The 56,317-nt window shown below is 72.3% G+C and carries 50 protein-coding genes and 1 pseudogene (1 of these 51 cut by a window edge); 22 read left to right on the plus strand and 29 right to left on the minus strand.

Going from position 1 to position 56,317, the window contains the following annotated elements; genetic code table 11:
• From WA762_RS28935 to WA762_RS28970, 8 genes and pseudogenes are all read left to right on the plus strand, one after another.
• Positions 1-661 (plus strand): annotated as a pseudogene (locus WA762_RS28935) (histidine kinase); the annotation flags it as partial.
• A 9-nt stretch (positions 662-670) separates the two neighbouring features.
• Positions 671-1,084: a roadblock/LC7 domain-containing protein gene (locus WA762_RS28940; RefSeq protein ID WP_335939574.1), complete on the plus strand. Its 414-nt coding sequence runs from the start codon at positions 671-673 to the stop codon at positions 1,082-1,084.
• A gap of 130 nt (positions 1,085-1,214) precedes the next feature.
• On the plus strand, positions 1,215-1,622 hold the full coding sequence (locus WA762_RS28945; protein ID WP_073784783.1) for a DUF742 domain-containing protein: 408 nt from the start codon (positions 1,215-1,217) through the stop codon (positions 1,620-1,622).
• On the plus strand, positions 1,603-2,184 hold the full coding sequence (locus WA762_RS28950; protein ID WP_335939480.1) for a GTP-binding protein: 582 nt from the start codon (positions 1,603-1,605) through the stop codon (positions 2,182-2,184). The genes WA762_RS28945 and WA762_RS28950 overlap by 20 nt, the downstream gene beginning before the upstream one ends.
• A 350-nt stretch (positions 2,185-2,534) precedes the next feature.
• Complete coding sequence (locus tag WA762_RS28955; protein ID WP_335939482.1) at positions 2,535-5,942, plus strand: sensor histidine kinase; 3,408 nt, start codon at positions 2,535-2,537, stop codon at positions 5,940-5,942.
• 10 nt (positions 5,943-5,952) lie between these two features.
• The gene (locus tag WA762_RS28960) at positions 5,953-6,366 is read left to right on the plus strand and encodes a roadblock/LC7 domain-containing protein (RefSeq protein ID WP_026057603.1); all 414 of its coding nucleotides are present in this window, start codon (positions 5,953-5,955) and stop codon (positions 6,364-6,366) included.
• Positions 6,367-6,454: 88 nt separating this feature from the next.
• The gene (locus WA762_RS28965; RefSeq protein ID WP_335939489.1) at positions 6,455-7,138 is read left to right on the plus strand and encodes a DUF742 domain-containing protein; all 684 of its coding nucleotides are present in this window, start codon (positions 6,455-6,457) and stop codon (positions 7,136-7,138) included.
• The gene (locus WA762_RS28970; RefSeq protein ID WP_014048542.1) at positions 7,119-7,700 is read left to right on the plus strand and encodes a GTP-binding protein; all 582 of its coding nucleotides are present in this window, start codon (positions 7,119-7,121) and stop codon (positions 7,698-7,700) included. The genes WA762_RS28965 and WA762_RS28970 overlap by 20 nt, the downstream gene beginning before the upstream one ends.
• A gap of 180 nt (positions 7,701-7,880) precedes the next feature.
• Here the strand turns inward: WA762_RS28970 and WA762_RS28975 are convergent, their stop codons facing one another.
• The 6 genes from WA762_RS28975 to WA762_RS29000 all read right to left on the minus strand — a co-directional run bounded on the left by WA762_RS28975 (position 7,881) and on the right by WA762_RS29000 (position 18,375).
• Positions 7,881-8,084 (minus strand): acyl-CoA carboxylase subunit epsilon, encoded by a 204-nt coding sequence (locus WA762_RS28975; RefSeq protein ID WP_335939498.1) that lies wholly within the window; start codon positions 8,082-8,084, stop codon positions 7,881-7,883.
• An 87-nt stretch (positions 8,085-8,171) separates the two neighbouring features.
• A complete protein-coding gene (locus WA762_RS28980; protein WP_335939500.1) occupies positions 8,172-9,755 on the minus strand; it encodes an acyl-CoA carboxylase subunit beta in 1,584 nt (527 codons plus the stop codon).
• Positions 9,756-10,179: 424 nt separating this feature from the next.
• Entirely contained in the window at positions 10,180-12,567 is a 2,388-nt protein-coding gene (locus WA762_RS28985) for a polysaccharide lyase 8 family protein (RefSeq protein ID WP_335939501.1), read from the minus strand.
• A 99-nt stretch (positions 12,568-12,666) separates the two neighbouring features.
• Entirely contained in the window at positions 12,667-16,560 is a 3,894-nt protein-coding gene (locus WA762_RS28990) for an endo-alpha-N-acetylgalactosaminidase family protein (RefSeq protein WP_335939502.1), read from the minus strand.
• A gap of 273 nt (positions 16,561-16,833) precedes the next feature.
• Positions 16,834-17,703, minus strand: coding sequence for an MBL fold metallo-hydrolase (locus WA762_RS28995; protein WP_335939503.1), 870 nt, complete (start codon positions 17,701-17,703; stop codon positions 16,834-16,836).
• A gap of 147 nt (positions 17,704-17,850) precedes the next feature.
• Positions 17,851-18,375 (minus strand): ATP-binding protein, encoded by a 525-nt coding sequence (locus WA762_RS29000; RefSeq protein WP_335939505.1) that lies wholly within the window; start codon positions 18,373-18,375, stop codon positions 17,851-17,853.
• A 111-nt stretch (positions 18,376-18,486) separates the two neighbouring features.
• On the opposite strand from WA762_RS29000, the gene WA762_RS29005 reads away from it, so the two are divergent.
• Together WA762_RS29005 and WA762_RS29010 are read left to right on the plus strand one after the other, a co-directional pair.
• Entirely contained in the window at positions 18,487-19,308 is an 822-nt protein-coding gene (locus WA762_RS29005) for a helix-turn-helix domain-containing protein (RefSeq protein ID WP_335939507.1), read from the plus strand.
• Complete coding sequence (locus tag WA762_RS29010) at positions 19,305-19,574, plus strand: DUF397 domain-containing protein (RefSeq protein WP_335939509.1); 270 nt, start codon at positions 19,305-19,307, stop codon at positions 19,572-19,574. The genes WA762_RS29005 and WA762_RS29010 overlap by 4 nt, the downstream gene beginning before the upstream one ends.
• A 63-nt stretch (positions 19,575-19,637) precedes the next feature.
• On the opposite strand, the gene WA762_RS29015 is transcribed toward WA762_RS29010, so the two are convergent.
• Positions 19,638-20,273 (minus strand): LysE family translocator, encoded by a 636-nt coding sequence (locus WA762_RS29015; RefSeq protein ID WP_335939511.1) that lies wholly within the window; start codon positions 20,271-20,273, stop codon positions 19,638-19,640.
• Between the two features lie 197 nt (positions 20,274-20,470).
• Here WA762_RS29015 and WA762_RS29020 point away from each other — a divergent pair, with 197 nt between their 5' ends.
• Positions 20,471-20,740: a DUF397 domain-containing protein gene (locus WA762_RS29020; protein WP_335939512.1), complete on the plus strand. Its 270-nt coding sequence runs from the start codon at positions 20,471-20,473 to the stop codon at positions 20,738-20,740.
• A 448-nt stretch (positions 20,741-21,188) separates the two neighbouring features.
• On the opposite strand, the gene WA762_RS29025 is transcribed toward WA762_RS29020, so the two are convergent.
• Positions 21,189-21,719 (minus strand): hypothetical protein, encoded by a 531-nt coding sequence (locus WA762_RS29025; protein WP_335939513.1) that lies wholly within the window; start codon positions 21,717-21,719, stop codon positions 21,189-21,191.
• Between the two features lie 575 nt (positions 21,720-22,294).
• Positions 22,295-22,942, minus strand: coding sequence for a class I SAM-dependent methyltransferase (locus WA762_RS29030; RefSeq protein WP_335939515.1), 648 nt, complete (start codon positions 22,940-22,942; stop codon positions 22,295-22,297).
• Positions 22,943-22,994: 52 nt separating this feature from the next.
• Between WA762_RS29030 and WA762_RS29035 the strand changes: the two genes are divergently transcribed.
• Entirely contained in the window at positions 22,995-23,213 is a 219-nt protein-coding gene (locus WA762_RS29035) for a transposase (RefSeq protein WP_335939576.1), read from the plus strand.
• A 139-nt stretch (positions 23,214-23,352) separates the two neighbouring features.
• Here WA762_RS29035 and WA762_RS29040 read toward each other — a convergent pair whose 3' ends face one another.
• A complete protein-coding gene (locus tag WA762_RS29040; RefSeq protein WP_335939517.1) occupies positions 23,353-23,706 on the minus strand; it encodes a putative quinol monooxygenase in 354 nt (117 codons plus the stop codon).
• A gap of 57 nt (positions 23,707-23,763) precedes the next feature.
• Between WA762_RS29040 and WA762_RS29045 the strand changes: the two genes are divergently transcribed.
• Together WA762_RS29045 and WA762_RS29050 are read left to right on the plus strand one after the other, a co-directional pair.
• Positions 23,764-24,069, plus strand: coding sequence for an ArsR/SmtB family transcription factor (locus WA762_RS29045; protein WP_335939520.1), 306 nt, complete (start codon positions 23,764-23,766; stop codon positions 24,067-24,069).
• 379 nt (positions 24,070-24,448) lie between these two features.
• Complete coding sequence (locus WA762_RS29050; RefSeq protein ID WP_335939522.1) at positions 24,449-25,126, plus strand: DnaJ-like cysteine-rich domain-containing protein; 678 nt, start codon at positions 24,449-24,451, stop codon at positions 25,124-25,126.
• A 78-nt stretch (positions 25,127-25,204) separates the two neighbouring features.
• Here WA762_RS29050 and WA762_RS29055 read toward each other — a convergent pair whose 3' ends face one another.
• Complete coding sequence (locus tag WA762_RS29055; RefSeq protein WP_335939577.1) at positions 25,205-25,897, minus strand: TetR/AcrR family transcriptional regulator; 693 nt, start codon at positions 25,895-25,897, stop codon at positions 25,205-25,207.
• A gap of 210 nt (positions 25,898-26,107) precedes the next feature.
• Here WA762_RS29055 and WA762_RS29060 point away from each other — a divergent pair, with 210 nt between their 5' ends.
• The 3 genes from WA762_RS29060 to WA762_RS29070 all read left to right on the plus strand — a co-directional run bounded on the left by WA762_RS29060 (position 26,108) and on the right by WA762_RS29070 (position 28,797).
• Positions 26,108-26,836 carry an SRPBCC family protein gene (locus WA762_RS29060; protein ID WP_335939524.1) on the plus strand — a complete coding sequence of 243 codons (729 nt, stop codon included), beginning with the start codon at positions 26,108-26,110 and terminating at the stop codon, positions 26,834-26,836.
• Between the two features lie 56 nt (positions 26,837-26,892).
• Positions 26,893-27,273: a TetR-type transcription factor C-terminal domain-containing protein gene (locus WA762_RS29065; RefSeq protein ID WP_335939526.1), complete on the plus strand. Its 381-nt coding sequence runs from the start codon at positions 26,893-26,895 to the stop codon at positions 27,271-27,273.
• A 294-nt stretch (positions 27,274-27,567) separates the two neighbouring features.
• Positions 27,568-28,797, plus strand: a complete 1,230-nt coding sequence (locus WA762_RS29070; protein ID WP_335939528.1) for a glycoside hydrolase family 64 protein — start codon at positions 27,568-27,570, stop codon at positions 28,795-28,797.
• 43 nt (positions 28,798-28,840) lie between these two features.
• On the opposite strand, the gene WA762_RS29075 is transcribed toward WA762_RS29070, so the two are convergent.
• Both WA762_RS29075 and WA762_RS29080 read right to left on the minus strand, forming a co-directional pair.
• Positions 28,841-29,830, minus strand: a complete 990-nt coding sequence (locus tag WA762_RS29075; RefSeq protein ID WP_335939530.1) for a hypothetical protein — start codon at positions 29,828-29,830, stop codon at positions 28,841-28,843.
• Entirely contained in the window at positions 29,827-30,450 is a 624-nt protein-coding gene (locus WA762_RS29080) for a PadR family transcriptional regulator (RefSeq protein WP_335939532.1), read from the minus strand. The genes WA762_RS29075 and WA762_RS29080 overlap by 4 nt, the downstream gene beginning before the upstream one ends.
• Before the next feature lie 106 nt (positions 30,451-30,556).
• Here WA762_RS29080 and WA762_RS29085 point away from each other — a divergent pair, with 106 nt between their 5' ends.
• Positions 30,557-31,114 carry a YciI family protein gene (locus tag WA762_RS29085; protein WP_335939580.1) on the plus strand — a complete coding sequence of 186 codons (558 nt, stop codon included), beginning with the start codon at positions 30,557-30,559 and terminating at the stop codon, positions 31,112-31,114.
• A 180-nt stretch (positions 31,115-31,294) separates the two neighbouring features.
• On the opposite strand, the gene WA762_RS29090 is transcribed toward WA762_RS29085, so the two are convergent.
• A complete protein-coding gene (locus WA762_RS29090) occupies positions 31,295-31,819 on the minus strand; it encodes a hypothetical protein (RefSeq protein ID WP_335939533.1) in 525 nt (174 codons plus the stop codon).
• Positions 31,820-32,060: 241 nt separating this feature from the next.
• Here WA762_RS29090 and WA762_RS29095 point away from each other — a divergent pair, with 241 nt between their 5' ends.
• Positions 32,061-32,678 (plus strand): YceI family protein, encoded by a 618-nt coding sequence (locus WA762_RS29095; protein WP_335939535.1) that lies wholly within the window; start codon positions 32,061-32,063, stop codon positions 32,676-32,678.
• Positions 32,679-32,832: 154 nt separating this feature from the next.
• Here the strand turns inward: WA762_RS29095 and WA762_RS29100 are convergent, their stop codons facing one another.
• The 10 genes from WA762_RS29100 to WA762_RS29145 all read right to left on the minus strand — a co-directional run bounded on the left by WA762_RS29100 (position 32,833) and on the right by WA762_RS29145 (position 47,893).
• Entirely contained in the window at positions 32,833-35,811 is a 2,979-nt protein-coding gene (locus tag WA762_RS29100; protein WP_335939537.1) for a SpoIIE family protein phosphatase, read from the minus strand.
• 183 nt (positions 35,812-35,994) lie between these two features.
• Positions 35,995-37,428 (minus strand): hypothetical protein, encoded by a 1,434-nt coding sequence (locus WA762_RS29105; RefSeq protein ID WP_335939539.1) that lies wholly within the window; start codon positions 37,426-37,428, stop codon positions 35,995-35,997.
• Positions 37,429-37,560: 132 nt separating this feature from the next.
• Positions 37,561-39,168 (minus strand): citramalate synthase, encoded by a 1,608-nt coding sequence (gene cimA / locus WA762_RS29110; protein ID WP_335939540.1) that lies wholly within the window; start codon positions 39,166-39,168, stop codon positions 37,561-37,563.
• Between the two features lie 278 nt (positions 39,169-39,446).
• Positions 39,447-40,790, minus strand: coding sequence for an MFS transporter (locus tag WA762_RS29115; protein WP_335939542.1), 1,344 nt, complete (start codon positions 40,788-40,790; stop codon positions 39,447-39,449).
• A gap of 82 nt (positions 40,791-40,872) precedes the next feature.
• Positions 40,873-41,496 (minus strand): TetR/AcrR family transcriptional regulator, encoded by a 624-nt coding sequence (locus WA762_RS29120; protein WP_335939544.1) that lies wholly within the window; start codon positions 41,494-41,496, stop codon positions 40,873-40,875.
• Positions 41,497-41,542: 46 nt separating this feature from the next.
• Positions 41,543-42,556, minus strand: a complete 1,014-nt coding sequence (locus WA762_RS29125) for an agmatine deiminase family protein (RefSeq protein WP_335939546.1) — start codon at positions 42,554-42,556, stop codon at positions 41,543-41,545.
• Between the two features lie 129 nt (positions 42,557-42,685).
• Positions 42,686-44,374: an urease subunit alpha gene (locus tag WA762_RS29130; protein WP_335939547.1), complete on the minus strand. Its 1,689-nt coding sequence runs from the start codon at positions 44,372-44,374 to the stop codon at positions 42,686-42,688.
• Positions 44,371-45,141 carry an urease subunit gamma gene (ureA, locus tag WA762_RS29135; RefSeq protein ID WP_335939548.1) on the minus strand — a complete coding sequence of 257 codons (771 nt, stop codon included), beginning with the start codon at positions 45,139-45,141 and terminating at the stop codon, positions 44,371-44,373. The genes WA762_RS29130 and ureA overlap by 4 nt, the downstream gene beginning before the upstream one ends.
• A 319-nt stretch (positions 45,142-45,460) precedes the next feature.
• Positions 45,461-46,558: a branched-chain amino acid aminotransferase gene (locus WA762_RS29140; RefSeq protein WP_335939550.1), complete on the minus strand. Its 1,098-nt coding sequence runs from the start codon at positions 46,556-46,558 to the stop codon at positions 45,461-45,463.
• 291 nt (positions 46,559-46,849) lie between these two features.
• Positions 46,850-47,893, minus strand: a complete 1,044-nt coding sequence (locus tag WA762_RS29145; RefSeq protein WP_335939552.1) for a 3-isopropylmalate dehydrogenase — start codon at positions 47,891-47,893, stop codon at positions 46,850-46,852.
• A 129-nt stretch (positions 47,894-48,022) separates the two neighbouring features.
• Between WA762_RS29145 and WA762_RS29150 the strand changes: the two genes are divergently transcribed.
• The gene (locus tag WA762_RS29150) at positions 48,023-49,615 is read left to right on the plus strand and encodes a purple acid phosphatase family protein (RefSeq protein ID WP_335939553.1); all 1,593 of its coding nucleotides are present in this window, start codon (positions 48,023-48,025) and stop codon (positions 49,613-49,615) included.
• Positions 49,616-49,775: 160 nt separating this feature from the next.
• On the opposite strand, the gene WA762_RS29155 is transcribed toward WA762_RS29150, so the two are convergent.
• Positions 49,776-49,904 carry a hypothetical protein gene (locus tag WA762_RS29155; protein WP_335939555.1) on the minus strand — a complete coding sequence of 43 codons (129 nt, stop codon included), beginning with the start codon at positions 49,902-49,904 and terminating at the stop codon, positions 49,776-49,778.
• 335 nt (positions 49,905-50,239) lie between these two features.
• Positions 50,240-50,800: a GNAT family N-acetyltransferase gene (locus WA762_RS29160; RefSeq protein ID WP_335939557.1), complete on the minus strand. Its 561-nt coding sequence runs from the start codon at positions 50,798-50,800 to the stop codon at positions 50,240-50,242.
• Positions 50,801-51,021: 221 nt separating this feature from the next.
• Here WA762_RS29160 and WA762_RS29165 point away from each other — a divergent pair, with 221 nt between their 5' ends.
• The gene (locus WA762_RS29165; protein WP_335939559.1) at positions 51,022-51,732 is read left to right on the plus strand and encodes a nitroreductase family protein; all 711 of its coding nucleotides are present in this window, start codon (positions 51,022-51,024) and stop codon (positions 51,730-51,732) included.
• Positions 51,733-51,900: 168 nt separating this feature from the next.
• On the opposite strand, the gene pruA is transcribed toward WA762_RS29165, so the two are convergent.
• Together pruA and WA762_RS29175 are read right to left on the minus strand one after the other, a co-directional pair.
• The gene (pruA, locus tag WA762_RS29170; RefSeq protein WP_335939561.1) at positions 51,901-53,532 is read right to left on the minus strand and encodes an L-glutamate gamma-semialdehyde dehydrogenase; all 1,632 of its coding nucleotides are present in this window, start codon (positions 53,530-53,532) and stop codon (positions 51,901-51,903) included.
• A 53-nt stretch (positions 53,533-53,585) separates the two neighbouring features.
• Complete coding sequence (locus WA762_RS29175) at positions 53,586-54,512, minus strand: proline dehydrogenase family protein (protein ID WP_335939563.1); 927 nt, start codon at positions 54,510-54,512, stop codon at positions 53,586-53,588.
• 180 nt (positions 54,513-54,692) lie between these two features.
• Here WA762_RS29175 and WA762_RS29180 point away from each other — a divergent pair, with 180 nt between their 5' ends.
• Positions 54,693-55,835: a PucR family transcriptional regulator gene (locus WA762_RS29180; RefSeq protein WP_335939582.1), complete on the plus strand. Its 1,143-nt coding sequence runs from the start codon at positions 54,693-54,695 to the stop codon at positions 55,833-55,835.
• 159 nt (positions 55,836-55,994) lie between these two features.
• Here the strand turns inward: WA762_RS29180 and WA762_RS29185 are convergent, their stop codons facing one another.
• Positions 55,995-56,317, minus strand: the 3' portion of a protein-coding gene (locus WA762_RS29185; RefSeq protein WP_335939565.1) for a hypothetical protein. The gene runs 196 nt beyond the window's last position; only the last 323 of its 519 coding nucleotides appear in the window; its start codon lies off the right edge, out of view — the gene reads right to left on this strand; its stop codon occupies positions 55,995-55,997.

The raw sequence follows: 56,317 nt of genomic DNA on the forward strand, positions 1-56,317 counted from the left end.
CCCCGACTTCGGTCAGCAGTCTCTGCAGGCGCAGGACCCGGGTCTGTCGGCGCCGCGTCAGCGCGGCCGGGACGACGAGGACTTCGGGTCCCCGCGTCCGGCCGCGGACGACGGCTCGTATCACGCGGCGCTGCCCCCGCAGCCGCAGTCCGACGCGCTGCCGCCCGCGGCGGCCGCTCCCGGGGTCGGCGGCACGCCGCTGTACGACACCCTGGAGACGGACTGGTTCCGCGGCCCGCAGCAGGGCGGCAGGCAGCCGTCCGCCGAGCCGCAGGCTCCGGCCGTTCCCGGGCAGCCGGCCCCGGAGGAGCCCTCCGCTCCCGGCGCGCCGCAGCAGGCCGGAGACGACTCGGGTACCCCCACAAGCACCTGGCGCCCCTCGCCGAACGACGAACTCGTGCGGCAGGCGGAGCGGGCCAAGAAGCCCGCAGCAGGCGGAGTCACCACTTCCGGTCTGCCTCGCCGGGTACCTCGCGCGAACCTGGTGCCGGGCACCGCCCAGCAGCAGAACCACCAGTCCGGTCCTCAGGTGTCGCGTGCGCCCGACGATGTGCGCGGGCGGTTGACCAATCTCCGCCGGGGCATCCAGCAGGGTCGGCAGGCGAACGGCCAGTCGACCGGCAGTTTTCCACTCGGCCCCACTCACCAGCAGGAGCGTTAGTTGAGCCCGATGAGTCAGGCCGCGCAGAATCTGAACTGGTTGATCACCAACTTCGTGGACAACACCCCGGGGGTGTCCCACACGGTGGTGGTCTCCGCCGACGGACTCCTGCTGGCCATGTCCGAAGGTTTCCCGCGCGACCGCGCCGACCAGCTCGCGGCCGTCGCCTCCGGTCTGACCTCGCTGACCGCGGGCGCCTCCCGGATCTTCGAGGGCGGCGCCGTCAGCCAGACCGTGGTGGAGATGGAACGCGGGTTCCTCTTCCTGATGTCCATCTCGGACGGCTCCTCGCTGGCCGTGCTCGCCCACCCCGAGGCCGACATCGGCCTGGTGGGCTACGAGATGGCCCTGCTGGTGGACCGTGCCGGCACCGTCCTCACCCCGGACCTCCGAGCCGAGCTCCAAGGCAGCCTGCTGCTGTAGGCGACCGCGGACCGAGGCAGACTCGACCGACCCAGGTAACCCTCAACCCTCAACCGTCCGGCCGCCTAGAGCCCCCCACCGGCCTCTTCAGACGGCAAGCCGACACTCTGCTGTCACGCCCGGAGGATTCATGACCCCGCCACCCGCCTCATCCGATCCGTACGGCGCACTGCACCACGCGTCGTACGACGGTGAGGGCGACCAGCCGCTGGTGCGTCCGTACGCCATGACCGGCGGCCGGACCCGGCCCCGCTATCAGCTCGCCATAGAGGCGCTGGTCTCCACCACGGCCGACCCCGCGCACATGGCGACGCTGCTCCCCGAGCACCAGCGGATCTGCCACCTCTGCCGCGAGGTCAAGTCGGTCGCCGAGGTCTCGGCGCTGCTGTCGATGCCGCTGGGCGTGGCCCGGATCCTGGTCGCGGACCTGGCGGAAGCCGGCATGGTGGCGATCCACCAGCCGGGCAACGGAGAGGCCGGCGGCGCGCCGGATGTGACACTGCTCGAAAGGGTGCTCAGTGGACTTCGCAAGCTCTAGCGGCGGTGCGGCCCGCTCCACCACGTCGGCGAAGATCGTGGTGGCGGGCGGCTTCGGCGTGGGCAAGACCACGTTCGTCGGCGCCGTCTCGGAGATCAACCCGCTGCGTACGGAGGCCGTGATGACCGCGGCGTCCGCGGGCATCGACGACCTGACGCACACCGGCGGCAAGACGACGACCACCGTCGCGATGGACTTCGGCCGGATCACGCTGGACCAGGACCTGATCCTGTACCTGTTCGGCACCCCCGGCCAGGACCGCTTCTGGTTCATGTGGGACGACCTCGTCCGCGGCGCCATCGGCGCCGTCGTCCTCGTCGACACCCGCCGCCTCGCCGACTGCTTCCCCGCCGTCGACTACTTCGAGAACAGCGGCCTCCCCTTCGTCATCGCCCTCAACGGCTTCGACGGACACCAGCCCTACACCCCCGACGAAGTCCGCGAAGCACTCCAGATCGGCCCCGACACCCCGATCATCACGACGGACGCCCGCCACCGCGCGGACGCCAAGAGCGCCCTGATCACCCTCGTCGAACACGCCCTCATGGCACGACTCAAGTAGCTACAAGTCGGTAGTGCCATACGGTAGTTACCGGAAGCCGTCCACGGGGGCGGACTGTGTCCTTTGACACGATCCGCCCCCGTGTTCATAACGTTTCGACAGAGAATTGCCCCACGTTCGGCACCCGATGCGGTCAATCGGTGCCGCTGCGCTCACATGAGCCTCGCCTTTTGGCGGGGCTCGTTCTTTATGCCCGTTTTATTCAAGGCTTGGACTACTCGGAATGGCTGATTCCGACTGTTTGGAACGCGACCGGTCCACGTGCTGGAATTCGACGAACTTCTGATTAGTACGGCCCTGAACGAAACACGGCACACCGTAGGTGCCGACGCCGAGAGGTTGTTGGTCGAGTGAGGCGAAGCAAGGATGGCTCCGCGGCGCAGCCTGAGCGGGGCAACTTCACCCCGCCGTCGCGCGCCGCGGCATCGCCCGCCGACGCGTCCGCGACGACGCCGGCCGTCCGCGTCACCGGCCGGCTGGCCCCGCGCAACTGGCGGGTGCCCACCCGGCTGAACGCCATCCTCCTCATCCCCGTGGCGGTCGGTCTGGTCATGGGCGGCTTCCAGGTGAAGGGGTCGATCGACACCTGGCGGGAGGCCCAGAACGCCGAGCGGACCGCGCTGGTCGTCCGCGCCGCCTCCCAGTACGGCCAGGCGCTGCTCGACGAGCGCGACCTCTCGGCCCGGCCCCTGCTGTCGAACCGCCGCGACGACCCCGAGGTGGACCGGGTCCGGGCCGCCACCGACGCCGCGGCGGTCGCGTTCGACGAGGCCGTCAAGGACATGCCGCGCACCCAGGGCCTGGAACGCCGCCTGAGGCTGTTCCGCCTGGAGGAGCCGAAGCTTCCGGATCTGCGTAAGTCCGCCTACGCCGAGGGCATGGACCCGGTGAGGACGGAGGAGGGCTACGTCCAGGTGCAGCACTCCCTGATGGAGTTCTGCAACGAACTGGGCCTGGGCACCGGCAACATCACCAGCTACGGCCGTACGGTCTACGCGCTCGAACTGGCCAAGGCCGCAGAATCGCTTCAGCGCTCCATCGGCATGCATCTGCTGGTGCGGCCGAGCCAGGAGAACGCCACGTTCGACGCCCAGGTGAAGGCGTTCGGCTCGTACAGCTATCTGGAGCAGATCGCGGTCGGCGAGTTCGCTTCCGGCGGCACGGACGCCGACGCGGCCCGGCTGAAACAGGTGATGTCCGCCCAGTCGGCCGCCGGGGCGAAGAAGCTGAAGCAGGCGAAGGAGCGGGCGGACGCGGCGGGCACGCCCTTCGTGACCCCGCCCAGCGTCGACGGCTCGGTCTTCGACGGCATGGCCCAGCAGATCGCGCAGGGCAGGTCCCCCGAGAAACTGGCCGCCAAGGGCATCACGCCCGAGACCTGGATGGCCGCCGCCACCGCCAAGTTCGACGCCTACACCACGGTCGAGGACGAGCTCGTCGACAAGGCCGTGACCGAGGCGGCGGACATCTCGTCCGGCGCCCGGAACGACGCGGTCGTGAACGCCGCCGTGGTCCTCGTCGCGCTGCTGGCCGCCTTCGTGCTGGCCGGGCTGATGGCTCGCCAGATGAGCCGCTCCATGCGGGAGTTGCGCGCGGCGGCCTTCCAGATCGCGGAGCAGCGGCTGCCGTCGCTGGTCGACCAGCTGTCCCGCAACGACCCGGGCGTGGTCGACACCCGGGTCCGGCCGATCCCGATCGACAGCCGGGACGAGATCGGCGAGGTGGCCCGCGCCTTCGACCAGGTGCACCGCGAGGCGGTCCGGCTGGCGGCCGAGCAGGCCATGCTGCGGGGCAACGTCAACGCGATCTTCACCAACCTCTCGCGCCGCAACCAGTCGCTGATCGAGGGCCAGCTGACCCTGATCACGGATCTGGAGAACAACGAGGCCGATCCGGACCAGCTGGAGAACCTGTTCCGGCTGGACCATCTGGCCACCCGGATGCGCCGCAACGGCGAGAACCTCCTCGTCCTGGCCGGCGAGGAGCCCGGCCGCCGCTGGAACCAGCCGGTGCCGCTGGTGGACGTGCTCCGGGCCGCCTGCTCCGAGGTGGAGTCGTACGAGCGCATCGAGGTGTCCGGCGTCCCGGAGACCGAGATCCATGGCCGGGCCGTCACCGACCTGGTGCATCTGCTGGCCGAGCTGCTGGAGAACGCCACCACGTTCTCCTCCCCGCAGACCAAGGTGCGGATCACGGCGACACGGCTGCCCGACAGCCGCGTGGTGATCGAGATCCACGACAAGGGCATCGGCCTCACCCCCGAGGACTTCGCGGAGATCAACCACCGGCTGGCCAACCCGCCGACGGTGGACGCCGCGGTGTCGCAGCGGATGGGCCTGTTCGTGGTCGGCCGGCTCTCCGACCGCCACGGCATCCGGGTCCAGCTGCGTCCCTCGGGCGAGCAGGCGGGCACCACCTCGCTGGTCACCCTGCCGGAGGCGATCACCCACGGCGGCGGTGGCGAACCGGCCGAGGCGCAGGGCGACTTCACCGTCTCCTCGATCATTCCCGAGCAGCAGCCGGCCGAGCAGGGCGCGTCCCGGCCGCCGGTGCGCACGGCGGCGGAGCTCGGCTTCGACGACTCCCGCTACGAGCAGCAGCCGGCCGGGACCCCGTCGCTGGACCCGGTGGGCCGCTCGCTGATGCGCGAGGAGCGCCGGGCGGCGCTGGAGGCGCAGGCGGCCGGTGACCACCCGCGGTCCCCGCAGGAGCCGTACCCGGGCGCCGCGCCCTTCGGCGGCGGTCTCCCGGAGAGCGGCCACCCCGGGAACGGGTACGCCGAGGGCGGGTACGCCGGAAACGGGTACGCCGGGGGCGGCCACCAGGCGAACGGCCACCCCGGCGCCGGATACGCCGGAAACGGGTACGCCGGGGCCGACCACTCCGGGACCGGCCACGTCCCGGTCGGTCACCCCGAGGGCGGATACGCCGGGGACGGGTACCCCCAGGGGCAGGAGCAGTACGGGCAGCCCGCGTACGAGGGCGGCTACGCCTCCCACCCCGACCACGCCTCCCAGCCCGGCTACGCCTCCCACCCCGACTACGCGTCCCAGCCCGTTCGCACCGCCCCCGACGGCTACCCGGAAGCCGCCTATCCGGAAGCGGCATATGCGTCCGGCGCCGCCGCCCAGCCGTCCCCCGACGAGGGCTTCGCCGCCCGGCCCCAGCAGGACGAGTGGACGGAAGGGGACGTACCGCGGGAGTCCGGCGAGCCGTCCCCCGGGACCGAAGCGGAATCTGCTCCGAGCACCCCCGCCGAGCCGCGGGAACGCGTAGGCTTCAACCGTCCGGGCCCCACCCCGAACTCCGGCCACGAGCTCACCGATGCCGGTCTGCCGCGCCGGGGCGGTCAGCAGCACTGGCAGCCCACCGGCCGGCGGTCCACCGGCCTCGGCGACGACCGGCCGACCGCCTCGCAACAGCCGCTGCGGCAGGAGGAACTGCCGTCGCGTCAGTCGCCCGCGCGGCAGGACGGCAGCGGTTCCGACGACTGGCGTTCGACGAACGACGAGCGCCGGGAGCGGGCCGAGAAGCTCCGCGAGCCGAAGGCGGGCGGGGTCACCCCGTCCGGTCTCCCCCGGCGGGTGCCCAAGGCCAATCTGGTCGAGGGCACGGCGGAGCAGACACCGCAGGGCGGCCCCCAGGTCTCCCGCGCCCCCGAGGACGTCCGCGGCAGGTTGAGCAACCTGCGGCGGGGCGTGCTGCGGGGACGTAACGCGGGTTCGGACGCAAGTAACACCTACAACCAGGAGCGTTAGTGTGAGCCCGATGAGCCAGGCGGCGCAGAATCTGAACTGGTTGATCACCAACTTCGTGGACAACACCCCCGGGGTGTCCCACACGGTGGTGGTCTCCGCCGACGGACTCCTGCTGGCCATGTCCGAGGGATTTCCGCGCGACCGCGCCGACCAGCTCGCGGCCGTCGCCTCCGGCCTGACCTCGCTGACCGCGGGCGCCTCCCGGATCTTCGAGGGCGGCGCCGTGAACCAGACGGTGGTGGAGATGGAACGCGGGTTCCTCTTCATCATGTCGATCTCGGACGGCTCCTCGCTGGCCGTGCTCGCCCACCCCGAGGCCGACATCGGCCTGGTGGGCTACGAGATGGCCCTTCTCGTCGACCGCGCGGGCACCGTCCTCACCCCGGATCTCCGAGCCGAACTGCAAGGAAGTCTTCTTAACTAGTAAACGGACAGTGCGTTTCGCGCCACCGCGCCATAAGGTGCGGTGGCGCGGCCCCACTGGGTCGGGACCGGCAGGAGAAGGAGGAATCGTGACAACACCCCCAGACGGGCACCGGTACGACGGTGGCCAGGACGTGCCGGGTGAGCACGGGCACAACCCCTTCAACTTCCCCTCCGCACCCAGCGGACAGGGCGCACGACAGCCGTATCAGCCCTATCAGTGGCCGCAGCCGCCGCAGCAGCCCCACCACCCGCAGCAGCCGCGTCCACAACAGCACCGGCGACCGCAGGGCGTCCCGCAGGACCCGGCGTGGTCTCCGCAGGGGCCCGAGTGGCCTCCGCGGCGGCCGCACCGCCAGGAGCCGCCCCGCGCGCCCCGCGTCCAGCCCGTCCCGCCGCGGCAGGCTCCCGAGCCGGCAGCCCCCGCCGCGCACAATCCGCTCGTCCGTCCGTACGCCATGACCGGCGGCCGGACCCGACCGCGCTACCAACTCGCGATTGAGGCGTTGGTCAGTACCACGGCCGATCCGTCGCGGCTGCAAGGGCAGTTGCCCGAGCATCAGCGGATCTGCCGGTTGTGCTTCGAGATCAAGTCGGTGGCCGAGATTTCGGCACTGCTCTCGATACCGCTCGGCGTCGTCCGGATCCTCGTAGCCGACCTGGCAGAGGCCGGACTCGTCGCCATCCATCAGCCCGGCGGCGACGAGTCCGCCGGCGGCCAGCCAGATGTGACACTGCTCGAAAGGGTGCTCAGTGGACTTCGCAAGCTCTAGCGGCGGAGCAGCCCGCTCCACTACCTCGGCGAAGATCGTGGTGGCAGGGGGCTTCGGCGTGGGTAAGACCACGTTCGTCGGTGCCGTCTCGGAGATCAACCCGCTGCGCACCGAAGCCGTGATGACGTCCGCCTCCGCGGGCATCGACGATCTGACGCACACCGGGGACAAGACCACCACGACGGTGGCGATGGACTTCGGCCGGATCACGCTGGACCAGGACCTGATCCTGTACCTGTTCGGCACCCCCGGCCAGGACCGCTTCTGGTTCATGTGGGACGACCTCGTCCGCGGCGCCATCGGCGCCGTCGTCCTCGTCGACACCCGCCGCCTCGCCGACTGCTTCCCCGCCGTCGACTACTTCGAGAACAGCGGCCTCCCCTTCGTCATCGCCCTCAACGGCTTCGACGGACACCAGCCCTACACCCCCGACGAAGTCCGCGAAGCACTCCAGATCGGCCCCGACACCCCGATTCTCACCACGGACGCCCGCCACCGCGCGGACGCCAAGAGCGCCCTGATCACCCTCGTCGAACACGCCCTCATGGCACGACTGCGCTGATGCCGCGGCCGTGGCCGGAAGGGGAGCGCGCCGAGCCGGCCGCCCCCTCCGGCCGCGGCCCGGTCCCGTCCCGGGCCTCCCCCGGGCCGGGTCCGTACGGCGCGGCGACGCGCCGCCCCTGACGCGCCGATGCCCCGCACTCCTCCGGGAGTACGGGGCATCGGCGCGTCGTGGTGTCCGTCAGCACTGCCAGGAGTGCGGGGCGCGGAAACCCGGGCTGCGTTCCAGCCGGCGCCAGCCGGCGGTGCTGCGGCCCCGGTGGGCGGGGGCGGCGGCGGGCTGGGCGGCGGCGCGGGCCAGCAGGACCGCGGTTATCGCGGCCAGCTCCTCGGGGTCGGCGAGACCCTTCTCGACGCGCAGCACGGAATCGGCGGCAGTGCTCATGGGTGGTTTCTCCGTCTTCTCGGCAGGTCTTCGCGTGCTCGGCGGTCCCGTGGCGGGCCCGGCGGCGCCGGGGCGGCGCCCGCGGGGTTACTGCGGGGGGTTGCCGTGCTTGCGGGACGGCAGGTCGGCGTGCTTGGTGCGGAGCATGGCGAGCGAGGCGATCAACACCTCGCGGGTCTCGGCGGGGTCGATGACGTCGTCGACCAGGCCGCGCTCCGCCGCGTAGTACGGGTGCATCAGTTCGGCCTTGTACTCCTTGACCATGCGGGTCCGCATGGCGTCGGGGTCCTCGGCGTCGGCGATCTGCCGACGGAAGATGACGTTCGCGGCGCCCTCCGCACCCATCACGGCGATCTCGTTGGTCGGCCAGGCGTACGTCAGGTCCGCACCGATGGACTGGCTGTCCATCACGATGTACGCGCCGCCGTAGGCCTTGCGCAGGATCAGCGAGATCCTCGGCACCGTGGCGTTGCAGTACGCGTAGAGCAGCTTCGCCCCGTGCCGGATGATTCCACCGTGCTCCTGGTCGACCCCGGGCAGGAAGCCGGGTACGTCCAAAAGAGTGATGATCGGGATGTTGAAGGCGTCACACATCTGGACGAAACGGGCCGCCTTCTCGGACGCCTCGATGTCCAGCACGCCGGCGAGGACCTGCGGCTGGTTCGCCACGATGCCGACGACCTGGCCGTCCATCCGGGCCAGGGCGCACACGATGTTGCGGGCCCAGCGCTCGTGGATCTCCAGGTAGTCGCCGTCGTCGACGAGCTCCTCGATCACCTTGTGCATGTCGTACGGGCGGTTGCCGTCGGCCGGGACCAGGTCCAGCAGCACGTCGCCGCGCCGGTCGGCCGGGTCGTCGGCGGCCACGACGGGCGGGTTCTCGCGGTTGTTGGAGGGCAGCAGGCCGAGCAGGTACCGGACCTCGGCGATGCAGGTCTCCTCGTCGTCGTACGCGAAGTGGCACACGCCCGAGGTCTCGGCGTGCACGTCCGCGCCGCCGAGGCCGTTCTGGGTGATCTCCTCGCCCGTGACCGCCTTGACCACGTCCGGGCCCGTGATGAACATCTGCGAGGTGTCGCGGACCATGAACACGAAGTCGGTGAGCGCCGGGGAGTAGGCGGCGCCGCCGGCGCACGGGCCGAGCATCACGCTGATCTGCGGGATGACGCCCGAGGCCTTGGTGTTGCGCTGGAAGATCCCGCCGTACCCGGCGAGCGCGCTGACGCCCTCCTGGATGCGCGCGCCCGCGCCGTCGTTCAGCGACACCAGCGGGGCGCCCGCCGCGATCGCCATGTCCATGATCTTGTGGATCTTGGTGGCGTGGGCCTCGCCCAGGGCGCCGCCGAAGATCCGGAAGTCGTGCGCGTAGACGAAGACCGTGCGGCCGTCGACCGTGCCCCATCCGGTGATCACACCGTCCGTGTGGGGCTTCTTCTGCTCCAGGCCGAACCCGGTCGCGCGGTGCCGGCGCAGCTGTTCGACCTCCCGGAACGATCCCGGGTCGACCAGCAGCTCGATGCGCTCACGCGCCGTCAGCTTGCCCTTGGCGTGCTGCGCCTCGGTCGCCCGCTCACTCGGTCCGCGACGGGCCTGCTCGCGCAGCGCCAGCAGCTCGGCCACACGGCCACGGGTGTCACTCGGCTCGCCCGGGGTTTCGTCCACAACGGTCATGTACCGACACTACGAACCCGGGCAAGCAAATCCCGCCGTCGACTCCGTACAGTCTCCCGACCCGATTCCTGGCGAAGCCTGACAGTGCGCGGACGGCATGCAGGCGAAGTACCAGCTTCCACCCGGCTCGCGTTATGGGAACCCTACAAAAGCCCGGAGTGGTCTGCCCCACACCGCTGTCAGCCTCGCGGTGTGGTCCGGTCGGGCGTCCCGCCCCTCCGGGGCGTCCGCGGCGGCGGCCGGTGCGCGAGCCGTGCTCCGCACGCCGGAGGCGGTGCGGCGCGTACGAGCGTACGCGCCGCACCGCCTCCGCCCACGCCCGGGGCGCCGGGCGTCCCGGGCGTGGGCGGAGGCTAGGGGGGTGTCTGACACATACCTGCGGCGTCGCGGGGTCCTTCTCCCGCACTCATTTATCAGACACCCCCTAGCGGACCTCGCAGCGCAGGGTGCCGCCGGCCGTGCCGGGCCGGACCCTCAGCACCAGTCGCCTGCCGGTGGCGAGCACCTCGACGCCGGGGCCGGCGGAGACGACCTCGCGCACCGGCCGCTCCCAGGTGAGGTCCACCGGGGCGCCGGTCCGGTCGGGTCCGCTGACGCACAGCGTCGTGGTGCGTCCCCGCTCCCGTACGAGCACGCTCGCCGGGGCGGTGGCGGCGAGCGGGCCGGCCGCGCCCGGCTGCCAGAAGTTGGCGGCGGTGACGCCCAGCGAACGGACGGCGACGGCCTGGACGGCGGCGGTGTTGGCGAGCACGGTCAGCCACTTCCGTTCGGCCGCCCGGACGGTGACGGCACGGCGGGTCGCGCCGGGCATCAGCAGGTAGGCGTAGTCGGCGTCGACCGGGTCGGTGCCGTGGTCGAGCCAGAGGGTCTGGTAGCGGCGGGTGCGGCGCTCGGTGGAGCTGGTGGTGTTGATGTCGTACCAGGCGCCGGTGCGGTCCTCGCGCAGGGTGCGCAGTGCGGCGGCGCCGCCGGGGAACACCCAGCCGCCGTGGCCGTCCAGGTGGGCCCAGCGGGGTGCGCGGCCCGCCTCCGTGGTGAACGCCGCGGCGCCGTTCTCGCCGATCATGCGGTTGTCGACGATCGTCTCGACGGGCGCGGCGTCGGTGCTGGTGATGCCGGCGCCGAGGCAGACGACGGCGTCGTCGAGGCAGAACCACGACTTGCGGGCCTCCAGGGTCGAGCCGAGGCCCTTGAGGTGCTGGCCGACCGCCGCGAACTCGCCGTCGGTGGCCCCGCCGACCCAGCTCACCGCGGGCTTGGCCGCGCCCCATTCGCCGCCCGCCCGGTCGGCGAGCCGCTTGGTGGAGACGGTGGTGCCGGGCAGGCGGTAGGGGTCGACGGTGGGCCAGAACCAGTCGGTGTACTGGTCGCCCTGCCGTTCGCCGGGCCACCAGTAGAGCATCCCGGCGCCGGTGTGCCACCCGCGCGGGTTCTCGCCGTTGCCGCACTCGTAGTACGAGATCCGCCTGGACGCCATGGAGATGCCCGCGGCCCAGTCCCGGCGGCGGTGCACGGCGCGGTCCATGCCCGCGAAGAGGTGGTGGCCGACCCGCTCGGGCGCGGCGCGCACGGCATCGGCCTGGACGGCGTGCAGCCGGGAGAGGTCCGCGATGCCGTACTGGCGGGCGCCGAGGACGGGGCTGGTCCGGTCCCGGGCGATCCAGCCTTTGATCATGCCGTGCCAGCGGTCGCGCTCCGCCGCCGTGGCCCCCTGGGCGAGGAGCGCGATGCCCGCGATGATCCCCTGCCCGTGGAAGTGGTCGCCGCGCAGCACCTGGAGGTCGTCGCTCTTGAGCAGCCCCCGGCTGATGGCCCGGCCGTTGACGCTGTCCATGACGAGGCCGTTGTAGATCAGCGGCGCGTAGGCCTTCTCGACGCTGTCCAGGATGATCTGCCGGTTCGGGTCGGTGACCGCCCAGGTCGATCCGGCGAGCAGCGCGAAGAGGCGGCCGAGGCCGTCCAGCATGACCTGGCCGTAGGTGCCGGAGTAGGCGATGGTGGTGTGCTGGATGAACGATCCGTCGGCGTACAGCCCGTCCCCCGAGGTGACGTACGGGAAGACGGGCGACAGGGCGTCCCGGGCCAGCTCGATCTTGGCGGGGACCCGGCCGAGGACGCCGCGCATGACGACGGAGCGGCACAGGTCGACGCGGTTGGCCCCGGTGGAGGTGCCGCTGTAGTCGCGGAGCACGGAGTCGGGGATGAAGTGGTCGACGGCGGCGCAGGCGGCCTCGACGCGGTCCGCGCCCAGTCGTTCGTACAGGACGGCGGTGATGTCCATGAGGATGCGCGGGCTGCCGATCTGCCATTCCCACCAGTTGCCGGACGGGGTGGCGGAGGCGTGGTAGGCGGTCGCGGCGAGGTGGTCGTAGCCGCGCACGATGTCGGCGAGCAGCGCGGCGTCGCCGGTGGAGCCGGTTCCGGGCTGGGCGTACGCCTGGGTCATCGTCCACAGCCTGCTGTACGCCTGGGTGATGCCGGCGGGCGGGTCGTACGGGGCGTCCGGCCACAGCGAGCCGGGCCGCAGGTCCATCGACGCCCGGAACGCGCGGGCCCGGGTGCCGAGGTCGGCGAGGCGGGCGGCGTAGGGCTCGGCGGTCGCCTCGAAGCCGGTGCCGAGCGTGATGACGTTCCATCGTGCGCGCAGGTCGTCGAACTCGTCGGCGCCGGCGGCGCCGGTCGCGGTCGGCGCGGGCACGGCCGTGGTGGACGCGGACGCCGCGGCGGCCGTGCCGGGGACGGCGACGGCCAGGGCGGCGCCCGCCGAGAGGCCGAGCAGGGTGCGGCGGGACCATTCGGGCGGGGTGGGCATGTGCGGCTCCGTTCTTCGGGGGTCGTGGGGGTGTGGGGGTGGGGAGGGCGGGGCGGACGGCCGCCGGGCGGCGCGCCCGCCCCGGGTTCCGGGGGCGGCTCAGCCTCCGCAGTGGAAGCGGGCGTCGCCCCAGTCCGCGTGGTCGTTGCCGTTGCCGTCGCCGCCGTCGTCGACGATCAGGTCGACGTACCGGGCGCCGGTGAGGTCCGCGGTGAGCCGCCACGGGCCGTCGGCGGCCTTCAGCACCGGCGACTTGACCTTCTCGGCGCCGTCGGCGGCGACGGCGAACCGCACGCTGCCGCGCGTGGTCTGGATGTCGTCGACGCCGACCTCGGCGGTGAAGGACGTGCAGTTCCCGCCCAGGTAGTAGCGGATCCGGGCCGGGGCGTGGCTGCCGAGGCCCTTGGCGTAGACGGTGCCGCCGAGGGTGAGCGGGGTGCCGTCGCCGCTGCCCTGTTCGCCGTTGGAGAGGTCGCGTTCGACAGGCCCCCAGCCGTTCTCGGCGGACACCCAGTCCAGGTCGCTCGCCCAGCTGTCGGTGGTGGGCGGGGGCGGCAGGGTCCGTACGGAGGTCTGCGCGCCGAGCGTGCGCCGGGCGCCGCCGACCGCGTAGGACGCCTGTGAACCCAGCTGGTACGTCCGGTACTCGGCGTCCGCGGGCGGGGTGACCCGCCAGCTTCCGGTGACCTCGGCGCCCGGCGCGACCGAGTCGAAGGCCACGGCCCCGGCGGGCTCGGCCCGCCAGCCCTCGGGGACGGTCAGGCCGAGCGCGACTCCGGTCGCCGCCGTCGCCTCGTGGTTGGCGAAGCTCGCCCGGACGGTGGTGGGGGCGCCCGGTTCCAGGGCCCCTGCGGCCGGGGCGAGGGCGAGCGTGCCGCAGGCGGCGCGCTCGTCGGCCGGGGCCGGGCCGAGGTCGGTCACGGTGAACGCGTCGAGCACGAAGTCGGCGCCGTCGGGGGCGTCGGCGCGCTTGCGCAGCCCGGTCCAGGCGTCGCCGCAGCCCGCTGTGACGGTCTCGGCGAAATGCCCGGTGGTGCGCTGCTGCCCGATCGGGGTGGACCGGGTCTCGACCGAGCGGGGCGTGCCGCCGGCGGCGATCCGGTCGTAGCCGTCGACCCACTGGTAGGCCCCGGCGTGGCTGGACTGGTAGTCGTACTCCACGCGGTAGCGGTGGCCGTCGGTCATGGGCACGGTCCAGGGCGCGGTGCGGTAGACCAGCCCGGCATTCTCCTCATGGGACTTGAGGGATTCGCGGCCGCCGATCACGTCGTCGACGAGCTTCCCGTTCCAGCCGGCCTGGGTGTACGGGGCGTGCAGCCGGGAGACGACGGTGCGGGGGTCGGTGGAGCCGCCCGCGTCGCCCTTGAGGAACGGGCCCCAGCCCTGGTCGACGTCCTCGAAGTCCTCGTGCACGACGGTGTTCTTCCTGGTCGCCGGGGCGTTGGCGACGACGCGCACGTCGTCGGCGCGGACGCTCGCGGCGCTGCCCCCGGCCGCCTCGACGCGCAGGGTGGCGCGGCCGTTCGCGGGGGCGGTGAAGTTCACCTTGGCGCGCTGGAAGTAGGTGCCGTGCCAGTCGGACGCGGCGACCTGGTCCTTGACGGTGGAGCGGTCGACGGAGACGGACGTCCGGCCCGCCCTGCCGTCCACCGAGAGGGTGGTGCGGCGGGTCTTCCCTGGCTCGACCTCGATGAGCGCGGAGGCGGTGTAGCGCTTGCCGGGGGTGAGACCGTCGACGCGCTGTTCGACCGCCGCCGCGGAACTCCCGCCGAGCAGGGCGCTGTTGCGGCCCTGCCCGTCGGTGTCGCGGGTGACGTTCCCGGTCTTCGACCAGGAGCCGAGCCGGGCGTCGTTGAAGCCGGGGTCGTCGACCGGGGTGCCCTCGCCCCAGCGCGGGTCGGCGGCCTTCGGCGCCCGGTCCGGATAGAGGACGTAGGGCTGTCCGGCCTCCGCGGTCAGCGTGATCCGCCCGCCGACGGGCCTGACCTCGCCGGTCTTCACGCGCCCGTTGTCGGTGAGCTTGTAGACGGTGTACGCGCCCGTGGACGGCACGGCCCAACTGGTGCTGCCGCCGCTCTTGTTGTAGTGGTAGAGCTTTTTCCCGCCGTCCCAGGGCAGCAGGTAGTCGGCGCCGCTGAGGACCTTGCGGCCGTGGTCGTAGAAGGTGCGCCTGCCGTCCTCGACGGCGCCCCGCAGGCCGCCGGTGAAGGTGATGTCGTCCCCGTCCCAGCGGGTGATCTTCTGCTGCTGGAGGAACTTGGCGGGCAGGTCGCGCTGCCAGACGTTGTCGTAGAAGGCGTTCCAGTCGGTCTCGCCGGTCCAGCCCTCGAACTCGGCGATGGCGGTCTGGCCGAGGACCGGGTCGTCGTTCCAGGTGTCCCGCTCGCCGTTGCGGATGAAGCGGATGATCTTCGAGTTGAGCCCCTTGTTGGTGGCGCCGCCGTAGTCGAGGTCGTTGGCCCAGTGCGACCAGAGGGTGCCGCGCTCGAACTTGTCGGACCACTCGCTGCCGACGCGCCAGCCCTGCTTCCGCAGGGTCTGGAGGGTCTTGTCCGCGATCCAGCCGTGCGTGTAGTAGACGTCGATGTAGAGGAAGCTCAGATTGCGGTCGGTCTCGTCGCGCAGCTGCTGCAGACGCCGGGCCAGATCACCGCTGTTGAGGTCGCGGCGCTGGTCGATGTAGTAGCTCTGGCCGAGCCAGTTCCAGCCGGGCCTGGTCTTGTCGACGAGCTGCTCGTCGAACTCCCTGGCCTCCGGGTACGCCTCGGTGGCATTGACGTGGACGCCAAAGGCGGCGCCCCACTTCTTGCCCTTCTTCAGCAGGGAGTTGAGATCCTTCAGCCCGCCGGCGCGCTCGTTGTAGTCGCCGCCGTAGTCGGGGTGGGCGGAGTCGTGCCCCTCGGAGGCGTACCCCTTGAGCAGCGCCAACTGCCCCAGCCCGTCCGTCGCGAGGGAGATCCGCTTGACGTCGTCGAGGGTGCGCAGGAAGGGGTGGGTGGCCTGGCTGGCGAAGTTGAACGGGATGTGGGTGATGACCCGGTCCGGGGTGTCCTCGCTGCCGGGCGCGGTGATGCCGATGGTGCGGAACGCGATGGCGCCGTCCTGCCAGTCGACCCGGTGGTCGCCGTTGGCGTCGGGGGTGACGACGACCTTCGCCCAGGGCAGGTCGTCGCCGCTCTCCGGTCTCGGCGCGCCCTCGCCCCGGTAGGTCCACTGCCCGGACCAGACGCCGACCCGCACCCCGCCGCCGTTCCCGTCCCTGCGGGCCTGGTGCCAGAACCGGGCCTTGTCGCCCGCGGCGGCCCCGGAGGGCTTGTCGTACGAGGAGTTGGACTCGACGGCCGCGGCGAGCGAGCCGGTGTTGACGAGGGCGTACGAGGCGCCGACGGGCGCCGCGTCCGGGGCGGTGCCCGCGGTGACCGGAGCGAAGACGTCGGCGGTCCGGGTGGAGTCGGTGTCCAGCCGGGTGAAGGCGGTGGCCGCCCCGGTGTCGGCGGAGCCGACGGAGACCAGGTCGTGGCCGGGTATGTCGATGGTGCCGACGCGGTGGGCGGCGGTGTCGCGGACGGCCGTGATCCTGAAGGTGGTGGCGCGTCCGGCGACGGAGAGCGAGGCGTCGATCTCGACGCCGGGCAGGTCGGGGAAGACGAGCGTGTAGCGGGCGGTGGCGCCGCCGACGCGGGGCGCGCCCTTGAGCCGTACGGGATACGGGGTGCCGTCGAGGGTGACGGAGGTGACCGGCCGGGTGCTGCCCAGCAGCCGGGCCCCGCCGGCCTTGTCGGTGTACGCCAGGACGCGCGGGAAGTCGTCGGCGACGGCGACGGCGAGTTGCGCGGATGCGATGACGGCGGCGTCCGCCGGCACACCCGCCGCCCCGGCCGCGACGGCCGGGGGCGCGGCGACGGCCGAGGCGGGGAGAGCGGCCCCCATCAACGCCAGTACTGCGGCTGAGGCGGCGGCTGTGGCGCCCGCCGAAGTGAATCTTCGCGACATGTGCACTGCGTAGTCCCCGCCCCCGGACACCGTCAATGACCTGCGACGACTCCGTGCGCTCCAGTCCAACAACCACGTCACGTAAGTCCAAGTGACGCTGCGTGTCCCACGCCGCGGCGCCCCCGACGGCGGGGGGCGGGTTGGCGGACGGCGGGGGCAGGGGACGACGGGGGCCAGGGGGCGGCGGGCGGGAACGGCAACGGGCGGACGGCGGGGGGCCAGGGGACGGCGGGCGGACGGCGAGGGACGGCGGGGGACGGCGGGCTCCTCCCCCTACCAGCGGACGGCCGTGAAGTCGATCGGCCGGGGCCGCAGCAGCCCCGTGCGTTCCGCCAGCGCGCACAGCCGCCGTGACATCTCGTCGGCTTCCAGGCGGTGCCGGTCGCCGTGCCCGGGCAGCACCCATTCGAACCGCAGACGCCCGGCCGTCCGCACCAGGGAGGCGGCCAGCTCCTCGATGGAGTACCAGGTCACGCTCTCCGCGACCTCCAGGTCCCCGGTCGTCCGCGACCAGTAGAAGCTGTCGCCGCTGAAGCAGTACCGGTCGTCCGCGAGGTAGAGCACACTGCCCGGGGTGTGGCCGGGGAGCGGATGGGCGGTGACGCCCTCGCCGATCTCGACGGGGTCCAGCCCCCGGATGACCTGGTCCGCGTCCGGCGCGAATTCGAGGTCGCCCTCGTGGATCCACAGCCGGGCCCCGAAGTGGTCCGCGTACTGACGCCCATGCGCGACATGGTCGCGGTGGGTGAGCAGCACATCGGTGACGGGCCCCGACTCCTCGTACCGCTCGGCGAGTCGGGGACTCCAGCGCGGGGTGTCGATCATCATGACCGTGCCGGAGGGCCGCAGGAGGAGATACGAGTTGGCCCCTGCGGTGCGCCGGGAGTTGTGCCCACACACCAGGACGCCGTCGTCCAGGGCCATCGGGAACGGGTCCAGCGCCGGGTCGATCCGCCCCGACGCGGGACGGATCGAGCGGGTGTGACAGGCGAAGACGGCGGCGTGTAAGCGCCGCGCCTCCGCCTCGTCGCCCGGTTGCCGCAGAATCCGCGACGCCCCGCCCTCCTCACTGATCAGATCGGGTGCGAACTGCCGGGCGACGTCGCAGTTGGTGCAGCGATCGTCCACGTACCAGTCGTCCACGGCCGGGCTCCTTCCACTTCCACATCCGCTGCCACGGGAGGCGACCCCGCCGAGGGGCCGCCCCTCCAGGGATATCCGACGCCCGGCCCGAACCGGTAGACCGCGAGCCCGCCACGCCCGGGCCGGCCGCGCTCATGGCCTACGGACTCATGGCCTACGGCTCACGCCCGTCGCCACCGGCCGCCGGACCGGCGGCCCATGGAACGGGGCGGTGCGCTCGACGACGGAGGAGACCCCCGGCCCGCGAGCCGGGCCGGAACCGCGTACCGCGAACTCGCACCAGACCACCTTGCCGGGGTTCCGCTCCCCCACCCCCCACTCGTCCGCCAGCGCCGTCACCAGCAGCAGCCCCCGCCCGCTCTCGGCCACGCCCAGGGCCTCGGGGTCGGCCGGGCACACCTCTCCGTGGCCGCTGTCATGCACCTCGACGCGCAGCACGCCTGCGGCCGGATCCAGCCGCAGGCGGACGAGAAACCCACGGCCGGGCGGAACTCCGTGCAGCAGCGCGTTGGTGGCGAGTTCGCTCACGCAGAGCAACACGTCGTCGATACGTGACTCGCACATCCAGTCGGTGAGCGCCCGGAGCACGAACTGTCGTACGAGCGGCACGGATCGCCGTTCACGGCGGTGGAAGGACTCGCGGAATCGGGAGAGTTGAGTTGCTTCATTCACACCATCAAGGTCACACAAGGTCACTAACGTTGATCAGCGTGTGAGGCCGGACATCGCACACGTACGGCACGCACCGGGTCAGTCAGGTTTCACAACGGGGAGAGGCAGTCCATGCAATCGGCGAAGAAGAGCAAGCGGATCACGTCCTGGCACCTGATCGGCGCCCAACTGGCGACGTTCCGCAAGGCGGCACGCATGACGCAGTCGGCGCTGGCCGACCGGTGCTGCGTGGGCGAGGACACCATCGCGTCGATCGAACAGGGACGCAGGCCGCTCCAGGCCGACTTCGCGGTCCAGCTCGACGAACTGCTGCAGACCAAGGGGGTGTTGCAGGTCGCGGTGGCGAAGGTGCCGAAGAAGGAGCGGTTCCCCGCGTTCGTCCAGGACTTCATCGACTACGAGCAGGACGCGCTGACGCTGCTCGGGTATGAAAGCCAAGTAGTACCGGGGCTCCTTCAGACCGAGGAGTACATCCGGTTCCTCTTCTCCTGCCTCTTCCCGCCCCTCGAAGGGGATGAGCAGGAAGAATGGGTGACCGGCCGACTCGACCGACAGAGGCTCCTCGAACGCAAGCCGCGGCCCATGCTGCACTTCATCCTGGAGGAGAGCGTCCTCCGTACTGAGCTCGGAGACCAGGCCATAATGCGACGGCAGATCGCACACCTGCGCCGCTGCATGCAACTCCCCTTCCTGGGGCTCCAGATCATGCCGATGAAGCTGCCGAAGCACGCCGGGCTCTCGGGCCCCATGGTGCTGCTGGAGACCCCCGACCACGACCACCTCGCCTACGTCGAGGGGCAGCTGACCAGCTACCTGCACGAGGACCCGGACGACGTCAGTGCGCTCCAGCAGAAATATGGGATGCTTCGTTCGCAGGCGCTCTCTGTCGAGGAAAGCGCACGCCTACTGGACGAACTGCTTGGAGAGAAATGACCCGCGCAGCATCCCCGGCTCCCCACTCCACCGCTCTGGCCTGGTTCAAGTCCAGCTACAGCACCGACCAGGGCGGCAACTGCGTCGAAGTCGCCTATGACTGGCACAAGTCCAGCTACAGCGGCCCCCAGGGGGGCAACTGCGTCGAGGTGGCCGCCCACCCCGCCGCCGTCCACATCCGCGACTCCAAGGTCACCGACGGCCCCGTCCTCACCGTCCAGCCCGCCACCTGGACCACCTTCATCACCGCCGCCACCACCGTCTGACAACTCTCCGCCCTCGGCCCGCTGTTCGGGCCGATGCACCGGTGTGCGGGCAGCAACATCCGGTCAGTCGCTGAGTCCCAGCCGCAGCGCGAAGACCCCGATGACGGTGCCGGTGACACGATCGAGGATCTTGCGCGCACCGGGTTTGCGCAGCCACGCGCTCAGTGCGGTCGCGGAGGCGATCAGGACACCCGACCAGATCAGCCCCAGCACGATGTGGACGACGGTCAGCAGCAGCCCCATCGAGAAATGCGGCGCACCCGCCGGAATGAACTGGGGCAGGACCGCGACGTAGAAGACGCCCATCTTCGGGTTGAGCAAGTTGGTCACCGTGCCTTGCCGCCATCCTCCGACCAACGTGTCGGCTCCGGCACGGGCCTCGGCCGGATCGATGGTGGGCCGCTCCTGGCGGAAGGTGTCGCGGATCATGCGGACGGCCATCCAGAGCAGGTACGCTACACCGGCCCAGCGCAGGATCTCGTAGGCGACGTGCGAAGCGGTGAGCAGTGCGGTCACCCCGAGGGAGGTGAGAGCGCCCCAGATGAGGGTTCCGGTCTGAATCCCGAGGACGACCCCCCAAGCCCGGGTCCTGCGGCCCAGGCCGGCGGTACGCAGGATGAGGGCCGTGTCGAGGCCGGGAGTGAGGGTGAGGAGCCCTACGACGAGGGCGAAGGACCACAGCGCGGTGCTTATTGCCATGGAATGCCAGCCTATCCCGGAACGCGCACTCCAACGGCTCCGAGCCGACCGTGCGATACGTCACCGGAGTCCGCGCACTGAACACACCCGGAGTGCGGACGATTACCATCGGCATCATCACGGCGGACGGGAGCGCAGGACCCGCATTCTCCTCCGCCCTCCGCCCAGAGCTCCGGACAGCCCCTTGGAGGGTTCACATGATCCGCGCAGCACACCTGGCTCCCCGCACCACCGCCCTGGCCTGGTTCAAGTCCAGCTACAGCGGCCCCCAGGGCGGCGACTGCATCGAAGTCGCCTACGACTGGCACAAGTCGAGCCACAGCACCGACCAGGGCGGCAACTGCGTCGAGGTGGCGGCCCACCCCGCCGCCGTCCACATCCGCGACTCCAAGGTCACCGACGGCCCCGTCCTCACCGTCCGGCCCACCACCTGGACCACCTTCATCATCACCGCAGCCAGGCTCTGACCACGCTCCCCCGCGCAACGGCACCGCCACCGTCCGCCTCATCCCGCTCACCCTGACTCCGACCCCTGGCCACGGCGTCTCCCCTTTCGACGCAGACGCGTCCGCGAACCTGACGTACTCGATTCCCTCTCCCTCCGATACGCCCTGCTGCCGCTCACGCCGGTACCTATGAAGATCACCCACGCGACAATCGCCGCCTTTACGGTCGAGGTACCCGCCAGGCCAAGCGCGCTCGCCGCCTTCGACTCCGCGATGCCAACTACGCATCAAAGAATCGCCCAAGCAATGAGACGCTGCTCGCGAGCTGGCCGAGGAAGTCGAGGATCCCCCCGGCCGACGGGGGTCGGGGCGATGAGTACTCCCAGGTCGCACGCGCTTCCACCATCGCGTACTTCATCGCCGGTCCACGCCTCCGCCGGCCGCGTCTTCGAGGCTGGCCAGGCATCGGTCAGCTCGGGAGCAACCCCACGACATGGGATGTGACGGAGCAGAACCAGGCCGCTCCGGCGGGGGTGCGGGTCGCGTGGGGGGCGACGCCGTGGTCAGGGCAGAGTGGCCAGACGAGGTGGTCCCGATCAGCGAGGAAGCACTGCACACCCTCCGCGGTCTCGACGGAGATGTCGACCGGGTCGACACCCCGCACTCTCTCGTTGCCGACGGCGAGCCGACCGGTCGGCTCCCGCCCGCTGGGCGGCTCGCAGAACACGGGTACGTCGAGGGCGCGGCCCGTATCCCGGCGCACCTGCGCGAGCAGCGCGGCGACCGTTCGGTCGGCGAGGACGCGCCGGTGTGTGCACAGGAGAGGAGCGAAGCGGGCGGCCGGCGTGGCGCCGTTGCGCGTGAAGGTGGCCCAGAGGAAGCCAAGGACCTCTGGTGAGTCGAGATAGTCCGCGAGGTCGGTGTCGAGCTCGTCGGAGAGCACACGGAGCCAGGCCCGGAACGCCGGGTCGTCCGCTGCCGAAATGGGTTCTGTAGACATATCGCTCCGCCGTGGGTCAGGAGTAGCGGCCCCCACCACCGAAGTTCTGCCCCACGCTCCAGGCGTACCGCCGCCCGCCTCGCGTCTCCGTGCCTCACGCGGAGAACATCACCAAGTCACCGATGATGGTGCCTCTGGTGGCGGTGCAGCCCAGGACTGGGGCTGCCGCCGTCGAGGTGAGGGACTCGCGGTTGGTGCGGCTGCGGAGAAGCCCAAGGGCCGCCCGGTTTCTTCCGTGAAATCTCTTTCGAGATGCGAGTGTCTTCCGCATCGGCCCAGAGAGTTATCAATTCCCGTTTTTATGGGATCTCTTCGCCTTGGAAGTCGTCCAAATATCCTCAATGATCAGGGTAGCCAGAATGATGGCGTAAGCCGCTGAGAGGAGGGACCACCAGGACCCCCAGGACGCGAGAGTGAAAATTAACCCCCCTATCATGAATACAATTTTCCCAGACCGATCCCCTGTCCAGCTTCGCTCCATGCCGCCCACCCCGCCCATCTAAATTAGAGAAACTCAGTCGGCGGGGGTCCACGGGGCCGCGTACGTCCATGGAACGCGGCCCCGCGTCCGTGCGTCAGTCGGCCTTGCGCATCAGCAGGTGGCCCCGGCGGAACCGTTCCCCCTCGCCGGGCTCGCGCAGCATTCGGCCGGTCTCGACGAACCCGGCCCGGCTCGCGAGCGCCGCGAGGGCCTCGACCGGCCACCGGTAGGCCGTCGTCACCTTGTGGTCGAAGGCCGTGACCGCCGGCTCGTCCTCCGACTCGAAGAAGGCGAGCAGCAGGTGTCCGCCGGGCGCGAGCACCCGCCGGAACTCGTCGAAGTACGCGGGCAGTTCCTGCGGCGGGGTGTGGATGACCGAGTACCAGGAGAGAATGCCGCCCAGTTCTCCGTCGGGCAGGTCCAGGGCGTGCATGGAACCGACCTCGAACCGCAGGTCCGGGTAGGCCTCGCGGGCCAGGCCGATCATCACCGGCGACAGGTCGACGCCGAAGACGTCCAGGCCGAGGTCCCGCAGGTGCGCGGTCACATGGCCCGGTCCGCATCCCAGCTCGGCCACGGGCCCGGAACCCTCGGCGGAGCCCGCGAGTTCGGCGAACGCGGCGAGCAGGGCGCGGTCCAGCGGAAAGGCGTCGAGCGCGTCGCGGGCGAGTTCGTTGTAGAGGTCGGCGACGGCCCCGTAGGCGTCCGCCGTCCTGAGAAGGTGCGTGGAAGTCTCGGTCACGAGGGAGAAGACTAGGCAGTTTCGTTTGGATCAGTCGATCGTTGGTCCGGGTGTGCCGTTGACTGTCCTGCGGTGGGCGCGGATTGAGCCGTTGCTCCCGGACCGGATGCCGAAGCGGGGTGGCCGCCGGCGGGACCACCGTGAGGTGATCGACGCGATCGCCTACAAGTTCCGGACCGGAACGCAGTGGGTGCATCTGCCGGAGAAGTACGCAGAAGAGGGCCCGGCCGGACTCCATATCGCGGGCATCTTTCTCTGGTCCGCCCGGTGAGCCAAACGAAACCGCCTAGCGTCTGGGGCCGGGAAGGCTCGCCGGTTCAGGGACGGCGAAGGTTCAGGCCCGGTCCTTCGCCCCAGCGCGCATTCACGGTCACCGCATGGGCGGCCTGCGTATCCAGGAAGAGGCCACGCTACGCGAGCTGCTGTGGGGATGGGGCCAAAGCATTCACGGTGAGAGGAGTCAACCAGTGGATCTCCAGGTCCTCGCGCAGGTAGTCCATGCGAGTCGCCTGGAACCGGACGAGGTCGGGCTGGGCAAGGTGATTGCGCAGATCGGCCCGGGAGCGCCACAGCTCGTAGAAGACCAGCGTGGTGGGGTCGGAGGCATCGCGGTGCACCTGGTACTGCCAGGCGCCCGGCTCGGCACGGGTCGGCTCGACGAACGAAAGCAGCAGACGTTCCAGTTCCTCTGCGCGTTCCGGGCGGGGGCGGGCGAATCCGTAGATGCCGATGGGGCCGCTTCCCTCAGGTATGACGATGTTCATACCTAGGAAGTTAGCGATACATCCAGGTACGATGCAAGTCATACCTGAAGGGGGATCATGGACCTTGGCAAAGTGTTCGCCGCGCTCGCGGACGACTCCCGGCGGAGGATGATCGCCGAACTCGCGACCGATCCCGAAGATCAGGAGCGCGCCTGCGGGTCGTTCGACCTGTCGGTGAAGAAGGCCACACGCACTCACCACTTTCGAGTTCTGCGGGAGGCGGGTCTGGTGGCGCAGCGCGATCACGGCAACGGAAGCACATTGAGGCTGCTCAGGACGGACATCGAGAAGCACTGTCCCGGCCTGCTGCAGCTCCTCGTGACCGAGCTCGGCCAATCGGGCGAACGTAAAACCAGTTCATGACCTGGCGGCCGATCGCGGGTGCTGGGGCCGCGGGCGGGGGTCGAGGGAACCGGGCCGTGTTGGCGCGGGCACGCCGGACGGCGTCTACAGGGCCTGCTCCGGGTGCCGGTCGCAGGCCGATCCGAGGCGGGTGGTCCGCGGCGGTGCGGGCCCTGTCGGTCCCGGCGGACCGAGACCTCGCCCGCTGAGCGACGATCCGCACCGAGGTCATCCGCCCACGACCGGCGTGAGCGCGCTGAACCGACGTACGCCTGGTCCGGGGGCAGCGCATGGAGCGTCTCCGTGAAGTGCCGTGGCAGCTGGGTGCGCGCCTCTGCCTGTGTTCTCGCCGTCCTCGCCCTCATAGGATGCCCGCGGTCGAGCGAGAGAGGGGGCTCCCATGGGTGAAGTGCCGCGCGCGCGTGAGGAGTTGGACCGGCTCGGGCGTACCCTGCGTGCGCAGCTCGTCGAGCTGATCAACGACCTGACCCCCGGCGCCGACCTCCGCCTCCTCTTCCTCGATGAGCCGAACGTCGCCGACTGGCACGAGCCTTTGCGCTACGGCTACTCGGCCGTGTTCCGCGGGGAACGCCCCGGAGGGGTCGGCGCCGCCGACGTCGCCGCCAGGGCGGCCGGCCTGTTCAGCCCGGCCGACTGGAGCATCGCGGGGCCGGAGGAGGAGATCGACGGCACGAAACACGCGTACGTCCTCACCGCCCGCCGTTCCGACGGCACTCGCGTCGAAGTCCGCACGGGCGACCACACCTCGGCCGTGCTCTACAGCGGGCAGACCCCCGCCCTGGCCCTGCGCGAGCCGGAGGAGTTCCAGTGGCCGGAGCCGGTCCGGACGCCCGGGACCGTCACGCCCGGCTGGGTGCTCTGCTACGAGTGCGACGGCCTCGGCGCCTGCCATGGCTGCGGTGGACGCGGCTGGGTGCCCAGCGAGCCCCATGGGCGCGGTAACTGCCGCCAGTGCGGCGGGCGGCGCGTCTGCCCCATCTGCCGGGGCGCGGGCGAGCTGGCCGTCTCCCAGCTGTCGCCGTACCAGCTGACCCACTACCCCGGACTGAGCCGGTAGCCGCCGTGACCTGCCTGTTCGTCCCACACCTTGATCCGGCCCGCCGGAGGCTCACCCGGCGGGCCGGGGCGGGAGGGGTCAGAGTGGCGGCAGGGACTTCAGTTCCTCGCTGATCAGCAGATCGGGGTCGAATCCCATCCCGGCGAAGTGACCGGCGAGTTCGAGCGAGAGCACCCCGTGCAGGCGGGTCCAGAAGGACAGGGCGCGATGGAGCGCCGCGGTCGTTTCCGGACGGCCGCCGGCCCACTCGCGGCGGTTCTCCGGATGGGCGTGGAAGGGCGTCGCCCGACTGTCCGCCGACCGCGCGTCGCGGGGCGTCGTCGGGCCGTCGTGCGCCGCCCGCGCCCCGCAGGCTTCGAGGAGCACCGCCATGACCTCGTCGGAGATCGCGGTGATGTCGTCGGGCGCGTGATAGCCGGGGACGGGCGTGCCGTAGACGAGGAAGTAACGCTGCGGGTCGCTGCGGGCCCACTCCCCGATGACGCCGGCCAGTCCCGCCAGGTCGGCCCCGGCGTCGAACGCCGTCCGGACGGTGTCGGCGAGGCTCCGGTAGGCGTCGCGGACGAGCGCGGTGATCAACTCGTCGCGGCCGGCGAAGTACCGGTACAGCGCGGGACCGCTCATGCCCATCCGCTTGGCGATGGCGTTGAGCGACAGCGCGGCCACTCCCGCCGCGGCGATCTGCTCCCACGCGTGCTGCTTGATCTCCGCGCGCACCTGAGCCCGGTAGCGCTCCCGCGGGCTCTGTCCGCCCGCGCCCGGATCCGTCATCAGCTGCCCCTTCCCGGCCGACGACCGTGACACCACCGAAGTCTAGCTAGAGGGTCTCACCTTTCCTATTGACGCTCACACAGGAGTGGTTATAGCTTCTAACGAAAGGGAGGGGTAATAACTTTCGAGGGGCGCAGGCTCCGCCGCCGACGTGCGGCCCCTCCCCCGCAGTGACCGAGGAACGAGAAAGAGGAGAAGAGGAGAAGAGTCATGGCCGACATCCACCACCCGTCCGCCTCACCGAACGCGTGGGCCCTCACCGGCTCCCCGCGGCCCTCCGGCCGCCGGTCCGGGGCGCGCGCCGCACTGCTCGCGCTCTCGCTGGCCGCCGCCGGGCTCCTCGGCACCGCCGCCGCACCGGCCCATGCCGCCCCTTCCGTACGGAACACGTCGTCCGGCGCCACCACGCCTCACGGTGCGGTGACCTGCCGGGGCGAGGGCATCGACCCCACGGCCCAGCTCCACCACCGGACCGAGATCTTCGTCAAGGCGCCGCTGAGCACCGTGTGGAAGGTGCAGACCGACGTCGAGGGCTGGCCCGCCTGGCAGGCGTCCGTCACCTCCATGAAACGACTGGACCCGGGACCGCTGCGGGAGGGTTCGCGGTTCCGGTGGACCACCCCGGCGCCCCCGACGCCCACGACGCCCGCCACCACCCTCGTCATCACCTCCTCCGTCCAGCAGGTCCAGCACAACCGGTGCATCCGCTGGAGGGGACCCGCCATCGGCGACGGACTCCGCATCGACGAGGGCGTCCACGTCTGGAACTTCATCGAGGTCGAGGGGGGCGTCCTCGTCCGCACCGAGGAGAGCTGGACCGGCGAGCAGATCGAGGCCGACCCGGCCACCTCCCTCAGCTACCTCGCGCCGGGGCTCGACGCCTGGCTCGCCGACCTCAAGGCCGCCGCCGAGGCCCGTCACTGCCCCCGCCCCCGCTGAGCGGGCGGCCGGGCAGGGGCCTGCGTGTCCGTAGAAGTGCCTAGGTTCCCCGTCCAATGCGTCCGCCCCCCGTCGAACGGCTCGCGCGCTTCCTCGTGCGCCTCGCCGACGGCGCGTACCGGGATCTCAGCCGGCTGTGGCTCAAGGCGTGGCACCTCGGCAGGTTCAAGCCCGCACTGGCCTCGGCGGTGAGCGCCCAGGGGTCGGCGACCCGGACCGCCCTCGCGGACCTCGTCGAGGAGGACCGGCGGGCCGGGGAGTTCACGACCGGCGACGCGCTCGGCGCGACCCTGCACATCCTGGTCACCGTCGACGGCCTCGGCGCCTACGCCGACGACGACGGCCAGGTGGACCATCCGGCGCTGGGGGACATGGCGATCACCACGGCGGAACGCCTGCTCGGTCTCGACGCGGGCGCCCTCCGCGCCCGCGCCTGACGCCCCCGGCCCCGGCGGCGCCCGTCGCCCCGGGCCGGAGGACGGCCGGGGCGTCGGCCGGCGCGCCGCCGCGACGGCGGTCGCGGTTCGATCAACTTCCGTCCCATCACGCCGACTTGTGAAGACTTGCGGACCGTGAGAGCGCTCTCAGACACAACTCTTGACGCCCCTGTCCGCCCGCCGCGACAGTGGTGCACACCGCGGTCACCGGCGCCCCCTCGCGCACGACCGGCCCGCCCGCGGCCTCCCACACCCCCCACACCCCCACACCCCCCACACCTCGGGAGTCCTCTCGTGATCTCGCGCAGAACGTTCCTGACGCGCTCCGCCGCCGTCTCCGCGTCCGCCCTCGCCTGCTCCGTCTGGGGCGGCGGCCTGGGCCCCGGCGCCGCGGCCGCCCCGGCGACCTGTGAACTCGCCCTGGAAAACCGGTCGTTGCCGGGCCGGGTGAACGCCTATGTCACCGGGCACGAGCAGGGCACCGGCCGCTGGACGCTGCTGCGCCCCGACGGCGGCGTCTACCACCCCGACTCCCCCGCCGCCCCGCAGACGCCGCTGCCCGTGGACTGCGCGATCCCGCTGAACGCGGCGGGCGGCCCGCCCGTCGTGCTGACGCTCCCTCAAATGCTTGGGGCACGCGTCTACTTCGTCCGCGACGACACCCTGACCTTCTACCTCAACCCCGGCCCGGCCCTGGTGGAACCGGCGTTCGCGACGCCGACGGACCCCAACTACGGGCGGATCTGGTCCTTCTGCGAGTTCACCTTCGACCCGCAGCAGCTGTACGCGAACATCAGCTACGTCGACCTGGTCACCGCCCTGCCCATCGGGCTGACCCTGGAGGGCGACGCGACGCACACCGTGGCCCCGCTCCCGGACGGGGCCGTGCAGCGGATCGCGGACGACCTCACCGCCCAGGCCGCGGCGGACGGGCAGCCCTGGGACAAGCTGGTGATCCGCGGCGCGGACGGCGGCGTGCTGCGGGCGATCTCGCCGCAGAACCTGATGGCCCCGTACTTCGACCGGCCGGACGAGATGCCGTTCCGCGACGCGTTCACGGCGTATATCGACCAGGTCTGGGAGAAGTACCGCGCCACCGGTCTGCGGATCGACCTCCAGGGCGGGCGGGGCGTCCGGACCGGCCGGGTCGACGGCGACGTGCTGACGTTCGACGGCGGCCACGCCTTCGCCAAGCCGGTCTCCCGGGACGTCTTCACCTGCGACCACGGGCCGTTCGCCAACAACCCGGCCGACCCGGACGACAAGAAGGCGCTGCTGGCCCGGCTCGCGGCCGGCTTCAACCGCTCCCTGATGCTCACCCACCCGGACCAGCCCGACGGCATCCCGGCGGCGGACTACTACCGGGGCGCCGTCACGAACCACTGGGCGCGCGTCGTCCACGCCCACAGCCCGATCGGCTACGCCTTCCCCTACGACGACGTGCGCCCCGACGGCGAACCGGACGTCTCGGGCGCCGCCAACGACGGGAACCCGCGCCGCTTCACGGTGAGCGTGGGCGCCTGAGCCCGCCGCCGGACCGAAGGGGCGGGCGGCGCGGCCGGCGGCGTCAGCGGGAGAACCGTTCGACCAGTCTCCGCAACGTCCCGAAGGCGGGCTTGGGCGCGTAGTCGTCGGCGGTGAGCCCGAACCGGTGGAACAGGTCCGGGTTCGCGCTGTCGGCGTCGCGCAGCGCGAAGTGCGTGTAGCCGCTCAGGCGGAGCTCCTTCGCGTGCGCGGCGACGACGCGGACCACGGTGTCGACGACCTCGGCCTGCCGCCGGGGCGAGCGGCCCGGACCCGTGGGCCAGCCGTGCTCGGTGATGTGCAGCGGAAGGCGGCCCAGGCCCGCCGGGGTCAGGACCGCCTCGCGGTGGTGGCGCAGCAGTCCTTCGACGGCGGCGGGCAGTTCGGCGGCGGGGACGGGGCGGAACACGTCCGGGAAGAAGTCCAGCCCCACGTAGTCGAGTCCGGCGGTGAACTCGGGGCCGCCCAGGTCGGTGTGCCCGGCGACGAAGCCGGCGGCGGGTCCGAAGAGGGGCGTGGTGTTGAAGCCGACCCGCAGACGCGTGTGTCCGAGTTCGCGCGCCCGCGCCCCGGCGGCGGCCACGCCCCGGACGATCGCCTCGCGCACGCCCGGGTAGTGGCCGTCCAGCACGGGGTTCGACGTGACGTTCGGCTCCTCCGTCACCTGGAGCGTGTCGGTGACCGGGCCGTACCGCTCGACCAGTTCGCGCAGGAAGCGGCAGTAGCCGTCCACGTCCCCGGCGGTCGAGCGGTACTGGGCCACCAGGTCCAGGCGGCGGCCCCGCACGGCGTACCGCTCCGCGTCGGCGGGCGTGTCCGTCGGGTGCGGGCCGCCGGGCGGGGTGTCGTCGCCGAAGCTCGTGTAGGCGCGCACCAGGAACGGGCGTCCGGCCCGCCCCTGGAGCAGGTCGAGGGCGCGGGACACGCGGGCGGGGTCGTCGGGCGGGCCCCCCGCCAGTCCCCCGGCGTCGTCCCCGGCGACCGAGCCCGGGTAGATCCCGAAGAGCAGCCCCTCTGGGGCGGCGGGCGTCACGCGTTCTCCCCCGCTTCGCTCTCCCGCCCGGCTCCGGCCCCCGCCGCCGGGGGCTCGGGCCAGACCAGCCTTCCGGCGCGGATGTCGTCGACGACCGTGTCGATCCAGGCCAGTTCGGCGCGGGCCAGGCCCAGCGCGTACTCCGCCTCGATGACGTGCAGCCGGGGCACGCCCGCCGCCAGCGCCTCCGCGAGGCGTTCCCCGTCCGCCGCCGTGCGTCGCCCGAGGCGCCGGGACCGTTCCGTCAGGGCCTCGACGGCCCCCTCCGGGCCCAGCGCGCCGAGGTAGCTGACGGCGCCCAGGAACTGGGAGAACTCCCTTTCGGGCGTACGGATCTGCTCGTCCAGCCGCCGTACGAGCTCCGCGCGCCCCGCGTCCGTGAGCGCGTACACGGTGCGCTCCGGGCGGTTGCCCGAGCGCTGCCGGTCCTGAGCCGCCACCCATCCGGCCTCCGCCAGGGCGGCGACGGTGTTGTAGAGCGTGCCGCGCGTGACGGCGGCCGCGTGGTTGTCGCTGCGTCTCCGCAGCTCGGAGAGCATCTGGTAGGGGTGCGAGCACTGCTCCAGGAGCAGCCCCAGCACCGCGAGCACGATCGGGTTGTCGAGTGCGCGACGAGGCATGGTCGAAATCTATCAGTCCAAATAGACTATGGGGCGTCACCGACGGCGCCCCACGCACGGAATCGGCCGCCCCCTGGAGGGAACGGGAGTGGTAAAGAGTCTGGGCATGGAGTTCTTCTGCTACCACCGCGACCGTCCCGGTTCCGCGGCGCTCCGCCACGCACTGCTGGAGGAGCACTTGTGCTACATGGACCGATACGAGAAGGAGATGACCGCCCGCGGCCCCACGCTCGCGGACGACGGCGTCACCCCCACGGGCAGCGTGCACATCCTCGACCTGCCGGATCCCGGCGCGGCACGCGCGTTCGCGTTCGACGAGCCCGGCTACCAGGCCGGGGCGTACCGGGACGTGCTGCTGCGCCGCTGGCGCAACGAACTGGGCCGCAGCATGTGGGAGTTCCCCGGCGGCCGGGCCGGCGGCAGCCGGTATCTGGTGATCGGCCTCGGCGCGGAACCGGGCGCGGGCCCCGACAGCCCTGACGGGCGGGACGAGTTGATCGCGTACGGGCCGCTGCTGTCCGACGACGGCGCGGTCTGGCTCGGTACGGCCGCACTGGTCCGGGCGCCGGACCGGGACACGGCCCGTGCCGTGCTGACCCCGGGGCTGTACGCCGATGTCGAGGTCCACAACTGGCGGTTCGGGGGACGGCCCGTCACCGGCTGAGGCCTCCCGGGCCGCGGGGCCGCCAGGCCGCCGGGCCACCGGCCCGCCGCCGGGCGCGGAACAGGGGCGCGCCCGGCGGTGAGCGGCGTGCGGTGTGCGGTGAGCGGCGTGCGGTCGTGCGATGGGCTCCGGGCGTGACCGGTCAGCGGCCGCCGCGGTCGCGGTCCGGTCGACGCGCGGTCAGCAGCCGCCGCAGTTGTAGTACGTCACGTCCCAGTGGTTGCCCTCGTCGGCGTAGACGTTGCCCGAGCCGGACTTGTACTGGGGAGCGCCGTCACCGCGCAGCCCTATGTAGGTGAAGACGTTGTGGACGTAGTTGGTCAGGCAGGTCGACTTGGCGAAGTCGAGCTTGTAGCCGTTCCAGTGCGAGTAGGTGCCGCCGGCGTGCCCGGTCTCGGTGCCGCCGGTGATGTTCAGCGCGCAGCCCGTGGCGCCCTTGAGGGTCTGGGCGCCCTGGGCGGTCTCCAGGTTGAGCTGGTCGAACGAGGTGCAGGTGGAGACGTTGCGGTCGGAGCAGCCGCCGGAGGACGACCAGGTGACTCCGGAGGAGTTGAACCGGGCGGTGGCCTGGGCGTGCGTGAGCTTGGTGGCGGCCTGAGCCTCGGTGGCGGCGCCGCCGAGCACGCCGACTCCGGGGGCGAAGAGGACGCCCAGGACGAGGGCGAGGGCGGTCAGGACGGGGCGCAGTGTCATTCGGGACACCATGGGGGGACTCCTCCTGGTCATGACAAACAACGGGCAGGGAGATAGTGCCCGAACTTCTACGCGCGTCGCCAGAGGCCGGACGACATGACGCGCGATGGACACCCCCCCGTACCCGCACCCCGCCCCCGGCGCGTCGCGCCACCCTTATGTTGAAACTTGAACTAGATAGCGCTACAGTCGTTCTCGTTGAAGGTTAAACAACCTCGATCGCCGCCCGATCACGTCCCCCGAGGAGAACGTCATGGCCCTGTTCGGCCGCAAGAAGAACGACACCGCGTCCGCCACCGCCGTCGCCGAGGTCGACCCGGCCCTGGCCGCCCTGACCGGCGAGTACACGATCGACCCGGCGCACAGCAGCATCGGCTTCACCGTGCGGCACGCCATGGTCACCAATGTGCGCGGCAGCTTCGGCGAGTACGAGGGCAAGCTGCGGCTCGACGGCCACAACCCCGCGCACTCCACCGCCTCGATCGACGTCAGGATCGCCAGCGTCGACACCGGCATCGCGGACCGCGACGGCCACCTGGTCAGCGGCGACTTCTTCGACGCCGAGAAGTTCCCGCTGATGACGTTCCGCTCCACGCACGCCGAGCAGCTCGGCGGCGACAAGTACCGCATCACCGGCGACCTCACGATCAAGGACGTCACGCGTCCGCTCGCCATCGACCTGGAGTTCAACGGCTCCGCCACCGACGTCTACGGCAACGAGCGCGTCGGCTTCGAGGGCGGCACGGACATCCTGCGCTCGGACTGGGGCCTGACCTGGAACGCGGCACTGGAGACCGGCGGCGTGATGGTCAGCGACAAGGTCAAGCTGACCTTCGACATCTCCGCGATCAAGTCCGCCGCCCAGAGCTGACACCCCGGACTCCTCCCCCTTCGTCTCCCGCCCGCCCGGCCGGAGCACGAACCCGAGCGCGCCCGTCTTCCCCCTCCCCCGCCAGGGACGGAAGGCGGGCGCTCGGCGTTCGCGCCCGGAGGCGCCGGGGTCCGGGCCGGCCCCGTCCGGCCGGTCACCGCCGTCCCCGCTCCCCCGCTCCCCCGCCGTCCGCGCCGCCGTCGCCTCGGCCGCCGCCGCCGACGGCGCCCTCGTCGTCCTCGTCGCCGCCGTCCCGGCCGCCTTCTCCGGGCGGTTCGGGTCCGGACGGGCCAGGGCCGGACGGGTCGGGCGGTCCGAGTTCGGGGAGTTCGAGCCCGGGCAGCTCGGGCCCGGTGGGTTCGCCGACCGTCTGCTCGGACCAGATCACCTTGCCCGTCTCCGTGTAACGAGTGCCCCAGCGTTCGGCGATCTGGGCGACGAGGAACAGGCCCCGGCCGCCCTCGTCGGTGCTCGCCGCGTAGCGCAGGTGCGGCGAGGTGTTGCTGGTGTCGGACACCTCGCAGATCAGGCTGCGGTCGTACAGGAGGCGGACCTCGATCGGTCCGGTGCCGTAGCGCACCGCGTTGGTGACGAGCTCGCTGAGGATCAGCTCGGTGGTGAACGCCTCCTCGTCCAGGCCCCGGTCCGTGAGCCACGCGGCCACGTTCTTGCGGACCCCGGCCACCGCCGCCGGGTCGGTGGCCACGTTCCACTGCGCGACCTGGTCGGGATCGAGGGTGCGGGTGCGGGCCACGAGCAGGGCGACGTCGTCGGTGGGCGGATCGGGCAGCATCGCGTCGAGCACGTCGTCGCAGGTCTCCTCCGGGGTACGGTCGGGCCGCCCCGCCAGGGCGCCGCGCAGCAGAGCGAGCCCGGCGTCAATGTCCCGGTCGCGGCGTTCGACCAGGCCGTCCGTGAAGAGGACCAGGCGGCTCCCCTCGGGCACCTGGAACTCGGCCGCCTCGAAGGGCATGCCGCCGATGCCCAGGGGCAGGCCCGCCGGGGCCTCCGGGAACTCGACGGTGCCGTCCGGGAGGACCAGCGCGGGGCCGGGGTGCCCGGCCCGGGCCACCGAGCAGTTCCCCGACACCGCGTCGTAGATCGCGTACAGGCAGGTCACGCCGCTGATCTCGGCGCCGCCGTCGCCGGCCGCCTCGGCCTGGTCGGTGCGGCTGACGACCTCGTCCAGGTGTCCGAGGAGTTCGTCGGGGGCCAGGTCCAGGGCGGAGAAGTTGTGGATGCTGGTGCGCAGCCGGCCCATGGTGGCGGCGGCGTGCAGGCCGTGCCCGACCACGTCCCCGACGACCAGCGCGACCCGCGCGCCGGGCAGCGGGATCACGTCGAACCAGTCGCCGCCCACCTCGGCCCGCGCCGGCAGATAGCGGAAGGCGACGTCGAGGGCGTTCTGCTCGGGCAGGCCGCGCGGCAGCAGACTTCGTTGCAGCGTCACGGCCATCTCGTGCTCGCGGGTGTACCGGCGGGCGTTGTCCACGTTGACCGCCGCCCGGGAGACCAGCTCCTCCGCGAAGTCCAGATCGTCGTCGTCGAACGGCTCGGAGCCGTCCGCACGCCAGAAGTTCGCCAGGCCCAGCACGACGCCCCGCGCGTGCATCGGGACGGAGAGCACCGAGTGGAAGCCGTAGCCGAGTATGGCCACCCCCCGCTCCGGGTCCCAGTTGCGCCATCCCAGCCGGGCGATCGTCTCGGGACCCAGCCCGGACTCCGTGATGTCCACGCGCATGGCGGTGGTCCTGGTGGGCAGCAGGCCGACGTCCCTGCCCACCGGGTACAGCGGCTGGTCCGGGTCCGTGGCGGCGATGGCGGTGCGGCGCATGTCGAGCGAGCCGGCGTGGGCGGCGTCGGGCTCCTCCCCGGGCGGCGCCGGTTCCGCCAGGTCGACGGTGGTGGCGTCGGCGAAGCCGGGGGTCGCCACGTCGGCCAGCTCCTGCGCCGTCCGGGTGACGTCGAGCGTGGTGCCGATCCGGGCGCCCGCCTCGTAGAGCAGCAGCAGCCGTTCGTTGACGAAGTCGGCGCGGCCGGTGATGGCGCTCAGCTCGGTGGTGTCGCGCAGGGTCACCACGGTGCCGGGCGGGCCGCCGTGCGCGTCGGTGTGCCGGAGGTTGACGGCCAGCAGCCGGTTGCCGCTGCGCAGCACCTCGTCCGTGACGGTGTCGCGGGAGGAGAGCAGCGCGGTCGCCTCCGGGTCCAGCCCCAGGTCCGCGACGGCTCTGCCCTCGGCGTCCGGGGGCAGGTCGAGCAGCCTGCGGGCCTCGTCGTTGACCAGGGTCAGCCGCTGGTCGGCGCCGACGATGAGGACCCCCTCGCGGACCGCGTGCAGCACCGCGTGGTGGTGTTCGTACATCCGGGTCATCTCATCGGGGCCGAGCCCGTGCGTCTGGCGGCGCAGCCGTCGGCTGACGAGCGCCGCGCCGGCCGCGGTGAGCGCGGCGGCGACGAGCGCGGCGGCGGCCGCGAGCGGGATCGAGCGGTCGGCCACGCTGGCCACCGTTCTGTCGGTGAGCCCCACGGACACCATGCCGACGAGCGCGCCGTCGGGGCGGGTGACGGGCACCACCGAGTCGATCGCGGGTCCCCGCCGGTCGGCCACCGTCCGGGTGACGCTCCGGCCGTTCACCGCCGTCTCGTGCGGGACGGCGACGCGGGTGCCGATCTTCGCGGGATCGGGGTCGGTGTAACGGACGCCGCCGGGGCTCAGCACCACCACGAAGTCGACGTGGGCGGCGCGGCGGATCTCCTCCGTACGCGGCTGGAGGATCGCGGTGGGATCCTTGCTGCTCAGCGCCGCCACCAGGCCCGGTGCGTAGGAGAACGTCCGGGCGACGCTCAGGGTGCGTGTGCGGGCCTCCTCCAGACTGGCCTGGCGGCCCTGCGCGACCATCGCGAAGGCGCCCGCGGCGACGAGCAGGAGCACCAGCGCGAGCACGAGGCAGAAGACCTGGCCGGCCAGGGTGCGCACCCGGAACAGGGAACGCAGCTCATGGAGCGGGGAGCGGTCCGTCGTGCCCCGGCCGGGCCCCGCGGACGCGGCGGGCCCCGGGCGCCTCTCCTCGTGCTGATCCGGCCGCCGGACGGAGCGTCGCAGCCTCGCCCGGAATCGACCGATACCAGACATAGGTTCAGGTCTAGCACGAATCATGGCCACCCGAGAGATCGTCTGCCCGGGAGCACGTCCGTCCGGGATGCCCTTTCCGGGCCGGGAGAGCGCCGGTCCATGAGGCCGTCGACCGCGAGACCGCCGGGCCGGGAGAGCGCCGCGCCGGAAGGCCAGTGGTCCATGAGACCGCCGGGCCGGGTCTCAGAATCCTCCGCCGTCGAATCCGCCACCGCCGCCTCCGAAGCCCCCGCCGTCGAAGCCCCCGCCGTCGGAGCCGGGCGGGCCGAACCCCGTGGAGTCGAAGCCCGAGGGGTCGAAGTCGGAGCCGGAGAAGTCCCCGCCGTCCCAGCCGCCGAAGTCGCCGCCGCCGTACTCCGCCGCGTACGCCGGGCTGGCGAGCAGGGAGCCGAGCATGGTGCCGGCCAGCAGGCCGGGGAGCATGCCGCCGCCGAAGTAGCCGCCCGCCCAGGGGCCGTAGGCCGGGCCCGCCTCCCAGTACGGACGGCGGCGGCCGTCGTCGGTGCGGACGGTGCGGCTCAGCGGTTCCTCGCCCTCGCGCAGCCGGAGCTCGTCCGCCGCGCAGACCGGGACGTCACGGGCCGCGCCGCCGGACGGGGACCAGCGGACGTCGGCGACCGAGGGGCCGTGGCGCGGGTCGAAGAAGCACGGCGGGCGGCGGACCGGCGGCTGCGCGCCGGTGCGGCGGGCCTCCAGCACGGCGAGCGAGAAGCGGCCGTCCTCCAGCGCCTGGGTCACCGCGCGCACGTCCGAGGGGCGGCGGGACCCGGCCATGCGGGACTTGGCGGTCTCGTAGGAGTCGAGGGCCCGTTCGTAGTCGGCGCGCATGGCGTCGTCGGCGCCGGCCTCGGCGGGGTGGAAGTCGAGCCGCTCCAGGGTCTCGCCGTACGCGGTGATGTCCTCGTCGACGACCACCCGGAGCTTGTCGAGGGCGGCCCGCTCCTCCTCCGCCCGGCGCCTGCGGTTGCGCCGCGCGACCGCGTAGGCGGTGCCGCCGCCCAGCACCAGGACCGCGCCCAGCGCCACCAGTCCGGCAGTGGGCGTCCCGCCCCGCCCGGCGGAGCCGCCCCAGGAGGCGGGGGCGCTGCCCCGGGCCTGTCCGAGGGCCTGGTCGACGAAGGCGTTCAGCTGGGTCGCGGCGTCGGTGTCCGTGCCGGGCGCCTTCACGGCGGCGGTGAGGTTGCGGACCGCCCGGGTGGGCATGACCTGCGGGTCGGCGCCCGCGGCGAACCCGTCGCCGAGGCGGACCGCGTAGACGCCGGTGATGCCGGTGTCGGTGCGCAGGGTGGCCAGCAGGGTCTGTTCCGGGAATGCCGGGGTCCGGGGCAGCACCGCCACGAACACCGGCTTGTCGGCGTTCTTGATCTTCTTCGCCAGGGCGGCCGCTCCGGCCGGGGAGAGCTGGTCGGCGGCGGCGGGATCGACGTAGACCGGGTTCCTGCGCAGCGCCCGCGCGACGTCCTCGACGGTCGTGGCGCCGACGGCCCGGGACACGGTGGCCGGGCCCGCCCCGGCCGGTACGGCCGGGGCGGTCATCCCCTGTGCCGAGGCGGGCAGCGCCGCCGTCAGCGCCAGCAGCAGGCCGGCCAACCAGATCGGGAACATCCTGTTCCGCATACTTCGACGCTAACCCGGACGGGCCATCGGCGCGCCGCCGAGCCGCGCCGAGCGTCTGAGCCGTGCCGCCGGTGCGCGCCGCGCTCCCGACGCGCCCGCGGGTGCGCGGCGGGTGCGCGGCGGGTGCGCGGACTACTCCGTGGGCTCGGTCCCGGCGCGCAGCAGCCCGTACGTGTACGCGTCCTCCAGCGCCTGCCAGGACGCCGCGATGACGTTCTCCGCCACGCCGACGGTCGACCACTCGCCGTTGCCGTCGCTGGTGGTGATGAGGACGCGGGTGGTGGACTCGGTGCCGGTGCGGCCTTCGAGGATGCGGACCTTGTAGTCGGTCAGTTCCAGCTTGGCCAGCTGCGGGTGGATGCGCTCCAGCGCGACGCGCAGCGCCCGGTCGAGCGCGTTGACCGGGCCGTTGCCCTCCGCGGTGGCGACGATCCGCTCGCCGTTGGCCCAGAGCTTCACGGTCGCCTCGTTGGCGTGCGTGCCGTCCGGGCGGTTCTCGACGATGGCGCGCCAGGACTCGGTGCGGAAGTAGCCGCGGCGGCGGCCCTCGACCTCGGCGCGCAGCAGCAGTTCGAAGGAGGCGTCGGCGGCCTCGTAGGTGTAGCCCTTCAGCTCGCGTTCCTTGACGCGTTCGACCACCCGGCCGACGAGTGCGCGGTCGCCGCCGAGGTCGATGCCGAGCTCCTTGCCCTTGAGCTCGATGGAGGCGCGGCCCGCCATGTCGGAGACCAGCATCCGCATGGTGTTGCCGACCAGCGCGGGGTCGATGTGCTGGTACAGGTCCGGGTCGACCTTGATCGCGGAGGCGTGCAGCCCGGCCTTGTGGGCGAAGGCGGAGACGCCGACGTAGGGCTGGTGGGTGGACGGGGTGAGGTTGACGACCTCGGCGATCGCGTGCGAGACGCGGGTCATGTCGGCGAGCGCGCCCTCGGGCAGGACGGTCTTGCCGTACTTGAGCTCCAGGGCGGCGACGACGGGGAAGAGGTTGGCGTTGCCGACGCGCTCGCCGTAGCCGTTGGCGGTGCACTGGACGTGGGTGGCGCCCGCGTCGACGGCGGCCAGGGTGTTGGCGACGGCGCAGCCGGTGTCGTCCTGGGCGTGGATGCCGAGCCGGGCGCCGGTGTCGGCCAGCACGGTGGCGACGACGGCCTGGACCTGGGCGGGGAGCATGCCGCCGTTGGTGTCGCAGAGGATGACGACGTCGGCGCCGGCCTCGGCGGCGGCGCGGACCACGGACTTGGCGTACTCGGGGTTGGCGCGGTAGCCGTCGAAGAAGTGCTCGCAGTCCACGAACACCCGGCGGCCCTGTTCGCGCAGGTGGGAGACGGTGTCGCGGACCATCTCCAGGTTCTCTTCGAGGGTGGTGCGCAGGGCGAGTTCCACGTGGCGGTCGTGGGACTTGGCCACCAGGGTGATCACCTGGGCCCCGGAGTCCAGCAGCGCCTTGACCTGCGGGTCCTCGGCGGCCCTGCCGCCCGGTCTGCGGGTCGCGCCGAAGGCGACCAGCTGGGCGTTGCGGAATTCGATCTCCTGCCGGGCGCGGGCGAAGAACTCGGTGTCACGGGGGTTGGCGCCCGGCCAGCCGCCCTCGATGAAGCCCACGCCGAAGTCGTCCAGGTGCCGGGCGATCGTGAGCTTGTCCGCGACCGTCAGGTTGATGCCTTCACGCTGTGCCCCGTCGCGCAGCGTGGTGTCGAAGACATGGAAGCTGTCGTCGGTGGCCTTGGCCTTGGTGGTCATGCTGGTCTGACTCCTGTCGGATGAGTGGATCCGGGCGATCTGGCTCCACTTGCCCCCATCATCCCGCGCGCCTCTCTCCGCCCGTGGTGAGGGCCGGAAAACGAAAAAACCCCTCGCGGGTGCGAGAGGTCTGCGCGCGGGTCTGGGGCACGGTGGCCGCGCCGCACGGGGTGGTGCGGGGCGGTCACTGCGGACCGGCGCGCCTGTTGCCAATAATCATGACGAACGAGGGCACGGAAGCAGTGTCGCACAGGGCCGCCTCCGCGCCGTGTCGTGTCTCAGGATGCGGGCGTGACGGTGGTGGGTCCCGATGCTCCGGACGGCTGCGCCCGGCCCGTTTCCGGCCCCCGGGCGCCGATCCGGCCCAGGTCGATGTCGCGGGTCTCCCGCATCGTGAGATAGACCACCAGGGAGACGGCGGCGCAGCCGGCCACGTACCAGGGGAAGCCGGACTCGGCGCCGGCCTTCTTGAACCAGAGCGCCACGTATTCGGCGGTGCCGCCGAAGAGCGCGTTGGCGAGGGCGTACGGGAGCGCGACGCCCAGGGCGCGGACGCCGGTCGGGAAGAGCTCGGCCTTCACACAGGCGTTGATGGAGGTGTAGCCGGTGACGACGACCAGGGCGAGGAGCGCCAGGCCGAAGGCGGGCCAGAAGGTTCCGGCGTGCCGGAGCAGCGTCATGATCGGCACGGTCAGGAAGGTGGAGCCGATCGCGAAGCCGATCAGCAGCGGGCGGCGGCCGATCCGGTCGGAGAGCAGCCCGGCGAGCGGCTGGAGGCACATGAAGACGAGGAGGGCGCAGAAGCTGACGAGCGAGGCGGTGGACTTCGCCATGCCGGCGCTCGTGGAGAGGTACTTGGTGAGGTAGGTGGTGTACGTGTAGTACGCGACGGTGCCGCCCATGGTCAGGGCCATCACCAGGAACGCCTCGCGCCGGTGCCGCCACAGGGCCCTCAGGGTGCCGCGGTCGGCCTGTCCGGCGGCGCCGGACTCGGCGTAGACCTCGGTCTCCAGCATGGAGCGGCGCAGATAGAAGACGACCGCGGCGCCGAGCGCGCCGATGACGAACGGCACGCGCCAGCCCCAGCTGTGCAGGGCGGCCTCGGACATGGTGCGCTGCATGACGATCTGGAGGCCGAGGCCGACGAGTTGGCCGGCGGTCATGGACACGTACTGGAAGCTGGAGGCGAAGCCGCGCCGGCCGGGGGCGGACGCCTCGGTGAGGTAGGTGGCGCTGGCGGCGTACTCGCCCCCGACGGAGAGGCCCTGGAGGAGCCGGGCCAGCAGCAGGACGGCGACCCCGCCGTATCCGGCGGTCCGGTACGTCGGCGCCGCGGCGATGAGGATCGCGGAGGCGGACATCAGGGTGACGGTGAGGGTGAGCGCGGCCTTGCGGCCCCTGCGGTCGCCGATCCGGCCGAGCAGCCAGCCGCCGACCGGTCTCATGAAGAAGCCGACGGCGAAGATGCCCATGGTGTTCATGAGGTTGGCGGTCTCGTTGCCCTCGGGGAAGAACGCGTCCGCGAAGTAGACCGCGAAGGTCGCGTACACGAACCAGTCGAACCACTCGACCATGTTGCCGGCGGAGCCGACCCAGATCTTCTTCCACTGCTCTCGTCCCATGGTCCGTCACCGTGCCCGAACGGCGAGGAGCGCGACAAGGGCGCAACGGGCGGCCGCGCGCCCGCACTGACGTGCGCCTCGTTCACGGCAGCGGGGGCGGCTCCGGGGCCATGACCGACGCGTCGACGAACTCCCTCACCTGGGCGAGGACTTCGCGGCGTCCGGTGCCGGGGAGGCCGACCGCGACATGGACGCTGAACCCGTCGAGCAGGGCGCGCAGCCGGGTGGCGAACCGTTCGGCGTCGACGGCGCGGAACTCTCCGCGCGAGGCCCCCTCCGCCAGCAGCGCCACCAGGTCGCGGTGCCAGGCCCGTTCGATCGCGGCCTGCCGGGCGCGGGCGTCGTCGTCGGCGTTCCGCGAGCGGTTCCACACCTCCAGCCAGAGCGTCCAGTGCGGGTCGTGGTGGCCGTCGGGCAGGTAGAGCTCGATGTACGCGTCGAGCCGGGCCCGGACGTCCCCCTGCCCGGACAGCAGGGCGCGGCGCCGGGCGCCGAGCCGTTCCTCGCTCCACTCCAGGGTCCGCAGCAGCAGTTCGTCCTTGGTGCGGAAGTAGTAGAGGAGGTGTCCGCTGCTCATGCCGACCTCCCGGCCCAGCCCGGCCATGGTGAGGCCGTCGAGGCCGCGTTCGGCGATGGTGGCCATGGCGGCGGCCAGCACCTCCTCGCGGGGCGGGGCGGTGTTGCGGCGGCGTGGGGCGGGAGGCACGGTGCGGACCTTCGGCTCGTGTCGGACGGCGGCCGGGGCCAGGCTCTCAGACCTTCGGCTGCTGCTGGGTGATGCAGTGGATGCCTCCACCGCCGGCGAAGATGGTACGGGCGTCGACGAGGGTCACCGTACGGTCGGGGAACAACGCGCGGAAGATCGCCGCGGCCTCCTCGTCGCGCGGGTCGTCGAAGGCGCAGAGGACCACGCCGCCGTTGCAGAGGTAGTGGTTGATGTAGGAGTAGTCGACCCACTCCCCGTCGGCCTTCAGCACGGTGGGGGCGGGGACCTCCACGACCTCCAGGGGACGGCCCCGGGCGTCGGTGGCGGCGCGCAGCACCCGGACGGTCTCGCGGGTGACCTCGTGGTCGGGGTGGGCCGGGTCCGGCTGGACGTGCGCGACGACGGTGCCGGGGCGGGCGAACGCGGCGACGATGTCGACATGGCCGCGGGTGCCGTAGGGGCCGTAGTCGGCGGTGAGTCCGCGCGGCAGCCAGATGGCCTTCTCGGTGCCGAGCCGGGCGTGGATCTCGGCCTCGGCCCGCTCGCGGGTCCAGCCGGGGTTGCGGCCCTCGTCGAGCTGGACGGTCTCGGTGAGCAGGACCGTGCCCTCGCCGTCGACGTGGATCGCACCGCCCTCGTTGACCAGGGCGGAGCCGTGCACGGGGACGCCGGCGATCCCGGCGACGGAACGGGCGATGTGCCGGTCATGCTCCCAGCGGGCCCAGCTCTGGGCGCCCCAGCCGTTGAACGTCCAGTCCACGGCGGCCAGCCGGCGCCCGTCGGTGACGAAGGTGGGTCCGATGTCGCGCATCCAGGCGTCGTCGAGCGGGCGCGTCTCCAAGTCGACGTCCGGGCCGAGGAGGGCGCGGGCCGCCTCCTCCTGGCCGGGGCCGACGACCATCGTGACGGGCTCGAAGCGGCGGACGGCGCGGGCGACGGCGGCCCAGGCGGCGCGGGCCTCGTCCAGTTCGGCCGCGGTGTCGAAGGTGGGGTTGGGGCCCGGCCAGGCCATCCAGGTGCGTTCGTGCGGGGCCCACTCGGGCGGCATGCGGAAGGTCATCGGGTGTCCTGAGGAGGGTTCGGAGGGGCGGGGACGGTCGGGGGTGAGCGGGGGGTGAGCGGGGCCGGGACCCGGGGGCGCGCGGGCTCCCCGGGTCGGGGCGGTGTCGGAGCCCCGGGCGGGGCGGTGTCAGAGGAAGTAGAGGCGGTTGAGGGGGACGGAGTCGGCGGGCTCGGAGCGCAGCGGGTCGCCGTCCAGGGTGACCAGGCCGCTGCGGGCGTCCACGGCGACCTCCCCGGTACGGGAGTTGTGGACGAGGTCGCCGGGTCCGATGCCCCGGGTGCCGCGCACCCCGACGCGGCGGCGCCGGGTCGGCATCCGGTCCGCGTCGAGCTGGGCGGCCGCCTGCGAGACGAAGGCCACCGACAGGTCGGCGGCGGTGGCCCCGTACGCACCGAACTGCGGTCCCAGGACCAGGGGTTCACAGGTGTCGGTGGCGGCGTTCGGGTCGCCGGTGACCCCGTACGCCGGGAAGCCGGCCTTCAGCACCAGCTGCGGCTTCGCGCCGAAGAACTCGGGCCGCCACAGCACGATGTCGGCGAGCTTCCCGGTCTCGATGGAGCCGATCTCGTGCGCGAGGCCGTGGGCGATGGCGGGGTTGACGGTGAGCTTGGCGATGTACCGCAGCACCCGGGCGTTGTCGTCGTGCGGTCCGTCGCCGTCCATCGGGCCGCGCTCGGCCTTCATCTTGCCGGCCATCGCGAAGGTCCGGCGCACCGTCTCGCCGGCCCGGCCCATGCCCTGCGCGTCGGAGGAGGTGATGCCGATGGCGCCCAGGTCGTGGAGCACGTCCTCGGCGCCCATCGTCCCGGCGCGGATGCGGTCCCGGGCCATGGCGGCGTCGCCCGGCAGGTCGGTCTTGAGGTCGTGTACGGAGACGATCATCCCGTAGTGCTCGGCGACGGCGTCCCGGCCGAAGGGCAGCGTCGGGTTGGTGGACGAGCCGATGACGTTCTCGACGCCCGCCATCCGCAGGACGTCGGGCACGTGTCCGCCGCCGCAGCCCTCGATGTGGAAGGCGTGGATGGTGCGGCCTTCGAGGACGCTCAGGGTGTCCTCGACCGACAGGCACTCGTTCAGCCCGTCGCTGTGCAGGGCGACCTGGACGTCGTGCTCCTCGGCCACCCGGAGCGCGGTGTCCAGGGCGCGGGTGTGGGCGCCCATGTCCTCGTGCACCTTGAAGCCGCAGGCGCCGCCCTCGGCCAGCGCCTCGACCAGCGGGGCCGGGTGCGAGGACGAACCGCGGCCCAGGAAGCCGATGTTGACCGGCCAGGCGTCGAAGGCGTTGAAGGCGTGGCGCAGCGCCCAGGGCGAGTTGACGCCGACGCCCCAGACCGGGCCGAACTCCTGGCCGATGATCGTGGTGACGCCGGAGGCCAGCGAAGCTTCCATGATCCGCGGCGAGAGCAGATGGACATGGGTGTCCACGGCGCCCGCCGTGGCGATCAGGCCCTCGCCGGAGACGATGGTGGTGCCCGTGCCGACGACGACGTCCACGCCGTCCAGGGTGTCCGGATTTCCGGCCCGCCCGATCGCGGCGATCCGGCCCTCGCGGATGCCGATCGACACCTTGCGGATGCCCTGCACCGCGTCGATGACCAGCACGTTGCTGATGACGACGTCACAGGTGTCGCGGACGGCCGCGGCCCTCAGATGGAGCCCGTCGCGGGCGGTCTTGCCGAAGCCGGCGAGGAACTCCTCGCCGTACGCCTGGGCGTCGGACTCGACGCGCACGGTCAGCCCGGAGTCCCCGAGCCGGACCAGGTCCCCGGCGCGCGGGCCGTGCACGGAGGCGTACTCGTGTCCGTCGATGCTCATCGGCGCGCCCCTCCTTCGGCGTCCGGTCCGCTCTCCCGTGCGGCGGCCCGCCCGGACTCCCGTACGGCGTCCGGCCCGGCCCCGGCGTCCGGCCCGGCTCCCAGGTATCCGCAGGCGGCCGCCCGCCGCAGGGCCTCCTCGCGGGCGCCTGGCGCGTCGAGCGGGCCGTCGACGAGTCCGGCGAATCCGATGGCGATCCGGTCCCCGCCGATGGGCGCCAGCCCCACCTCGACGCTCTCCCCCGGGCCGAAGCGGACGGAGGAGCCGGCGGGGACGCACAGCCGCATGCCGTACGCGGCCGCGCGGTCGAAGTCGAGCCGCGGGTTGGCCTCGAAGAAGTGGAAGTGCGAGGTCACGGAGACCGGGACGGCCGCGGTGTTGCGGACGGCGATCCGCGCCGCGGGCTCCGGGGCGGGCACGGCGGGGCCGGGGAGGACGGCCCCGGGGGCGTCCGCGCCCAGCCCCTCGCCCAGCGGGCGGGAGACCACGGCGAGCCGCGAGCCGTCGTCGAAGACGGCCTCCACCTGGACCTCGGTGACGACGTCCGCGACACCGGGCAGCACGTCGTCGGGGCCCAGCACCGAGCGCCCCGCCTCGACGGCCTCGGCCAGCCTGCGGCCGTCGCGGGCCGCCTCGCAGACCGTGTCCGCGATCAGCGCGGTCGCCTCGGGGACATTGAGCCTCAGCCCCCGGGCACGGCGGGCCCGGGCCAGCTCGGCGGCGCCGAACAGCAGCAGCCGGTCACGCTCCGTCGGGGTCAGTCGCACGCCCGCACACCTCCAGTTTGAGCAGCACTCCAACTACGAGAACCATGAGAACACAGAAGCCTGACATCTGTCTCCATCATGTTCGAGCAGCACTCAAAACCCGGCGCACACGACAGCGGGCACGACAACGCACACGACAGCGGGCACGACGAAGGCCGCGCCCGGCCAGGAAACCGGACGCGGCCTTCGCGCGTTCGTCAGCCCGGATCACGCCCGCCACAGACGCCACCAGACCCGCAGACCCCGCAGACCCCGGAGCGTCAGGGCGCCATGGCGTCAGGGCGTCAGAACGCCGGGCCGGGCGTCGCAACGTCAGGCGTCAGGAGGACTCGCCGAGCGGGTGCATCCAGCCGTGGGCGTCCTCGACGACGCCGCGCTGGATGTCGAGCAGACGCTCGCGCAGCCTCATGGTGACCTCGCCGGGGCCGCCGTCGCCCTGGGTCCACTCGCCGCTCTCGCACTTGACGGTGCCGACGGGGGTGATGACGGCCGCGGTGCCGCAGGCGAACACCTCGGTGAGGGAGCCGTTCGCGGTGTCCTCGCGCCACTGGTCGATGGAGACCCGGCCCTCCTCGGACATGTAGCCGAGGTCGCGGGCGACCGTGAGCAGCGAGTCGCGGGTGACGCCGGCCAGCAGCGAGCCGGTCAGGGCCGGGGTGACGATCCGGTCCCCGTACACGAAGTACAGGTTCATGCCGCCGAGCTCCTCGACCCACTTGTGCTCGACCGCGTCGAGGTAGGCGACCTGGTCGCAGCCCTTCGCGCTCGCCTCGGCCTGGGCCAGGAGGGAGGCCGCGTAGTTGCCGCCGGTCTTGGCGTCGCCCATGCCGCCGGGGACGGCCCGCACCCGGTTCTCGGAGAGCCAGATGGAGACCGGCTTGACGCCGCCGGGGAAGTACGCGCCGGCCGGCGAGGCGATGACGACGAAGAGGTACTCGTCGGCGGGCTTCACCCCGAGGCCGACCTCGGTCGCGATCATGAACGGGCGCAGGTAGAGCGACTCCTCGCCGCCGTGCGCCGGAACCCACGCCTTGTCCTGCTGGACGAGCACGTCGCACGCCTCGATGAACGTCTCGACGGGCAGCTCCGGCATGGCCAGCCGGTGCGCCGACGCCTGGAACCGCCGGGCGTTCGCCTCGGGACGGAAGGTGGCGACGCTTCCGTCGGGCCGGCGGTACGCCTTGAGGCCCTCGAATATCTCCTGCGCGTAGTGCAGGACGGTGGTCGCGGGGTCGAGGGAGAGCGGACCGTAGGGCACGAGCTGTCCGTCGTGCCAGCCGCGGCCCTCCGTCCACCGGATCGTCACCATGTGATCGGTGAAGTGCCGGCCGAAGCCGGGCCTGGCCAGGATCGCCTCGCGCTCCGCGTCGGAGAGCGGGGTGGAGGTGGGCTTGAGCTCGATCGTGGGCGTCGTCATGGGTTGCGTGTCCTTCACCTGTCGTACGTGTGGGACCGCGCTCGCGCCGCGCCTGCCGGGCAGGTGCCAGGACGTCCGAGCCCGGGCCGGTCGGCACGGGGAGGGCTGGCCCTCCGGGTGACGGTCGGTCCGAACCGCGGGCCCCGGTCCCGTTCGATTATCGCTCCCGGGTGCCCGCGCACGAAATGACGCGATATGCGGTCCAGTGGTCGATGGCACGCCCGGGGCCGCGTATGCGGAAGCCGCCGGGCGCTGTGCGCGACCCGGCGGCTTCGGTACGGAGTCGTCGGGTCAGCTCGCTACGCGTACCGCGAGCGCGTCGCCGATCTGGTCGGTGGTACGCGGCGAACCGCTCTCGCGCTCCGCGAGGTCGGCGGAGACGGCGTCCTCGATGCGCACGGCCTCGGCCTCGTGGCCGAGGTGGCGCAGCAGGAGGGCGACGGAGAGGATCGTGGCCGTCGGGTCGGCCTTGCCCTGGCCCGCGATGTCGGGCGCGGAGCCGTGGACCGGTTCGAACATGGACGGGAACTCGCCCGTGGGGTTGATGTTGCCGGAGGCGGCCAGGCCGATTCCGCCGGTCACGGCGGCGGCGAGGTCGGTGAGGATGTCGCCGAAGAGGTTGTCGGTGACGATGACGTCGAAGCGCTCCGGCTGGGTGACGAAGAAGATCGTCGCGGCGTCGACGTGCAGATAGTCGGTGGTGACCTCGGGGTACTCGGCCGCGACCTTGTCGAAGATGTTCTTCCACATGTGGCCCGCGTACACCAGGACGTTGTTCTTGTGCACCAGCGTCAGCTTCTTGCGCGGCCGGGCGGCGGCGCGCGCGAAGGCGTCACGGACGACGCGCTCGACGCCGTAGGCGGTGTTGACGCTGACCTCCGTGGCGACCTCGTGCTCCGTACCGGTGCGCAGCGAACCGCCGTTGCCGGTGTAGGGGCCCTCGGTGCCCTCGCGGACCACGACGAAGTCGATGTCCGGACGGCCCGCCAGCGGGGTCGCGGTGTTCGGGAACAGCTTCGACGGACGCAGGTTGACGAAGTGGTCGAAGGCGAACCGCAGCTTCAGCAGGAGCCCGCGCTCCAGGACGCCGGACGGCACGGAGGGGTCCCCGATCGCGCCGAGCAGGATGGCGTCGTGTGCCTTGAGGGCCTCCAGCTCCGCATCCGGCAGGGTCTCTCCGGTGCGGTGCCAGCGGCGGGCGCCGAGATCGTATTCCTTGGTCTCCAGCTTCACGTCCTGGGGAAGGACGGCGCCAAGGACCTTGAGGCCCTGGGCCACGACCTCCTGACCGATGCCGTCACCGGGGATCACTGCGAGACTGATGCTGCGAGACATGCCCGCACCCTACTGCTCGTCCCACCCCATGACATCGCACGTCCACCATGCGGACACATGGGAAACTGTACGTGTACCGTTCACCTATCCGACGGTACGTCGTCGGGCGAGCGGTGGATGTTCTCCTCCATGGACATCCCCCGTTTCGGAATCCCCGAACAGCTCGCCTCCCGCATGAGCATGGCCGAGCAGCACGAGTACCTGCGCGCCCGGCTCACCCGGCGCGGCGTGCTCCGGACGAGCGTGGCGACCGCCGCCGTGGCCGGGGCCGGTCTCGGCGCCGCGTCCTCCGCCCACGCCGCGCCGGCCGCGTCCGGCGCGACGGCCGCGACGGCCGCGACGGCCGCGCGCCGCACCTCGACCCGGGTCGACGGTTCGCTCGTCGCCCCGTTCGGGCGGCATCTGGCGTACGGCGCCGATCCGCGCACCCGGATGGCGGTCTCCTGGCAGGTGCCGTTCGCCGTGCGGCGGCCGTTCATCCGGATCGGCCTCAAGCCATGGGCACTGAGCCACCGGATCGACGCCGAGGTCCGCCACCTCACCACGCCCGAGCTGAACGGCGGCAGGATCGCCGCCGCGGAGCAGTTCTATCTGCACGCGAGCCTGGAACAGCTGCGGCCCGGCACCACCTACTACTACGGCGTCGGCCACGACGGCTTCGACCCGGCCGAACCGCAGCACCTGGGCACGCTCGGCACCTTCACCACCGCGCCCTCGCGCGCCGAGCCGTTCACCTTCACCGCCTTCGGCGACCAGGGCGTCAGCTACCACGCGCTCGGCAACGACCAGCTGATCCTCGGTCAGAACCCGGCGTTCCACCTGCACGCGGGCGACATCTGCTACGCCGACCCGTCCGGTTCCGGACGGCCCACCGACACGTACGACGCCCGCACCTGGGACCAGTTCCTGGCGCAGACGGAGACGGTGGCGAAGACCGTGCCGTGGATGGTGACCACCGGCAACCACGACATGGAGGCGTGGTACTCGCCCGACGGCTACGGCGGGCAGAACGCCCGCTGGACGCTGCCCGGCAACGGCCCGGACCCGGTGAGGCAGCCCGGCGCGTACTCGTTCACGCACGGCAACGTGGCGGTCGTCGCGCTCGACGCCAATGACGTCTCGTACGAGATCCCGGCCAACTTCGGGATCAGCGACGGCCGGCAGACCCGCTGGCTGGATCGCCGCCTGGGCGAGCTGCGGGCCCGGCACGACATCGACTTCATCGTGGTCTTCTTCCACCACTGCGCCTTCTCGACGACCAACGCGCACGCCTCGGACGGCGGGGTGCGCGAGGCCTGGGTGCCGCTCTTCGAGAAGCACCGGGTGGACCTGGTCGTCAACGGCCACAACCACGTCTACGAGCGCACCGACGCGATCCTGCGGAACGCGGTCCGCCGCCGGGTGCCGATCGGCGAGCGCACCGACCCGACGCGGGACGGCATCGTGTACGTCACGGCGGGCGGCGCGGGCAAGGCGCTGTACGACTTCCCCGTGCCGGACAGCTACGAGGGGCATGCGGCCGACCGGGAGAGCGTGGACACGTACCACGTGGTCAAGGGCGGCGGGAAGGCGGCCGAGACCGTGGAGTGGTCGCGGGTGCGCTACACGGGCTTCTCGTTCCTGGCCGTCGAGGTGACGCCCGGACGGCACGCGCGGATGAGGGTCACCGCGCTCGCGGAGACCGGCGAGCGCATCGACCACTTCGAGATCGCCCGCGGCTGAACGGCGCGGACGAGCGGCCGCGGCAGTCAGGGCGGCGTCGGGGCCGTCAGGGCTGTCAGGGTCCCGACGAGCGGGCCCCGGGGCGTCCGTGCGACGCCCCGGGGGCGGGTCGCGCCGTGCCGGAGGCGGCGGCCGCGCGACCCGGGAGAGGGGACGGGGGTCAGTGACCCGTGGCGCCGCCGTTGTCCCGGCGGTCCAGGGCCCGCTGGAGAGCCGCGGCGGCGTTCCGGCGCTCGGCGTCGGACGGACGGTGGGCGCGGCGGACGCGGCGGACGGTCGTCTCGGCCATGGTGGATCGACTCCTTGAGATCGCGAGGATTCCGAGATCGAAAAACGCGAACGTGATATCGAGATCGGGATGTCGAGGCGCCGGAAGGGGCGGGGAGTCGGGCGCCGCAGGGGTTGCCTGCGCGGGGCGCGCGCTCACGACCGCCGGTCGCTGGATCGAGCGAGACGTTCGGCTTCTACAAAACTAGGTCAGCCGGCCCGGTCTGTCTCCACAATTACTCGGACTTCCTACTATCTGAGACGGAGAACACGTCCGCCCCCGGGCCCCGGCGCCCGCGCCCGTGCTCCCGTCTCCGCCGCTCGCCCCGCGCCGTCGCCCCGCGCCGCGTCCACCGCTCAGAGCACGTCGCCGTCGCGCCAGTCGAAGACCAGTTCCCCGGTGGCGGCCGGGAGCGCGCCGCCGGCCACGCCCCGGACATAGGTGCTGCCCTCCTCGTCGGGCAGCCGCTCGATTCCGCGCGGCCCCTGGACGGCGATCCGTCCCGGCCACACCCACCAGCCGCGCCCGGCGTACATCCCGGCCCCCTCCTCCGAGGCGGACAGGGCCCCGAAGGCGTACGCCCTGTCCACGACCCCCTCCAACGCGGCCATCACCCGCCCGCCGAGCCCCTCCCGTCGCCGGTCGGCGCGCACCGCCACGGCCTCCACGTAGCCGACCCGGTAGGAGCGGCCCGCGAGGACCACCCGGCGCTGGCCCACGCTGCCGTGGGCCAGCACTCCGCTGTCGTCACGGACGTACGCGTGGACGCCGCCGAGGGTGTGGTCCCAGTCGTCCTCGCTGAACTCGCCCTCGAAGGCGGTCTCCAGGAAGGCCTTGATCTCGTCGAGCTCGGCCGGGGTGAGCTGATGGGTGTGCGCGACGCGCGGGAGCGGGGCGGACTGCTTCGGATCGATCATGCCGCCAGCCTGCCACGGCGGAGGGCTCCGGCGGCCCCGGCCGTCGCGCCACGGCCGGACTCCGGCCCGTCCCTGACCGGAATCAGGCCCTTCCCCGACCGGAATCAGGCCGGAATCAAGCCGGTCTTCGACCGTCTCCGGACGGACGGTGACCGAGGCCCGGGCCCGATCTGTCCGACGGCACCCTGGTACGGACCGCCGCCGCCCGCCAGACTGCCGACATGCCCGAGACCACAGCCCTGACGCCGCGCTGGACCCCCGTCCATGGCGCGCCCTACCGTCCCGTCCCCTACCGGCCCGAGCGGATGTCCGCCGAGGAGTCCCGCTCCCGGGCCGCGGAGCTGAGGGGGCGGATGAACGAACGCCGGACCGTGCGCCGGTTCTCGCCGGACCCGGTGCCCGAGCAGGTCGTGCGGGACGCGATCGCCTGCGCCGCCACCGCCCCCTCCGGCGCCCACCAGCAGCCCTGGACGTTCGTCCTGGTCAAGGACCCCGAGGTGCGTCGGCGCATCCGGGAGGCGGCCGAGAACGAGGAGCGGATCAGCTACGACGGCAGGCTCGGCGAGGAGTGGCTGACGGCGCTGCGCCCGCTGGGCACGGACGCCGTGAAGGCCCATATGACGGACGCCCCGGCCCTGGTCGTGGTGTTCCAGCAGCGGTACTGGCTGGGCGAGGACGGCACTCGGCGCAAGCACTACTACGTCGACGAGTCCGTCGGGATCGCGGTCGGCATGCTGCTCTCCGCCCTGCATCTGTCCGGTCTGGCCGCGCTGGTCCACACCCCGAGCCCGATGCGGTTCCTGGGCGAGGTGCTGGGCCGGCCGGAGAACGAGAAGGCGTTCGCGGTGATCCCGGTCGGCTATCCGGCCGACGACTGCGAGGTGCCCGACCTGGTCCGCAAGTCGCTGGACCAGGTGCTCGTGGAGGTCTGAGCCCGCCGCCCCCGCGACGCACGCCGGGCCCCGCGACGCACGCACGCCGGGCCGCGCGACGCACGCCGGGCCCCGCGCGATGGAAACCGCCTCCCGGCCGGCAGGGGAACCGGGCGGGAGGCGGCAGTGTGTGGCGGGGCGCCGGTGGGGCGGCGCCCCGCCAGGGCGTCAGCCCTGGTGGGGGTAGGTGTACTCGGTCGGCGGAACCAGCGTCTCCTTGATGGCCCGGGTCAGGGTCCAGCGCTGCAGGTTCTGCGGGGCGCCCGCCTTGTCGTTGGTGCCCGAGGCACGGCCGCCGCCGAAGGGCTGCTGGCCGACGACGGCGCCGGTCGACTTGTCGTTGATGTAGAAGTTGCCCGCGGCGTACCGCAGCTTCTCCATCGTGTACGCGGCCGCGGTGCGGTCGTTCGCGATGACGGAACCGGTCAGCGCGTAGTCGGAGACCGACTCCATCTGCTCCAGCATCGCGTCGTACTGGTCGTCCTCGTAGACGTGCACGGCGAGGATCGGGCCGAAGTACTCGGTCGTGAAGACCTCGTTCTCGGGGTCGGTGCACTCGATGACGGTCGGGCGGACGAAGTAGCCCACCGAGTCGTCGTACGTGCCGCCCGCGATGATCGTGCAGGACGGGTCGGCCGCGGCACGGTCGATGGCCGCCTTGTTCTTGGCGAACGCGCGCTCGTCGATGACGGCGCCGATGAAGTTCGACAGGTCGGTGACGTCGCCCATGGTGATGGAGTCGACCTCGGCGGCGAACTTCTCCTTGAAACCGGAGTTCCAGATGGAGGCGGGGATGTACGCGCGGGAGGAGGCCGAGCACTTCTGGCCCTGGAACTCGAAGGAGCCCCGGGTCAGCGCGGTCTTCAGGACGGCGTGGTCGGCCGACGGGTGGGCGACGACGAAGTCCTTGCCGCCGGTCTCGCCGACCAGCCGCGGGTAGGTGCGGTAGGTGGCGATGTTGGTGCCGACCGTCTTCCACAGGTGCTGGAAGGTGGGGGTCGAGCCGGTGAAGTGGATGCCGGCCAGGTCGCGGTGGTTCAGGGCCACCTCGGAGACGGCGAGGCCGTCGCCGGTGACCAGGTTGATGACGCCCTTGGGCAGGCCCGCCTCCTCCAGGAGCTGCATCAGCAGCACGGCGGCGTGGGTCTGCGTCGGGGACGGCTTCCACACCACGACGTTGCCCATGAGGGCGGGGGCGGTGGGCAGGTTGCCCGCGATGGCCGTGAAATTGAACGGCGTGATCGCGTAGACGAAGCCCTCCAGCGGACGGTGGTCCATGCGGTTCCACACGCCCGGGGAGTTGGCCGGGGGCTGCTCGGCGAGGATCTGGCGCGCGTAGTGCACGTTGAAGCGCCAGAAGTCGACGAGCTCGCAGGGGGTGTCGATCTCGGCCTGCTGGGCCGTCTTGGACTGGCCGAGCATCGTGGAGGCGGCCATCGTCTCGCGCCAGGGGCCGGCGAGCAGCTCGGCGGCGCGCAGGATGATCGCGGCGCGGTCGTCGAAGGAGGTCGCGCGCCAGGCCGGGGCGGCGGCCAGCGCGGCGTCGACGGCGTCCCGGGCGTCCTGCTCCGTGGCGTTGGCGTAGGTGCCGATGACGGCCTTGTGGTTGTGGGGCTGCACGACGTCGAAGCGCTCGCCGCCACCCATCCGCTTCTCGCCGCCGATCGTCATCGGAAGCTCGATCGGGTTCTGGCTCAGCTCCTTGAGCTTCGCCTCCAGGCGGGCGCGCTCCGGGGAGCCCGGGGCGTAGGTGTGGACCGGCTCGTTGACCGGCGCGGGGACCTGAGTCACAGCGTCCATGAGTGCCTTGTCTCCTCGTGTCGGGGGTCGGTGTCGGGGGTCGGCCGGGCGGGTCAGCCCTTGGTGAGGATGGAGCGGCCGAAGAACAGCAGGTTCGCCGGCTTCTCCGCGAGACGGCGCATGAAGTAGCCGTACCAGTCCGTTCCGTACGCGGTGTACACGCGCATGCGGTGGCCCTCGGAGGCCAGCCGGATGTGCTCGTCGCTGCGGATGCCGTAGAGCATCTGGAACTCGTACTCGTCCATTTTGCGCCCCGCCTTGCGGCCCAGCTCCTGGGCGATGGCGATCAGCCGGGGGTCGTGCGACCCGATCATCGGGTAGCCCTCGCCCTCCATCAGCGTCTTCAGGACGCGGACGTACGCCTTGTCGATCTCGGCCTTGTCCTGGTACGCGACGGAGGCGGGCTCCTTGTACGCGCCCTTCACGAGGCGGACGCGGCTGCCGGCGGCGGCGAGGCGGCGGGCGTCCTCCTCGGTGCGGAACAGGTACGCCTGGATCACGCAGCCGGTCTGCGGGAAGTCCTTCCGCAGCTCCTCGTGGATGGCGAACATCGAGTCGAGGGTGGTGTGGTCCTCGGCGTCCAGGGTGACGGTGGTGCCGATCGCGGCGGCGGCCTCGACGACCGGGCGGACGTTGGCGAGCGCCAGCTCGTGCCCGTCGTCCAGGGACTGGCCGAACATGGACAGCTTGACGGACATCTCGGCCCGGGCGCCCAGGTCGAGGTCCTTGAGGCGGTCGATCAGCTCCAGGTAGGCGTCGCGGGCGGCGGCGGCCTGCTCCGGGGTGGTGATGTCCTCGCCCACCACGTCGAGGGTGACTTCGAGGCCCTTGTCGGCGGCGTCCTTGATGATCGGGACGACCTGGTCGACGGTCTCGCCGGCGATGAACCGGTCGACGACCTGCTTCGTGCCGGGCGCGGCCGATATGAAACGGCGCATCTTGTCGCTGCGGGACGCGGCGAGGATCACGGGACCCAGCACGGGGCACCTCCACGGAAAGTGTCGGACGAGGGCCGTACCGGGGCGGGGGGAACGCGGCGGCACAGCACGGATAACCACTGTGAAATCTAGGGAGCTCCCCGGGTCCGGGCCATCGACAGCTGTCACGCATCCGTTGCCCGGATCTCAGACATATGTCTGAAGGAATGCGAGAATGGCGTGGTGAAGGGCGATTACCAGGAGCTGGTGGACGAGATCTCGGGGCTGCTCGGCGCCCCCGCGACGCTGGAGAACCGCGATTTCGGCCTGGTCGCCTTCGGGGCCCATGACAGCGACGACGACACCGCGATGGACCCGGTCCGCACCCGCTCGATCCTGACCAGGCGCTCCACCCCCGCCGTCCGCGCCTGGTTCGAGGGCTTCGGGATCACCCGCGCCACCGGCCCGGTCCGCATCCCGGCCGCCCCGGAGGCCGGGGTGTTCCGCGGCCGGATCTGTCTGCCGGTACGCCATCGGGGGGTGGTGCTCGGGTACGTGTGGCTGCTGGACGCGGATCCCGCGCCGACCGAGGAGCGGCTGGACGCGGCGATGGAGGTGGCCGCCCGGATCGGGGTGCTGCTCTCCGAGGAGGCGCGGGCCGGCACGGACCTGTCCCGGGAGTTCGGCGCGGTCCTCACCGCCGCCCGGGGCTGGCAGCGGGACATGGCGGTGGCCGCGCTGCGCGAGTCGCTGGGCCAGGACGCCGACGGGACGCACACGGTGGTGTGCGTCTCGCCGTGGCCGGACGAACCGCCGTCGGTGCGCACGGTGCCCTCGGCGGCGGCGCTCTCCTCGGTCGCGGCCCCCGGCCCGGCCGGTCCGCCCTCGCTGGCGGCGCTGATCCGGCTCCGTTCCACCGATGCCCCCGGTCCCGCGCTCACCGCGGCCCAGCGGCTCCGCTCCGCGGCCGGGCGGGGCGCCACCGCCGGGGTCGCGGCGGCCCGCCGGGGCCTGGCGGACCTGGCGGCGGCCTGGCACGAGGCGTCGGCGGCGGCCCGCGCGGCGGCGGCCGAGACCCGCTTCGGCCCGGTCGCCGAGTGGTCGGCGATCGGCCCGTACCGGCTGCTGACCGCGCTCCCCGCCGAGTCGGCGGCCGATCCCGCGGTCCGCGCCCTGCTCGCCCCCGCGCACGCGGAACTGGCTCGCACGGCCGAGGTGTTCCTCGACTGCGCGGGCCAGGCGTCGCGGACGGCCGCCGCGCTCGGCGTGCACCGTCAGACGCTGTACTACCGCCTCTCCCGGGTCCAGCAGCTCACCGGCCTCGACCTCAACGACGGCGAGGACCGGCTGCTGCTGCACATGGCGCTCAAAGGCGCCCGGCTCTGAACCCGTCGCGGGACGCGGAGCCCGCCGGGTGCCGCGTCACGATGCGGGGGCGGCGGGCTCGTCGGGACGGTGCCGGGGCGGCCGACGGGCGGCGGCGGGCCGGGCGGCAGGCGGGCGCCGTCCGCGCGGTCCCGGCTCGTTCGCCTCGGCGCCCGGTGCTCAGCGCTCGTCCGGAACGGTGACCGGGCGGGCGGCGACGAGGGCCGCCAGCACCAGCGGCGCGTCGCCGTCGCTGTGTCCGACGCTCACCCCGACCCAGCGGCCCGCGTCGCCCACCGGGCCCCAGACGGTCAGGTCGCCGTAGAGGTCCTGGGAGAACAGCGCCTCGAACAGCGGCTCCACGGCGTCGCCCCGCTGTCGGCGGAGCAGGGGAACGTGCAGGGGCACCGGGCGGTGCGGTCCCCAGCGGCGGTCCAGCTCCCCGGCGAGGGCGGCGAGATGGGCCTCGGCCGCGTCCGTCGCGTCGTTCCACTCGGGGGCGT

Source organism: Streptomyces tyrfis (genome assembly GCF_037034285.1).
Lineage (GTDB): Bacteria > Actinomycetota > Actinomycetes > Streptomycetales > Streptomycetaceae > Streptomyces.

What these genes read in the sequence shown, in the direction of transcription:
- WA762_RS28940 (WP_335939574.1), top strand. Translation starts at nt 671, where the DNA reads ATGAGTCAGGCCGCGCAGAATCTGAACTGGTTGATCACCAACTTCGTG.
- WA762_RS28945 (WP_073784783.1), top strand. Translation starts at nt 1,215, where the DNA reads ATGACCCCGCCACCCGCCTCATCCGATCCGTACGGCGCACTGCACCAC.
- WA762_RS28960 (WP_026057603.1), top strand. Translation starts at nt 5,953, where the DNA reads ATGAGCCAGGCGGCGCAGAATCTGAACTGGTTGATCACCAACTTCGTG.
- WA762_RS28975 (WP_335939498.1), bottom strand. Translation starts at nt 8,084, where the DNA reads ATGAGCACTGCCGCCGATTCCGTGCTGCGCGTCGAGAAGGGTCTCGCC.
- WA762_RS28980 (WP_335939500.1), bottom strand. Translation starts at nt 9,755, where the DNA reads ATGACCGTTGTGGACGAAACCCCGGGCGAGCCGAGTGACACCCGTGGC.
- WA762_RS28985 (WP_335939501.1), bottom strand. Translation starts at nt 12,567, where the DNA reads ATGCCCACCCCGCCCGAATGGTCCCGCCGCACCCTGCTCGGCCTCTCG.
- WA762_RS28990 (WP_335939502.1), bottom strand. Translation starts at nt 16,560, where the DNA reads ATGTCGCGAAGATTCACTTCGGCGGGCGCCACAGCCGCCGCCTCAGCC.
- WA762_RS29005 (WP_335939507.1), top strand. Translation starts at nt 18,487, where the DNA reads ATGCAATCGGCGAAGAAGAGCAAGCGGATCACGTCCTGGCACCTGATC.
- WA762_RS29010 (WP_335939509.1), top strand. Translation starts at nt 19,305, where the DNA reads ATGACCCGCGCAGCATCCCCGGCTCCCCACTCCACCGCTCTGGCCTGG.
- WA762_RS29015 (WP_335939511.1), bottom strand. Translation starts at nt 20,273, where the DNA reads ATGGCAATAAGCACCGCGCTGTGGTCCTTCGCCCTCGTCGTAGGGCTC.
- WA762_RS29020 (WP_335939512.1), top strand. Translation starts at nt 20,471, where the DNA reads ATGATCCGCGCAGCACACCTGGCTCCCCGCACCACCGCCCTGGCCTGG.
- WA762_RS29025 (WP_335939513.1), bottom strand. Translation starts at nt 21,719, where the DNA reads ATGTCTACAGAACCCATTTCGGCAGCGGACGACCCGGCGTTCCGGGCC.
- WA762_RS29040 (WP_335939517.1), bottom strand. Translation starts at nt 23,706, where the DNA reads ATGAACATCGTCATACCTGAGGGAAGCGGCCCCATCGGCATCTACGGA.
- WA762_RS29045 (WP_335939520.1), top strand. Translation starts at nt 23,764, where the DNA reads ATGGACCTTGGCAAAGTGTTCGCCGCGCTCGCGGACGACTCCCGGCGG.
- WA762_RS29050 (WP_335939522.1), top strand. Translation starts at nt 24,449, where the DNA reads ATGGGTGAAGTGCCGCGCGCGCGTGAGGAGTTGGACCGGCTCGGGCGT.
- WA762_RS29055 (WP_335939577.1), bottom strand. Translation starts at nt 25,897, where the DNA reads ATGACGGATCCGGGCGCGGGCGGACAGAGCCCGCGGGAGCGCTACCGG.
- WA762_RS29060 (WP_335939524.1), top strand. Translation starts at nt 26,108, where the DNA reads ATGGCCGACATCCACCACCCGTCCGCCTCACCGAACGCGTGGGCCCTC.
- WA762_RS29065 (WP_335939526.1), top strand. Translation starts at nt 26,893, where the DNA reads ATGCGTCCGCCCCCCGTCGAACGGCTCGCGCGCTTCCTCGTGCGCCTC.
- WA762_RS29080 (WP_335939532.1), bottom strand. Translation starts at nt 30,450, where the DNA reads ATGCCTCGTCGCGCACTCGACAACCCGATCGTGCTCGCGGTGCTGGGG.
- WA762_RS29085 (WP_335939580.1), top strand. Translation starts at nt 30,557, where the DNA reads ATGGAGTTCTTCTGCTACCACCGCGACCGTCCCGGTTCCGCGGCGCTC.
- WA762_RS29090 (WP_335939533.1), bottom strand. Translation starts at nt 31,819, where the DNA reads ATGGTGTCCCGAATGACACTGCGCCCCGTCCTGACCGCCCTCGCCCTC.
- WA762_RS29095 (WP_335939535.1), top strand. Translation starts at nt 32,061, where the DNA reads ATGGCCCTGTTCGGCCGCAAGAAGAACGACACCGCGTCCGCCACCGCC.
- WA762_RS29100 (WP_335939537.1), bottom strand. Translation starts at nt 35,811, where the DNA reads ATGTCTGGTATCGGTCGATTCCGGGCGAGGCTGCGACGCTCCGTCCGG.
- WA762_RS29105 (WP_335939539.1), bottom strand. Translation starts at nt 37,428, where the DNA reads ATGCGGAACAGGATGTTCCCGATCTGGTTGGCCGGCCTGCTGCTGGCG.
- cimA (WP_335939540.1), bottom strand. Translation starts at nt 39,168, where the DNA reads ATGACCACCAAGGCCAAGGCCACCGACGACAGCTTCCATGTCTTCGAC.
- WA762_RS29115 (WP_335939542.1), bottom strand. Translation starts at nt 40,790, where the DNA reads ATGGGACGAGAGCAGTGGAAGAAGATCTGGGTCGGCTCCGCCGGCAAC.
- WA762_RS29125 (WP_335939546.1), bottom strand. Translation starts at nt 42,556, where the DNA reads ATGACCTTCCGCATGCCGCCCGAGTGGGCCCCGCACGAACGCACCTGG.
- WA762_RS29130 (WP_335939547.1), bottom strand. Translation starts at nt 44,374, where the DNA reads ATGAGCATCGACGGACACGAGTACGCCTCCGTGCACGGCCCGCGCGCC.
- WA762_RS29140 (WP_335939550.1), bottom strand. Translation starts at nt 46,558, where the DNA reads ATGACGACGCCCACGATCGAGCTCAAGCCCACCTCCACCCCGCTCTCC.
- WA762_RS29145 (WP_335939552.1), bottom strand. Translation starts at nt 47,893, where the DNA reads ATGTCTCGCAGCATCAGTCTCGCAGTGATCCCCGGTGACGGCATCGGT.
- WA762_RS29150 (WP_335939553.1), top strand. Translation starts at nt 48,023, where the DNA reads ATGGACATCCCCCGTTTCGGAATCCCCGAACAGCTCGCCTCCCGCATG.
- WA762_RS29155 (WP_335939555.1), bottom strand. Translation starts at nt 49,904, where the DNA reads ATGGCCGAGACGACCGTCCGCCGCGTCCGCCGCGCCCACCGTCCGTCC.
- WA762_RS29160 (WP_335939557.1), bottom strand. Translation starts at nt 50,800, where the DNA reads ATGATCGATCCGAAGCAGTCCGCCCCGCTCCCGCGCGTCGCGCACACC.
- WA762_RS29165 (WP_335939559.1), top strand. Translation starts at nt 51,022, where the DNA reads ATGCCCGAGACCACAGCCCTGACGCCGCGCTGGACCCCCGTCCATGGC.
- pruA (WP_335939561.1), bottom strand. Translation starts at nt 53,532, where the DNA reads ATGGACGCTGTGACTCAGGTCCCCGCGCCGGTCAACGAGCCGGTCCAC.